The organism is Ruegeria sp. HKCCD4315 (assembly GCF_013112245.1).
In the GTDB taxonomy this organism is placed as follows: Bacteria; Pseudomonadota; Alphaproteobacteria; order Rhodobacterales; family Rhodobacteraceae; genus Ruegeria.
The window spans coordinates 1980673-2035558 of record NZ_WVRN01000001.1 but is presented as its reverse complement, the minus strand read 5'-3'; the positions used below and the strand labels follow the sequence as shown (position 1 = coordinate 2035558).

General features: G+C 57.2%; 61 protein-coding genes, 1 tRNA gene and 1 riboswitch (1 of these 63 cut by a window edge). Of the genes, 29 read left to right on the top strand and 33 right to left on the bottom strand.

Annotated features, from left to right (window positions below):
* Together GS646_RS10195 and GS646_RS10190 are read right to left on the bottom strand one after the other, a co-directional pair.
* Positions 1-1008, bottom strand: the 5' portion of a protein-coding gene (locus GS646_RS10195; protein WP_171183613.1) for a polysaccharide biosynthesis/export family protein. The gene continues 111 nt to the left of window position 1, outside the view; only the first 1008 of its 1119 coding nucleotides appear in the window; it begins with the start codon at positions 1006-1008; its stop codon lies beyond the left edge, outside the window.
* A 69-nt stretch (positions 1009-1077) separates the two neighbouring features.
* Positions 1078-2403: a capsule biosynthesis protein gene (locus tag GS646_RS10190; protein WP_171182624.1), complete on the bottom strand. Its 1326-nt coding sequence runs from the start codon at positions 2401-2403 to the stop codon at positions 1078-1080.
* A gap of 138 nt (positions 2404-2541) precedes the next feature.
* Here GS646_RS10190 and GS646_RS10185 point away from each other — a divergent pair, with 138 nt between their 5' ends.
* From GS646_RS10185 to GS646_RS10165, 5 genes are all read left to right on the top strand, one after another.
* Positions 2542-3129, top strand: a complete 588-nt coding sequence (locus GS646_RS10185) for a riboflavin synthase (RefSeq protein ID WP_171089247.1) — start codon at positions 2542-2544, stop codon at positions 3127-3129.
* Between the two features lie 99 nt (positions 3130-3228).
* On the top strand, positions 3229-4350 hold the full coding sequence (ribB, locus tag GS646_RS10180) for a 3,4-dihydroxy-2-butanone-4-phosphate synthase (protein ID WP_171182626.1): 1122 nt from the start codon (positions 3229-3231) through the stop codon (positions 4348-4350).
* A gap of 2 nt (positions 4351-4352) precedes the next feature.
* Positions 4353-4904: a 6,7-dimethyl-8-ribityllumazine synthase gene (locus GS646_RS10175; RefSeq protein WP_171182628.1), complete on the top strand. Its 552-nt coding sequence runs from the start codon at positions 4353-4355 to the stop codon at positions 4902-4904.
* Entirely contained in the window at positions 4901-5383 is a 483-nt protein-coding gene (gene nusB / locus GS646_RS10170) for a transcription antitermination factor NusB (protein WP_171182630.1), read from the top strand. Before GS646_RS10175 ends, nusB begins: the two co-directional genes overlap by 4 nt.
* Positions 5384-5442: 59 nt before the next feature.
* A complete protein-coding gene (locus GS646_RS10165) occupies positions 5443-5748 on the top strand; it encodes a hypothetical protein (protein ID WP_171089256.1) in 306 nt (101 codons plus the stop codon).
* A 214-nt stretch (positions 5749-5962) separates the two neighbouring features.
* Here GS646_RS10165 and GS646_RS10160 read toward each other — a convergent pair whose 3' ends face one another.
* Together GS646_RS10160 and GS646_RS10155 are read right to left on the bottom strand one after the other, a co-directional pair.
* Positions 5963-6388, bottom strand: a complete 426-nt coding sequence (locus GS646_RS10160) for an SRPBCC domain-containing protein (protein ID WP_171182631.1) — start codon at positions 6386-6388, stop codon at positions 5963-5965.
* Positions 6385-6705: a helix-turn-helix transcriptional regulator gene (locus GS646_RS10155; protein ID WP_171182633.1), complete on the bottom strand. Its 321-nt coding sequence runs from the start codon at positions 6703-6705 to the stop codon at positions 6385-6387. Before GS646_RS10155 ends, GS646_RS10160 begins: the two co-directional genes overlap by 4 nt.
* Positions 6706-6819: 114 nt before the next feature.
* On the opposite strand from GS646_RS10155, the gene GS646_RS10150 reads away from it, so the two are divergent.
* Positions 6820-7251 carry an MmcB family DNA repair protein gene (locus tag GS646_RS10150; protein ID WP_171174837.1) on the top strand — a complete coding sequence of 144 codons (432 nt, stop codon included), beginning with the start codon at positions 6820-6822 and terminating at the stop codon, positions 7249-7251.
* Between the two features lie 2 nt (positions 7252-7253).
* Here GS646_RS10150 and GS646_RS10145 read toward each other — a convergent pair whose 3' ends face one another.
* On the bottom strand, positions 7254-7442 hold the full coding sequence (locus GS646_RS10145; RefSeq protein ID WP_171089264.1) for a DUF6324 family protein: 189 nt from the start codon (positions 7440-7442) through the stop codon (positions 7254-7256).
* A gap of 77 nt (positions 7443-7519) precedes the next feature.
* Here GS646_RS10145 and GS646_RS10140 point away from each other — a divergent pair, with 77 nt between their 5' ends.
* A complete protein-coding gene (locus tag GS646_RS10140) occupies positions 7520-8002 on the top strand; it encodes a GNAT family N-acetyltransferase (RefSeq protein WP_171182635.1) in 483 nt (160 codons plus the stop codon).
* A 47-nt stretch (positions 8003-8049) separates the two neighbouring features.
* Positions 8050-8126, top strand: a tRNA-His gene (locus GS646_RS10135).
* Between the two features lie 90 nt (positions 8127-8216).
* Here the strand turns inward: GS646_RS10135 and GS646_RS10130 are convergent.
* The 11 genes from GS646_RS10130 to secG all read right to left on the bottom strand — a co-directional run bounded on the left by GS646_RS10130 (position 8217) and on the right by secG (position 17229).
* Positions 8217-9023 carry an ABC transporter permease gene (locus GS646_RS10130; RefSeq protein WP_171182637.1) on the bottom strand — a complete coding sequence of 269 codons (807 nt, stop codon included), beginning with the start codon at positions 9021-9023 and terminating at the stop codon, positions 8217-8219.
* Positions 9020-9907 carry an ABC transporter permease gene (locus GS646_RS10125; RefSeq protein WP_171089270.1) on the bottom strand — a complete coding sequence of 296 codons (888 nt, stop codon included), beginning with the start codon at positions 9905-9907 and terminating at the stop codon, positions 9020-9022. The genes GS646_RS10130 and GS646_RS10125 overlap by 4 nt, the downstream gene beginning before the upstream one ends.
* 81 nt (positions 9908-9988) lie before the next feature.
* Complete coding sequence (locus GS646_RS10120) at positions 9989-10738, bottom strand: transporter substrate-binding domain-containing protein (protein ID WP_171646767.1); 750 nt, start codon at positions 10736-10738, stop codon at positions 9989-9991.
* Between the two features lie 33 nt (positions 10739-10771).
* Positions 10772-11548: an ATP-binding cassette domain-containing protein gene (locus GS646_RS10115; RefSeq protein ID WP_171182639.1), complete on the bottom strand. Its 777-nt coding sequence runs from the start codon at positions 11546-11548 to the stop codon at positions 10772-10774.
* 125 nt (positions 11549-11673) lie between these two features.
* Positions 11674-12426: a PhnD/SsuA/transferrin family substrate-binding protein gene (locus tag GS646_RS10110; RefSeq protein ID WP_171182641.1), complete on the bottom strand. Its 753-nt coding sequence runs from the start codon at positions 12424-12426 to the stop codon at positions 11674-11676.
* Entirely contained in the window at positions 12423-12860 is a 438-nt protein-coding gene (locus tag GS646_RS10105) for a TerB family tellurite resistance protein (protein WP_171089278.1), read from the bottom strand. Before GS646_RS10105 ends, GS646_RS10110 begins: the two co-directional genes overlap by 4 nt.
* 20 nt (positions 12861-12880) lie before the next feature.
* Positions 12881-13330: a TerB family tellurite resistance protein gene (locus GS646_RS10100; protein ID WP_171182643.1), complete on the bottom strand. Its 450-nt coding sequence runs from the start codon at positions 13328-13330 to the stop codon at positions 12881-12883.
* Between the two features lie 181 nt (positions 13331-13511).
* On the bottom strand, positions 13512-14288 hold the full coding sequence (locus GS646_RS10095) for an isocitrate lyase/phosphoenolpyruvate mutase family protein (RefSeq protein WP_171182644.1): 777 nt from the start codon (positions 14286-14288) through the stop codon (positions 13512-13514).
* Between the two features lie 165 nt (positions 14289-14453).
* The gene (locus tag GS646_RS10090) at positions 14454-14936 is read right to left on the bottom strand and encodes a bacterioferritin (RefSeq protein WP_171089284.1); all 483 of its coding nucleotides are present in this window, start codon (positions 14934-14936) and stop codon (positions 14454-14456) included.
* Positions 14937-15059: 123 nt separating this feature from the next.
* The gene (locus GS646_RS10085; RefSeq protein ID WP_171089286.1) at positions 15060-16703 is read right to left on the bottom strand and encodes a CTP synthase; all 1644 of its coding nucleotides are present in this window, start codon (positions 16701-16703) and stop codon (positions 15060-15062) included.
* Between the two features lie 160 nt (positions 16704-16863).
* Positions 16864-17229 (bottom strand): preprotein translocase subunit SecG, encoded by a 366-nt coding sequence (gene secG, locus GS646_RS10080; RefSeq protein ID WP_171174800.1) that lies wholly within the window; start codon positions 17227-17229, stop codon positions 16864-16866.
* A gap of 151 nt (positions 17230-17380) precedes the next feature.
* Here secG and nthA point away from each other — a divergent pair, with 151 nt between their 5' ends.
* From nthA to GS646_RS10055, 5 genes are all read left to right on the top strand, one after another.
* The gene (gene nthA, locus GS646_RS10075; protein WP_171646769.1) at positions 17381-17995 is read left to right on the top strand and encodes a nitrile hydratase subunit alpha; all 615 of its coding nucleotides are present in this window, start codon (positions 17381-17383) and stop codon (positions 17993-17995) included.
* Positions 17992-18669 carry a nitrile hydratase subunit beta gene (gene nthB, locus GS646_RS10070; protein ID WP_171646772.1) on the top strand — a complete coding sequence of 226 codons (678 nt, stop codon included), beginning with the start codon at positions 17992-17994 and terminating at the stop codon, positions 18667-18669. The genes nthA and nthB overlap by 4 nt, the downstream gene beginning before the upstream one ends.
* Positions 18666-18995 carry a nitrile hydratase accessory protein gene (locus tag GS646_RS10065; RefSeq protein WP_171182650.1) on the top strand — a complete coding sequence of 110 codons (330 nt, stop codon included), beginning with the start codon at positions 18666-18668 and terminating at the stop codon, positions 18993-18995. Before nthB ends, GS646_RS10065 begins: the two co-directional genes overlap by 4 nt.
* A gap of 224 nt (positions 18996-19219) precedes the next feature.
* Complete coding sequence (locus GS646_RS10060) at positions 19220-20515, top strand: adenylosuccinate synthase (RefSeq protein ID WP_171182652.1); 1296 nt, start codon at positions 19220-19222, stop codon at positions 20513-20515.
* On the top strand, positions 20515-20751 hold the full coding sequence (locus tag GS646_RS10055; protein WP_171089298.1) for a DUF2842 domain-containing protein: 237 nt from the start codon (positions 20515-20517) through the stop codon (positions 20749-20751). The genes GS646_RS10060 and GS646_RS10055 overlap by 1 nt, the downstream gene beginning before the upstream one ends.
* On the opposite strand, the gene GS646_RS10050 is transcribed toward GS646_RS10055, so the two are convergent.
* The gene (locus GS646_RS10050) at positions 20742-21314 is read right to left on the bottom strand and encodes a GNAT family N-acetyltransferase (protein WP_171182656.1); all 573 of its coding nucleotides are present in this window, start codon (positions 21312-21314) and stop codon (positions 20742-20744) included. The genes GS646_RS10055 and GS646_RS10050 overlap by 10 nt on opposite strands.
* 183 nt (positions 21315-21497) lie before the next feature.
* The gene (locus GS646_RS10045) at positions 21498-23204 is read right to left on the bottom strand and encodes a hypothetical protein (protein ID WP_171182658.1); all 1707 of its coding nucleotides are present in this window, start codon (positions 23202-23204) and stop codon (positions 21498-21500) included.
* Between the two features lie 135 nt (positions 23205-23339).
* Here GS646_RS10045 and GS646_RS10040 point away from each other — a divergent pair, with 135 nt between their 5' ends.
* A complete protein-coding gene (locus GS646_RS10040) occupies positions 23340-24035 on the top strand; it encodes a thiamine diphosphokinase (protein ID WP_371732067.1) in 696 nt (231 codons plus the stop codon).
* On the opposite strand, the gene GS646_RS10035 is transcribed toward GS646_RS10040, so the two are convergent.
* The 4 genes from GS646_RS10035 to GS646_RS10020 are packed head-to-tail and all read right to left on the bottom strand — an operon-like array spanning position 23980 to position 27454.
* Positions 23980-24894, bottom strand: a complete 915-nt coding sequence (locus tag GS646_RS10035) for a DMT family transporter (protein ID WP_171182662.1) — start codon at positions 24892-24894, stop codon at positions 23980-23982. The genes GS646_RS10040 and GS646_RS10035 overlap by 56 nt on opposite strands.
* 45 nt (positions 24895-24939) lie before the next feature.
* Entirely contained in the window at positions 24940-25356 is a 417-nt protein-coding gene (locus GS646_RS10030; protein WP_171089308.1) for a GFA family protein, read from the bottom strand.
* A 21-nt stretch (positions 25357-25377) separates the two neighbouring features.
* Positions 25378-26751, bottom strand: a complete 1374-nt coding sequence (locus tag GS646_RS10025) for an L-serine ammonia-lyase (protein ID WP_171182665.1) — start codon at positions 26749-26751, stop codon at positions 25378-25380.
* A 1-nt stretch (position 26752) separates the two neighbouring features.
* A complete protein-coding gene (locus GS646_RS10020; RefSeq protein WP_171182667.1) occupies positions 26753-27454 on the bottom strand; it encodes a glutathione S-transferase family protein in 702 nt (233 codons plus the stop codon).
* A gap of 167 nt (positions 27455-27621) precedes the next feature.
* On the opposite strand from GS646_RS10020, the gene rpiA reads away from it, so the two are divergent.
* The 6 genes from rpiA (at position 27622) to GS646_RS09990 (ending at position 33807) form a co-directional block, all read left to right on the top strand.
* A complete protein-coding gene (gene rpiA, locus GS646_RS10015) occupies positions 27622-28410 on the top strand; it encodes a ribose-5-phosphate isomerase RpiA (RefSeq protein ID WP_171089315.1) in 789 nt (262 codons plus the stop codon).
* Between the two features lie 126 nt (positions 28411-28536).
* Entirely contained in the window at positions 28537-29895 is a 1359-nt protein-coding gene (gene gor / locus GS646_RS10010; RefSeq protein ID WP_171182669.1) for a glutathione-disulfide reductase, read from the top strand.
* A 72-nt stretch (positions 29896-29967) separates the two neighbouring features.
* Positions 29968-31113: an FtsH protease activity modulator HflK gene (gene hflK / locus GS646_RS10005; protein ID WP_171182671.1), complete on the top strand. Its 1146-nt coding sequence runs from the start codon at positions 29968-29970 to the stop codon at positions 31111-31113.
* Entirely contained in the window at positions 31113-31991 is an 879-nt protein-coding gene (gene hflC, locus GS646_RS10000; protein WP_171105184.1) for a protease modulator HflC, read from the top strand. The genes hflK and hflC overlap by 1 nt, the downstream gene beginning before the upstream one ends.
* Positions 31991-32185, top strand: coding sequence for a DUF2065 domain-containing protein (locus GS646_RS09995; protein ID WP_171182673.1), 195 nt, complete (start codon positions 31991-31993; stop codon positions 32183-32185). The genes hflC and GS646_RS09995 overlap by 1 nt, the downstream gene beginning before the upstream one ends.
* Positions 32186-32316: 131 nt before the next feature.
* Positions 32317-33807, top strand: coding sequence for a Do family serine endopeptidase (locus GS646_RS09990; RefSeq protein ID WP_171089326.1), 1491 nt, complete (start codon positions 32317-32319; stop codon positions 33805-33807).
* A gap of 219 nt (positions 33808-34026) precedes the next feature.
* On the opposite strand, the gene GS646_RS09985 is transcribed toward GS646_RS09990, so the two are convergent.
* From GS646_RS09985 to GS646_RS09965, 5 genes are all read right to left on the bottom strand, one after another.
* Positions 34027-34695 (bottom strand): Crp/Fnr family transcriptional regulator, encoded by a 669-nt coding sequence (locus GS646_RS09985; protein WP_171089328.1) that lies wholly within the window; start codon positions 34693-34695, stop codon positions 34027-34029.
* Between the two features lie 115 nt (positions 34696-34810).
* Positions 34811-35416, bottom strand: a complete 606-nt coding sequence (locus GS646_RS09980; protein WP_171089330.1) for an inner membrane-spanning protein YciB — start codon at positions 35414-35416, stop codon at positions 34811-34813.
* Between the two features lie 16 nt (positions 35417-35432).
* Positions 35433-36335 carry an EamA family transporter gene (locus GS646_RS09975; RefSeq protein ID WP_171646774.1) on the bottom strand — a complete coding sequence of 301 codons (903 nt, stop codon included), beginning with the start codon at positions 36333-36335 and terminating at the stop codon, positions 35433-35435.
* Between the two features lie 87 nt (positions 36336-36422).
* Positions 36423-37565, bottom strand: a complete 1143-nt coding sequence (gene ftsY, locus GS646_RS09970) for a signal recognition particle-docking protein FtsY (RefSeq protein WP_171646776.1) — start codon at positions 37563-37565, stop codon at positions 36423-36425.
* Between the two features lie 58 nt (positions 37566-37623).
* Positions 37624-38262 carry a lysoplasmalogenase gene (locus GS646_RS09965; RefSeq protein WP_171182679.1) on the bottom strand — a complete coding sequence of 213 codons (639 nt, stop codon included), beginning with the start codon at positions 38260-38262 and terminating at the stop codon, positions 37624-37626.
* A gap of 140 nt (positions 38263-38402) precedes the next feature.
* Between GS646_RS09965 and GS646_RS09960 the strand changes: the two genes are divergently transcribed.
* Positions 38403-38798 (top strand): hypothetical protein, encoded by a 396-nt coding sequence (locus GS646_RS09960; protein ID WP_171089338.1) that lies wholly within the window; start codon positions 38403-38405, stop codon positions 38796-38798.
* Positions 38799-38869: 71 nt separating this feature from the next.
* On the opposite strand, the gene xseA is transcribed toward GS646_RS09960, so the two are convergent.
* The gene (xseA, locus tag GS646_RS09955) at positions 38870-40354 is read right to left on the bottom strand and encodes an exodeoxyribonuclease VII large subunit (protein WP_171646778.1); all 1485 of its coding nucleotides are present in this window, start codon (positions 40352-40354) and stop codon (positions 38870-38872) included.
* Between the two features lie 75 nt (positions 40355-40429).
* On the opposite strand from xseA, the gene purD reads away from it, so the two are divergent.
* Positions 40430-41698: a phosphoribosylamine--glycine ligase gene (gene purD, locus GS646_RS09950; protein ID WP_171182681.1), complete on the top strand. Its 1269-nt coding sequence runs from the start codon at positions 40430-40432 to the stop codon at positions 41696-41698.
* 73 nt (positions 41699-41771) lie between these two features.
* Here purD and GS646_RS09945 read toward each other — a convergent pair whose 3' ends face one another.
* Both GS646_RS09945 and GS646_RS09940 read right to left on the bottom strand, forming a co-directional pair.
* A complete protein-coding gene (locus GS646_RS09945; protein WP_171182683.1) occupies positions 41772-42533 on the bottom strand; it encodes a VCBS repeat-containing protein in 762 nt (253 codons plus the stop codon).
* Positions 42533-42856: a 2Fe-2S iron-sulfur cluster-binding protein gene (locus GS646_RS09940; protein ID WP_170715918.1), complete on the bottom strand. Its 324-nt coding sequence runs from the start codon at positions 42854-42856 to the stop codon at positions 42533-42535. The genes GS646_RS09945 and GS646_RS09940 overlap by 1 nt, the downstream gene beginning before the upstream one ends.
* A 126-nt stretch (positions 42857-42982) precedes the next feature.
* Here GS646_RS09940 and GS646_RS09935 point away from each other — a divergent pair, with 126 nt between their 5' ends.
* The 3 genes from GS646_RS09935 (at position 42983) to GS646_RS09925 (ending at position 45211) form a co-directional block, all read left to right on the top strand.
* On the top strand, positions 42983-43357 hold the full coding sequence (locus tag GS646_RS09935; protein ID WP_171182684.1) for an OB-fold nucleic acid binding domain-containing protein: 375 nt from the start codon (positions 42983-42985) through the stop codon (positions 43355-43357).
* Between the two features lie 85 nt (positions 43358-43442).
* Positions 43443-44471, top strand: a complete 1029-nt coding sequence (locus GS646_RS09930) for a VOC family protein (RefSeq protein ID WP_171182686.1) — start codon at positions 43443-43445, stop codon at positions 44469-44471.
* Positions 44472-44584: 113 nt separating this feature from the next.
* Positions 44585-45211, top strand: a complete 627-nt coding sequence (locus tag GS646_RS09925) for a hypothetical protein (protein ID WP_171675488.1) — start codon at positions 44585-44587, stop codon at positions 45209-45211.
* Positions 45212-45288: 77 nt separating this feature from the next.
* Here the strand turns inward: GS646_RS09925 and GS646_RS09920 are convergent, their stop codons facing one another.
* A complete protein-coding gene (locus tag GS646_RS09920; RefSeq protein WP_171089352.1) occupies positions 45289-45978 on the bottom strand; it encodes a glutathione S-transferase N-terminal domain-containing protein in 690 nt (229 codons plus the stop codon).
* A gap of 196 nt (positions 45979-46174) precedes the next feature.
* A riboswitch (SAM riboswitch) is annotated at positions 46175-46252 on the top strand.
* Between the two features lie 61 nt (positions 46253-46313).
* On the opposite strand from GS646_RS09920, the gene metZ reads away from it, so the two are divergent.
* Entirely contained in the window at positions 46314-47504 is a 1191-nt protein-coding gene (metZ, locus tag GS646_RS09915; protein ID WP_171646782.1) for an O-succinylhomoserine sulfhydrylase, read from the top strand.
* A 255-nt stretch (positions 47505-47759) separates the two neighbouring features.
* Entirely contained in the window at positions 47760-48863 is a 1104-nt protein-coding gene (gene folE2, locus GS646_RS09910; RefSeq protein ID WP_171182694.1) for a GTP cyclohydrolase FolE2, read from the top strand.
* A gap of 356 nt (positions 48864-49219) precedes the next feature.
* Here folE2 and GS646_RS09905 read toward each other — a convergent pair whose 3' ends face one another.
* Positions 49220-49897: a hypothetical protein gene (locus tag GS646_RS09905; RefSeq protein WP_171182696.1), complete on the bottom strand. Its 678-nt coding sequence runs from the start codon at positions 49895-49897 to the stop codon at positions 49220-49222.
* A 94-nt stretch (positions 49898-49991) separates the two neighbouring features.
* On the opposite strand from GS646_RS09905, the gene GS646_RS09900 reads away from it, so the two are divergent.
* Both GS646_RS09900 and GS646_RS09895 read left to right on the top strand, forming a co-directional pair.
* Positions 49992-51440, top strand: a complete 1449-nt coding sequence (locus GS646_RS09900) for a TrkH family potassium uptake protein (RefSeq protein WP_171089358.1) — start codon at positions 49992-49994, stop codon at positions 51438-51440.
* On the top strand, positions 51440-53014 hold the full coding sequence (locus GS646_RS09895) for a thiamine pyrophosphate-binding protein (RefSeq protein ID WP_171182697.1): 1575 nt from the start codon (positions 51440-51442) through the stop codon (positions 53012-53014). Before GS646_RS09900 ends, GS646_RS09895 begins: the two co-directional genes overlap by 1 nt.
* Before the next feature lie 51 nt (positions 53015-53065).
* On the opposite strand, the gene GS646_RS09890 is transcribed toward GS646_RS09895, so the two are convergent.
* Positions 53066-54805 (bottom strand): serine protease, encoded by a 1740-nt coding sequence (locus GS646_RS09890; RefSeq protein ID WP_171646784.1) that lies wholly within the window; start codon positions 54803-54805, stop codon positions 53066-53068.
* Between the last annotated feature and the right edge of the window lie 81 nt (positions 54806-54886).

Sequence of the window (54886 nt, the reverse complement as noted above, 5' to 3'; positions counted from 1 at the left end):
ATCGTCGCGGATTACGAAGTCGCGCGCGATGAACAGACCGTTGGGTGAGGTCAGGTTCAGCAGGTAAATCATGCGCTGATCACCCTTCAGATCAGCACGGCCTGTGATGCTCCGGGCCACGCTCTCGCGTTCCTTGCGCAGGATGAAGATGCCTGTTGGATCCGACGACAGAGTTAGGAGGCCGCCCACCTGGGCAAGGGCTTCGAGCGCGGACAAGTCCTGGCTTTCAAATGCCACGCGGGATTGGCCGCCAGTGGCGCCGAGGGCGATGTAAGACCTGCTGTCTTCTTCCACGAGGATCCTGTCACCACCGCGCAAGGCTACGTCCAGCTTGGGGTTCCGGTACAAATCTTCGTACCAGACGGTGCCCTTTTGGCCTCCACGGATCAGGGTCACCAGTGCAATGTCAGACGCCACCGAGACGCCACCCGCCTGAGACAGCATACCCAGCAAGGACCGGGTCGGCCGCTCGATTGGGTAGATGCCGGGTGCTGCGACTGTGCCGGTCAGCGAGACAGTAGACCCGTCGCCAGCAGCGCGTCGTACTTCGACCTGAGGGTCTGGCGTCTGTTCCTGCAACTTGTTTGTGATCAGAACACGCAGTTGTTCCGGTGTGTTTCCGGCAGCCCGCAAACGACCTGCATAGGGGACAAAGATGAAACCCTCGCTGTCGACCTGCACCTCGTCCAACGCCGTTGCTGCACCCGTTTCGCTGGACAGAAGGCCATCGTCAACGTTTTCCCAGATGGTCAGGCTAAGGACGTCGCCGGGGCGCACGGTATCAGCAGTCAACGTCTGGGCGCTGCTAAACGACGAGGAAAAGCCGTATTGCGGGGTCGAGGACGTGGCACGCGTCACCCGGTCATCGACTTCGACAACAAATGCGTTGCCGCCGTTTTGAACGGCTCCCGCCAGAATTTCGGATTTGTTCGGTCCGGATTTCGGAAGCTGGCACGCCGCCAGAAGGCCGATTGCGGCCACAAGGGAAGCCCCCCGCATCCAACGCATAGGAGAGATGTTCACTGCCGAATATCCTCAGTCTTTTTTTACTTGGGCGCAGATTAGCGGGTCAGGCGCTTAACTTCCAGTCACAGAGTGGCCGTGTCCTTCAACGATTTTCAACTGTGGCGTCCGGGCCGCGTTCTTGTTGAGGATCGATTGATAGGGGTCGGTGGCCGTCAACATCATATCTGCGGCACGTCGCAAAGCCTGCCGTCGACCACGTCGGGAATAGAACCCGCCGGGCACTTGACTGGTCTCCAGAAGGAACTGCCGGTAACACCTGTAGGCATCGCTGTCCGGGTGCTTGGGGGCCGCGAAAAAGGCAGCGATAGGTTGCTGCGACACAAATTCCGGCTTCTCATAAACCGACCGCCCGAATGTTCGCAGCGGAATGCCGCGCCACAAGACCTGCTGACCTGCCGTCGAGTTTACGGTGACAGCCGAGTTCGCATCGTCCAGAAGCTTGGCAAGCTTACCGCCGGGCACATAGTGAATTCTGTCCCGGATGCCATTTCTTCTGGCGCTTTCCATCGCGTGACGGCGCAAGGGCTCTCGGTGGTTTTCCAGCGGGTGTTCTTTGATGACCAACCTGTGATGGGCTGGTGCGCCTTGCGCGAAGCCTTCGATCACGTGATCCAGGAATTCACACATGCCAGAATACCCGGAATGTGCCTGGACTGAGCTGTCATGCCCCAACTGCAGCAAGACAAGGTGATAAGGATAACCGCCCCGTCTGACCTGAGCCGTTGCAACGCTGCGGCGCAGCCGGTGAAAAGGCATCAAAATCAGGCGTTTGAAGTAAAGTCTGAACTCTTGTGATACGGGCAGTTCCCTATGTCGGCGGAAGTTTTTGTATCGCCCGTTCCGGAACATTACGAACCAATGATAGAGGGCGCCGTAGAAGATATGCTGCCGCATATCCCCCCAATGTGAGGGCGGTGGAGGCGATTTGCTGTCCGCGACTTCCAAAGCCTGCTGCATTTGTTCGGCATCCAGGGACATGAGCCGAGAGTTCCCGTTTGACCCGTTGCGCTCATAAGTGATCCACCATGGGCGCAGATAACCCTCCTCGAACACATGAACTATAACGCCACGCGCCTTCGCAATTTGAACTGCCTGAGCGTGAACCGGGCGGGTGTCCCCGTACAGTACGATATCGGTAACGCCCTTATCCTCCATGATCCGGCAAAGGGTATCAGGCCAGTTTTCTTGTCGTTCTAGGAACGGTAAAAAGCTTGCCTTTTCGAACCAGAATGCCTGATCACCGGCATTGAACCCAACGCGCCAGACCTGAGCCCCAGCGGCGCGCAGCATTTTTCCCAGCGCCGAGAAAAACGGCCCATGTGGTCCCTGCAGAAACAGGAATACGCGATCTTTTGGATCTAAGGGCGTATGCTGCATTTGGACTGCTCGTTTGGTTTTATTGTCGAAACTATGCCCGTTTGGGCGAGGCACGGCAAGGCAGGGCTTGCTCGCGCGGTCTGATAGGCTTACCTCGGCGGTGAGACACGTACAGCGTAGGGACTGAGGGTTAACGGAATGTTTACAGGGATCGTAACCGACATGGGCACCGTCACTGAACTGGAGCAGAAGGGAGACCTGCGCGCACGGATCAAAACAGCCTATGACACGTCCGGTATTGATATCGGGGCTTCGATTGCCAGTGATGGCGTGTGCCTGACCGTGATTGCACTGGGGGATGATTGGTATGATGTACAGATAAGCGCTGAAACTGTGTCGAAAACCAACCTGGATACGTGGACTGTTGGTAAACGCGTCAATCTTGAACGTGCGCTGAAGGTCGGCGACGAGTTGGGTGGCCATATCGTGTCCGGTCACGTGGACGGGGTGGCCGAGGTTGTTGCCGTCGAAGATGAAGGCGACAGCACCCGTGTGACTCTGCGCGCGCCCAAAGACTTGGCGCGGTTTATCGCCCCAAAGGGATCGGTTGCGCTGAACGGAACCTCTCTGACGGTCAACGATGTGAATGATTGCGATTTTGGTATCAACTTCATTCCGCATACCAAAGAGGTGACCACCTGGGGCGACGTTCATGTAGGTGATCGTGTCAACCTTGAGATCGATACGCTGGCCCGCTACGTCGCGCGTTTGGCCGAGATGTCCTGATACGTCGCGTCGCGCCCGATCTGCGCCGTTTGCAGGCTGGCCTTTGGGGTCTGAGTGGTCTATGCCGCCGTGCAAACATGCCATCTGAAAGGCTGCCCCATGAGCTTTGAAACCCCAGGACCGGTCGAGGCCCAGCTGCGCGACGCGATCAGCCCGATCGAAGACATCATCGAAGAAGCGCGTGCCGGCCGGATGTATATCCTCGTCGACCACGAAGATCGTGAGAATGAAGGTGATCTGGTCATTGCCGCTGAATTCGCCGATGCCGAGGCAATCAACTTCATGGCGACCCATGGGCGCGGCCTGATCTGTCTGCCGATGACAGCCGAACGCGTGGATGCGCTGGGGCTGCCGATGATGGCCGTCAACAACTCGTCCCGGCACGAGACGGCCTTCACCGTATCGATTGAAGCGCGCGAAGGCGTCAGCACTGGAATTTCCGCTGCTGATCGTGCGCTGACCGTGGCCACCGCGATCAATGAGCAGAACACAATGGCGCATATCGCGACGCCCGGCCATATCTTCCCATTGCGGGCCAAGCGGGGTGGGGTGCTGGTACGCGCGGGCCATACAGAGGCAGCCGTTGATATCTCGCGTCTGGCAGGGTTGAACCCGTCCGGCGTAATCTGCGAGATCATGAAGCCCGACGGCACCATGGCGCGTCTGCCTGACCTGGTTGAGTTTGCGCAAGAGCATAACATGAAGATCGGCACGATCAGCGACCTGATTAGCTATCGTTCGCGCAACGACAATCTGGTGGTGGAAACATCGCGTCAGACTGTTACGTCTGAGTATGGCGGCGAATGGGAAATGCGGATTTTCACGGACCAGACTCATGGCATCGAACATGTCGTGATGATCAAAGGCGACATCGCCACGCCCGAACCGGTTCTGACCCGCACGCACGCGCTGCACGAAGCGCCGGATATCCTGGGCCTCGGGCCGAAATCTTCGCGCGAGTTGCCCCGTGCGATGGAAAAGATCGCCGAAGAAGGGCGCGGTGTCGTCTGCCTGTTCCGGCAACCACGCAACTCGCTTTATGCCATCGATGATGATGGCCCACGCACCATCAAGCAAACTGGTCTGGGCGCGCAGATCCTGTCCAAGATGGGCATTCAGGAGCTGGTGCTGCTGACCGACTCGCCTGAAACCGTGTATTTGGGGCTCGACGCGTTTGGCCTGTCCATCGTGGGCACCCGTTCGATCCTGAAGGAAGACTGATTATGGCTGAACAAGACAAATACGGCATTCTGCCGACACCCAGTTTCGACAAGCCGGTGAAGCTGTTGATCGTGGCGGCCCCGTTCTATCGCGCGATTGCCGACAACCTGATCGCCGGAGCCAAGGCCGAGATCGAAGCGGCCGGCGGTACCTGCGAGGTGGTTGAGGTTCCGGGCGCGCTGGAGATCCCGACCGCCATCGCGATGGCCGATCGCCAGTGCAATTTCGACGGCTATGTCGCGCTGGGCTGCGTCATTCGTGGCGAGACCACGCATTATGAGACCGTCTGCAACGACTCGAGCCGCGCGATCCAATTGATGGGTCTGCAAGGGCTGTGCATCGGCAATGGCATCCTGACGGTTGAGAATGACGAACAGGCCGAAGTCCGCGCCAATCCAGAAAAGATGAATAAAGGCGGCGGGGCTGCTGCTGCGGCCTTGCATCTGATCGCACTCAGCCGTAAGTGGGGCTCTTCCAAAAAGGGCGTTGGTTTCAAGCCGCCGTCCGAGTCCATCCTTGTGGCGGGCGACAACAACGGACCCACGACAGCATGACCCAGACAGACGCGCCGAAGCCGGCCAACCAGAAACGCCTGATGAAATCCGCCGCCCGGCTTTATGCCGTGCAGGCGCTGTTCCAGATGGAGCAAACGGGCCAGACGACGGAAGCCGTCGTGAATGAGTTTCTGGATCACCGTTTTGGCGCCGTCTATGAGGGCGAAGAAATGCTGGACGGCGATATCAGCGTGTTTCGGTCGCTGGTCGACAACGCGGTGAACTTTCAAGCGCCGATCGATCAGATGACCGACCGCGCTCTGGTTGCCAAATGGCCGATTGCGCGTATTGACCCGACATTGCGTGCCTTGTTCCGCGCAGCTGGGGCAGAGCTGACCCAAAGCGACACGCCGCCCAAAGTGGTCATCACCGAGTTCGTTGACGTTGCGCGTGCCTTCTTCCCCGAGGGCAAAGAGCCCAAATTCGTCAACGCCGTATTGGACCACATGGCACGTGAGGCTCAGCCCGAGGCGTTCTGACGCCTTTACCGTCGCCTCCCAAGCGCTAGACTTCTGATATCAGCGCAAGGAGAGATACGATGCCGAAACTGATCCGTCTGTATATCACGCAAGTCGCTTGGGGTTTTGTCATCTCGGCAGTGTTTGTCGGCGTACTATTGGCGCTGAACGTGGCGAATCTGCGCCACCTGATCACCGGCTCGGAAATCGGCCTGATCGCGCTGGTCATGATCTGGTTCATGAATGGCATCGTCTTTGCCGGGGTGCAATTTGCCTACAAGATCATGAGCATGGCCGAAAAGCCCGGTGGTCCACGGCGTGGATCGCCTGTCGTGCACAGCTTCAAGCCTGCACTTGCCAAGCAGGAAGCCCGCGCAGAGCGCTGAAATTCAGGGAAAATTGCGGCGGGACCACCAGTCAACCGTGCGGTGTGATTCCCGAGGACCTGTATGTACAGGTGGGCGCCAGGTAATCAGGCCAGGACCTGAACAGAGCCAGCCCCCTCGGAATTGCTTAAGGCCACCAGAATGCTACCTGTCACAAGAAGGGCAGAACCCGCCACGCGTTTAACTAGGGTGTCTGGCGGGTTCGCACAAGGGGTCAGGCATCAACAGTTTCGTGCAATGCCACGCGCATCTTGCCAAAGTGTTCGTCCCACCCTTTGTCCAAGGCCAGGATCAGTTCGAAGGCATCGGCACCCTGCGGCAAGCCTTCGTGCAGCAGATCAAGACGCGTACCACCGGCCACAGGCTCCAAGGTCCATTTCACGGTGCTTACAGCATCGCCCATAGGTTTCACTGTGAACGTGTATTCAAGATATTTGGGAGGCTTAGCGACGCGAACTTCGCCCCAGATCAGCAAGTCGCCGCTTGTGGTGCCAAACATCTCAAGCTTTTGACCTTCGACCAACGGCCGTTCCGGTTTGTGAAACCATTCCGCCAAATGGCCAGGGTCTGTAAGATAAGCCCATACGGTTTCCGGTTCGGCCCTGAGGAATATTGATTTCTTCAATACAGAATCGGTCATTTTGATTTCCTTTCAACAGCTTCCTTGAGAGAGTTGAGGCGGTCGCCCCAGAACTGGTCAAAATAGCTGAGCCAATCCAGAACAGGGGCCATCCCCAGTGGTTCAAGTCGATTAATGCGTTCCCGACCGCGCACTTCGACCGAGATCAAGCCACCGTCAGAAAGAACAGTCAGGTGTTTCTTGACCGCAGCTCGGGTCATGTCGAACCGGTCGGTCAATTGCCCGATTGTCATGTCCTGAACTGCAAGCAGTTGCACGATGTCCCTGCGGGTTGGATCAGCCAGCGCACGAAACGCGTTTTGAGTTTGGTTTTCCATAAGCACCCTCAAATGAGATACCATTTGGTATCATATTAATGCAGTACCAAAAGGTATCATGTCAAGTCTGAAGGGACGCTTTACTTTTGTTCACTAATTGTTCACATTTGAGAAATGGTTTTGGATTTGCAACCTGGACAGAAACTGGCGCGGGGTGTCGCGCGACACCTTGCGACGCATGGTTTTGTATCTGTTGAGGAATTTGTCCCGGCACGCGGCTTGCGCGTCGATGTGATGGGGTTAGGCCCCAAGGGTGAGCTTTGGGTAATCGAATGCAAATCCAGCCGGGCGGATTATCAGTCAGATTCGAAATGGCAGGGCTATTTGGAGTGGTGTGATAGGTTTTTCTGGGCTGTCGACACTGATTTTCCGGTCGATCTTTTGCCCGCGGAAACCGGTTTGATCATCGCCGACGCGTATGACGCAGAAATTGTGCGCATGTCTCCTGAGGACAAATTGGCCCCGGCACGGCGGAAGAAGATGATCCAGAAGTTTGCAACAGATGCAGCACGTCGTCTGCACGCGCTGCGCGATCCGCGGCTTTAGCGTCAGCCTTTGACGGCCAGAGCGGCTTGGACAGCTGCGCGGATCTCATCCGCGATTTCTTCGGCTTCTTCCGGGTCGAAATCCATCGGAATTTCCACACCGTCAGCTTCGATGAACAAGCGTACCATACCCTGATCGGTTGGGCCGATTTGCAGATTCGCCTGAATGTCGCGTTCGGTATTGATGCCCATCTGTGCCTCCGAGACTGAGCATTCCTGCTAGCGCGCGCAGGGTTGAGAATCAAGTCACCTTTGCGGTCAGATAAATCATGGATGATGTCATACTCAGAACCTTTCAACCTGACGACGCCGCCTGGCTGGTCGAACAGCACGGTACGCTCTATGCGCGCGATGAAGGGTTTGACGACAGTTTCGCGCCTTTGGTTGCACGTATCCTTGACGAGTTCATCGCATCCCACGATCCCACCCGCGAAAAGGGGTGGATTGCAGAGCAGGGCGGGCGACGGCTGGGCAGCATTTTTTGTGTAGGTGTCGATCAACACACCGCAAAACTGCGCTTGTTTCTGGTTGTCCCCGAGGCACGCGGTCATGGGGTTGGGAAACGGCTGCTGGAAGCCTGTACAGGCTTTGCAAGGGACGCCGGTTATCAGGAAATGGTTCTGTGGACCCATGAAAGCCACAGGGCGGCATGTGCGCTGTACAAGGCGTTTGGGTGGGAACTGACAGACAGCAAATCGGTGCATTCCTTTGGGGTCGATCTTGTCGAACAAAGCTGGAAATTTCGGCTTTAATCCTCTTGCATTCCCCCGGCGCGTTCGGTACATCGCCCCTCACGAGTGCCGCCTTAGCTCAGTTGGTTAGAGCGCTGGATTGTGGATCCAGAGGTCCCCTGTTCAAGCCAGGGAGGCGGTACCACTTCTCTCAAAACAGGTTTGTTTTCATGCGACTGCACGCGTTACGCCATTGGAATGGCCTTGAAAGTTGATGCGATGCGCGCGCTGAAGATCAGCGCGCGAGGTTCAGTTTGAAACGCATCTTGGTTTGTCTGGCCACTGGAAGATGCCGGTTCAAGCGCTTGTTGATCATGCCAAAACCCCAGACGATCACCAATGTCAGCAGAATGAAATAGAACGCCAGAATCGGATATGGAACGAACGGGTTGAACGTCTTGTCGGCAAAGTAGCTGGCGTAATACAGCGCGTCTCCGCGTTGTTGCCAGGCTGGGAAAGCCGAGAAGAAAACCAGCGTGGTGGCGTGGAACAGAAAGATGGCCTCGTTTGTATAAGCGGGCCACGCCAGGCGCAGCATAGTTGGCCAGACGATCCGGCGGAAACGAGCCCAACCGGTCATGCCATAGGCATCTGCGGCCTCAATATCGCCTTTGGGAATGGATCTGAGCGCACCATAGAAGATTTCGCCCGAATAGGCAGCGGTGTTCAGGAAGAGCACGATCAGCGCCCCCAGCCAGGCTGAGGTGAAGGCGTCAAACATGGGGTAGGATTTCTTTAGCGACAGGAAGAAGAAGTAGGCAAAGAAGAACTGGATAAACAAGGGCGAGCCACGGAACAGGAAGATGAACCATTCCGAAGGTTTTCGCAGCCACTTGTTCGTCGAGGCTTTGCCGACCGCCAGGGCGGTGGCCAGAAAGAAACCGGTCGCCAGTGCCATGATCCCGAAATACACATTCCAGATCATACCTGACCCGATCAGAGTAAACTGCTCGCACAGGGTGAAATCGTTCTTGGGCAACAGGCGCTCGCCAATGCCAAGAGAACGGAGGCCATAGTCCTGAATGGTCTGCAAGCAGCTCATGCCGTGGTCTCCTTGCGTAGCAATTCACCGCCCGAGGTGGCCTGTCCGTGCGACAGCTTGCGCATCAGTTTTTCCAATCCAATCTCGGATACGCGGGTCATACCCAAATAGAAAATCAGCAGGAACAGGAAGTACCACATGCGCCAGTCGCCGTGGGGATATTGTGTGAATCTGGAGGTCTTGGTGCCACCAAGCTCGCGCGCCCAATAGACGATATCCTCGATCCCCAGCAGGAACAGAAGCGGCGTCGCCTTGATCAGTACCATCCACAGGTTCGACAGGCCGGGCAGGGCATAGACCCACATCTGCGGCACAAGGATGCGCCAGAAAGTCTGACGACGGGTCATGCCATAGGCTTCGGCTGTTTCAAGTTGCGCGTGTGGAACAGCCCGCATACCGCCGAACAGGACGTTGGCGGCAAAGGCCCCGAAAACGATTGAGAAAGTGATGATGGCCAGAAAGAACCCATAAGTTTCATGCACCCATTCCGGCGCTGTTCCCAATGGCAGCTTGGCCGCCTGACACACGATGAAGTCATTTCCCTGACGGATCGGGTCGGTCCATTCGGGGCACAGGATTTTATGCCGCGTCCATTCGAACGCCTGATCCAGGGCAATGACAAAAAACAGGAAGAATGCGATGTCGGGGACGCCGCGCACAATGGCGATGTACCCTTTTCCCAGCCAGCTTAGTGGTGGGAAATGCGACCGGGCTGCCATTGCACCCATAAAGCCAAACGCCAACGCAACAGGCGCGGTCACGGCCAGCAATCCCAATACTTTGAGGAAAGATAAGTAGAAGGACCAGTGGACACCGTTGGTCAGGTAACAAGAAAACCAACGGAATGTTCCGAGCGTGTCTGGATCAGCGCAAAAGGAAAACATGTAGCGTCTTTCGAACGTCGTGCCCGCGTTTCTGACGGGCCAGGTTCGGCGCGACAAACGCGCCGAACCGCTTGATACGGATTAGTTTGTAACGACCGAACCGTCAGCGTTGTAGGTCGGCACGCCTTCGCCGAACCACTTGACGATCAGTTCGTTCAGCGAACCGTCTGCTTTCATCGACGTGATTGCTTCGTCGAACTTACCACGCAGTTCGCCATCCGATTCACGGATGCCCAGGCCAATACCGCCGCCCAGAGGCACGTCATCGCCTACGAAAACCAGCTCACCGCCCGACTCCTCAACGATCGGCACCAGGAAGTCCTTGTCAGCAAAGACCGCGTCGGCTTCACCGTTACGTACGGCTGCGATGGTTTCTTCCGGGGTTGCGAATTCAACCAAAGTCGCGCCGGATTCGGCTACGTGACCGGCCTGAATGGTTGCGGTTTGCGCGGCGACGATACCACCGGCAACATCAACGCCTTGCGCTGCACCGACGTAGGCCGAAGCCGCAGGCGGGAAGTAGTTCTGGGTGAAATCGATAACCTCGTCACGCTCGTCGGTGATCGACATGCCAGCGATGATGGTGTCGTAGTTGCCCGACACTAGGTTCGGAATGATCGAATCCCAGTCGTTCTTAACCCACTCACACTCCAGGTTTGCGCGTTTGCACAGCTCGTCGCCGACCTCACGCTCGAAACCGTCGATCTCACCGGCGTCGTTGATGAAGTTATACGGAGGGTAGGCGCCCTCGGTGCCCATGCGGACGGTGTCGGCCATGGCGATACCGGCAGTCAGCGCCAGTGCCGCGGTGGACAGAATCAGGTTTTTCATTGGTTACTCCCCAGTTTGGTTCTGTATTTGAAGTTAAGCCGCCTGAGTGGCGGAGAGAAAGCCCCGAAGCCGTTCGGATTCGGGTGACGTAAAGATATCTTCGGGCGTGCCTTCTTCCTCGATAAGGCCCTGGTGCAGAAACACCACGTGGCTTGAGATGTCGGCGGCCATTTTCATGTCGTGGGTCACGATGATCATGGTGCGCCCTTCGGAGGCCAGATCCTTAATCACCTTGATGACCTCTTGTTCAAGCTCGGGATCCAGTGCCGAGGTTGGTTCGTCGAACAGCAGCGCCTCGGGTTCCATGCAAAGGCCACGCGCAATGGCTGCACGCTGTTGCTGACCACCGGACAATTGGGCCGGGTAGACATCGCATTTGTCACCAATGCCCACTTTGTCCAGGTACCTTCGTGCGCTGTCTTCCACTTCGGCCCGGTCACGGCCCAAAACGGTCACTGGGGCCTCCATCACATTTTGTAGGATGGTCATATGCGCCCAAAGATTGAATTGCTGAAACACCATCGACAGATTGGTGCGAATGCGCATGACTTGCTTGGGGTCCGCCGGACGGCGCGAATGGCCTTCACCAGACCATTTGACTGGTTCACCCTTGAAAAGAATTTCACCCTGCTGACTGTCTTCCAAAAGGTTGCAGCAGCGCAGCAGCGTCGATTTTCCGGATCCCGATGATCCGATCAGCGAGACCACGTCGCCCCGATGAGCCGTGATATCCACCCCTTTCAACACCTCGAGATTGCCGAAGCTTTTGTGAAGGTTTTTGATTTCGATGACGGGAGCGGTTTCTGTCACGGGCAGTCCAGTGGTTGGTGGTGTTGGTGCGGTACTAGGACCGAAAAAATAGGTCAATGCAATGCGCAAATGACAGAATCAAGACCTCAAACGCCCAAAATGGCCAAATGCATTCGACAATTTGGTCAGCTGTTCGAAAGTAAGGCGTTTGGGGTCGGTGGGTTGGGAACAGACAGGTAATCGGACGCCGGAATGTCCACTAGGCCCCGCAGGTACAGCTGTTGTCGATCCGCGTCCTCTAGGCTTTCAATGGCTGCGCGAACGGCATGCGCGATTTGCGCAGCGTTTTGCCCTTGTGCGGTAATGAAGGGCAACGTTGGGGTCGGCGCGGTCCTCGTCACCTCTTGCACGCGGTCATTCAGGTCAGTGTGATCCTGCAGCAGATGCCATGTTAACGCATCCAACGCGGCAAAGTCGGCTTGTCCCTCGGCCACGGCTTGCGCCGATAGCGCGTGCCCGCCGGTTTCCAAAACTGCAGCGGGGCACAGATTCAACTTTGTCAAATGCGTGATTGGGGCCGCCCAACCGGACTGAGATAGGGCCTCGTTATAGGCAAAGGTGCCGTTCGCCAGATCTGGTAGATCGCGGGCGTCATCCCGACGTTTGACAAAAACCGAGCAGTAATGGCCAGCCGGACAATCGGGCAGGCCATAATCTGGCGTTCCAATCAATTGCACATGACCATGTAGTCGGGTTCGATACGGCATCCCACAGGTCTGAGCCAATATCAGATTCGGGTCCTGCCAGACCTCCCACATGTCCTGATCTCGGGTCAGGTGATCCGGGCCGAAACCCAGATGATTGCGTATCAGCCCCCAGAACCGGTCATTGGCAGCTTGAAGCGCAGGCATGTCGTACATGCCAAGCATTGCAATCACGATTTTGCAGCCCTTTGGCGCGCCAAGGCCGAATCCACGTCGCTTACACCCAACAGGCTGACCACGAGACGCAGCAGAGAATCTTCTTCGCCAGTGCGATGACCGTCAGCAAGCGCTACGGACCACAGGGCCTGGACCACGGCCAGCCGGTCCTCATAGGCGACAGCCTCTTTGATGGCACGGGTAAAGCGGACCGTGTCGGGGGCTTCGGCCTCCAAATCCTCGGCCTGCGCGCGCAATGCAGCGCTTTCGAACGGCGACAGGCCAAAGCGTTCCGCCGAAATGCGGTCGATCCGCGCCATCTCGGTATCGGAATAATCATTGTCAGAACGGGCCAGACGCACCAGCAGGGCCGTCAGGGCAAGGCGGGCGTCGTCTTCGACAAGCGGGTCGGGCTGAGGCTGCGTGAGCCTGGAAAGAAAGTCACTGAACATGGGATAGATATAGCGAGCGCCTACCTCACATCCAAGCGGCTTTGAACGCGTTCACGTGCGGCCTTACTGTCGTTGAAGCTCAACCCCATGGCGACGCGGGCTTCTTCGACGATTTTCATTTCGCCTTCGTCTGTGCTGCCATCAGCCAGAACAACTTCCCAAAGCGCATCCAGCGCGGCCAGACGTTCCTTCAAGTCGGTCGTTTCGCGGATCAGCTTGCCAAAGGTATCCGTTTCCGGCGCAGCTGCGTGAAGCTTTTCGCAAGTCGCACGCACTTTAGCGGCTTCAATCGCGTTATGCTGGTAAAGGCGGGCCAGAATTTTGTCGATCAAACTGATCTCTTCCAGTTTGTAGTCCCGGTCCGCCTGCGCCACACGCACCATGAGCGCGCCCAGGGCAAGCTCGGCATCCGGATCGGGCAGGTGTTTATGTTGAGGCGGTCTGAGCGCCTGAAAGAACTTTTTCAACATAAGGTCAGGTTATTCCATATTTTGTGGTCCGCCAAGCGAAGACTACCTGCCATAGACCTGAATGATCACAAGATTGCCGATCGACAGCAGGCCGCTATGAACTTGCATTCATCGTTTGATGCGTTCAACCAAGAGATGAGGGAAATACTGACCGAAGGCAATGCCATCCCACCAACGGCGCTTAGCCTTCATAGTTCAAAGCCGCCTGCGCCTGCTCGGTCAGCCATTTGATCATCTGACGATAGGGCACAGGCCCGTAACTGACACGAGCAACGCCCAGTTCAGCCAGCTTGGACGTAGCAGGCGTGCCGGGCAGGGCGATGATGTTAACCGGCAAGTTAGTTGCTTCGCACAAACGACCAATCAAAGCTTCGTCTTTCAGGCCCGGTGCAAAAAAGCCGCTGGCACCGGCCGCTTCATAGGACGCGGCCCGCGTGATGGCATCGTCCAGCATAGCCTCGCTGTGGGTCTCTGCAGGAGCTTTGAGAAAGATATCGGTGCGCGCATTGACATAAGCGGGGATGCCCGTGCTGTCGCACGCCTCTCGCATGGCTTCGACGCGCTTGGCCTGAACCGCCACATCATAAAGCCCCGCGCCGCCAATAATCTGATCTTCGAAGTTGAAACCAACCACACCGCAATCCAGAGCGCGTTTCACGTTTTCTGAAATACCCTGCGCGTCTTCGGCATAAGCGCCTTCGAAATCCAGTGTCACCGGCAGATCGACTGCTGCCACAATGCGGCGAGCGTTGTCCAAGGCAGCCTCAAGCGGGACGTTTTGTCCGTCGCTGAACCCCTGAGCCATGGCAACCGGGGCGCTGCCAGTCGCAATTGCCTGCGCACCGGCATCCCGAACCGCACCGGCGCTGCCTGCGTCCCAGATGTTGAAAAGGATGACCGGATCGCCCTGTTTGTGAAGGCTGGTGAAGGTTTTCGCGTTCTGGATCTGGTCGGCCATCGGAACTCTCCTGTTGTAACGTGACCAACAGTTAACGTTACGATGTCCGACCGAGTAGGTTTTTTTTCCTTTGATACGTCACTTTGAGGTGACGGGCCCTGCATCGCTCAATTCCTATCGGACTGAGCTATGCGGGTGATTTGCGGCAAGCCGAATGTAAGCAGCCTATGCCTCGTCCGCTGCCCCAGATACGAATTTCGCACTGAAATTGGCTTCGCCCAGACGCTTCAGCAAGCTCAGTTGAGTGTCCAGCCAGTCCTTATGACCTTCCTCTTCCAACAAAATGCGTTCGAACAGCGTACGTGAACCGACATCGCCGACTTCAGCTGCTTGCAGCGCGGCTTGGGTATAGAAATCAACAGCTTCGGTTTCGTCTTTCAGATCGGCAGAGAACATCTCTTCCAAAGAACCTGCCGCGGCCGGGCTTTTCTGAAACGAAAGCTCGGGCACGCCACCCAGAAACAGGATGCGCTCGATAAACGCGTCAGAGTGGCCCAACTCTTCCTGCATTTCGCCCCGCATCTTTTCGGCTAGAATATCAAGGCCCCAGTCTTCTAGCACATGGGCGTGCAGCTGATACTGATGCGCCGCCGTCAGCTCCATATGCAGTGCTTGTTGGAGGTTGGTGATCGTTGTTGCGTTGCTCATCGGAAATCTCCTGAATCTCTGAACTGTATCCAAGGCGCGAAGCAGAAACTTCGCATCCTCATACAGTTAAGAGGTCAGCCCCCACAAAACAACGTGGGGGTGACAGACCGACACAGCGGCGGATTACACCAGACGCGAGGTGTCTTTTGCAGCGCGCACAAAATCGCGGAACAGCGGGTGCGGGTCAAAAGGCTTGGACTTCAGTTCCGGGTGGTACTGAACGCCGATGAACCACGGATGATCTGACCATTCCACGATTTCGGGCAAACGGCCGTCCGGCGACATGCCTGAAAAGTTCAGGCCCGCCTTCTCAAGCTGTTCGCGATACTTGATGTCGACCTCATAGCGGTGACGGTGGCGTTCCTCGATCTGGGTGCTGCCATAGACGCCGGCAACTTTGGATCCTTCGGCCAGAACCGCGTTGTACGCGCCCAACCGCATGGTGCCGCCTTTGTCGTCGCCGACTTTGCGTTCAACCTTGTGGTTGCCCTGTACCCACTCTTTCAGGTGATAAACAACTGGCTCGAAACGTTTTTTCCCGGCCTCGTGGTCGAATTCCTCTGAACCCGCCTCGGTGATGCCAGCGGCATTTCGCGCCGCCTCGATCACCGCCATCTGCATGCCCAAACAAATGCCCAGATAGGGGACCTTGTGTTCGCGCGCATACTGAGCAGCCTTGATCTTGCCTTCGGTGCCGCGTTCGCCAAATCCACCGGGGACAAGGATCGCGTGGAAGCCTTCCAGATGCGGGGCCGCGTCTTCTGTGTCGAACACCTCGGCATCGACCCACTCGATTTTCACCTTAACCCGATTGGCCATACCACCATGGGTCAGCGCCTCGGCAATTGACTTATAGGCGTCTTCAAGCTGAGTGTATTTGCCGACGATGGCAACTTTGACCTCACCTTCGGCATTGTGGATGCGGTCACTGACGTCTTCCCATTTGGCCAGATCGGGTTTCGGGGCAGGGCTGATCTGGAACGCGTCCAGCACCGCCTGATCCAGACCTTCCCGGTGATAAGCCAACGGAGCGTCATAGATGGTGCTCAGGTCCTGCGCCGCGATCACGCTGTCGGGGCGGACATTACAGAACAGCGCCAGTTTCTCGCGCTCTTTCGTCGGGATCGGACCTTCAGACCGGCAGACCAGAATATCGGGTGCCAGACCGATCGACCGCAGCTCTTTCACCGAGTGCTGGGTCGGCTTGGTTTTCAACTCACCCGACGCTTTGATGTAGGGCAGCAATGTGAGGTGCATAAAGATACACTGACCGCGCGGCTTGTCCTGGCTGAACTGACGGATGGCTTCAAAAAAGGGCAGGCCCTCGATGTCGCCGACGGTGCCGCCGATCTCACACAGCATGAAATCAACCTCATCTTCGCCGATGGCGATGAAATCCTTGATCTCATTGGTGACGTGCGGGATGACCTGAATGGTTTTGCCCAGGTAATCGCCACGGCGCTCTTTCTCGAGCACATTCGAATAAATCCGCCCCGAACTGACCGAGTCGGTTTTCCGCGCTGCTACGCCGGTGAAGCGTTCATAGTGGCCAAGGTCCAGATCGGTTTCGGCCCCATCGTCGGTGACAAAAACCTCGCCGTGTTCGAAAGGCGACATTGTGCCTGGGTCGACGTTCAGATAGGGGTCCAGCTTGCGCAGGCGAACGGAGTACCCCCGCGCTTGCAGCAGCGATCCCAAAGCCGCCGAAGCCAGTCCTTTGCCCAAGGACGAAACCACACCACCAGTGATGAAAATAAAACGCGCCATAGTTTTTCGGCTGCTCCCGTGAGACGTCAAAATCAGCTGCCCGACGGTTCCGAAAAACCGCTGCATCACGGGACTTCACGTATAAAGGATTCGCGCCAAAAGCGCAAGAGAACCGCAAGATGCTGTTGCAGTCCTCTTTCAGGTTTCTAGGTTTTGTGGATCAGTCCGCTTGCGGGATCAGTGGCGCGTTGTCGCCCTGTGCCGGTGGCAGAAGATCATCTGCCGACGGAATCGCCGGAGTGCTTTCTTCGGTGGAAGCCGGAGCCGGAACGCCCAGACGGTCGATCACCGAACTGCCCGACGACTTCTGAGCCGCGAGGATGGTCAGTGTGATCGAGGTCACGATAAAGCAGGCCGCCAGAATCCAGGTCAGCTTGCCCAAGGCGGTTGCCGCTGCGCGACCCGTCATTGCGCCGCCACCGCCGCCGCCCATGCCAAGGCCACCGCCTTCGGACCGCTGCATCAGAACAACGGCAATCAGGCCCAAGGCCAACAGAAGGTGGATGATGAGAACGACGTTTTCCATGGTGGTCCTGTACAGCGTGGCGTGTATCGCGTGGTACTTATGCAAGTTTGTCCGCGGGGGCAAGTCAGGAGTTCACATCACCACACGTGATACATCATATCACGGCAACGGGACTGGACAGAACACCAATGCGTGACGCAGGCTGCGCCGTATGCCACATGACGACCACGACCACCCGCACGCATTGTTACCACCGGAACCCGCTTTGCGCGTCAAGGCGCTGGAAACGATTCTGACCCGTAAAGGGCTGATCGATCCGGCTGCGCTGGATGAAATCATCGACACGTATCAAAACAAGATTGGACCGCAAAATGGCGCGCGGGTTGTTGCCAAAGCATGGAACGATCCTGTGTTTAAGGCGGCTTTATTGGAAGATGCCACACCCGTTGTGGCGGATCTTGGTTATTACGGTCGGCAAGGCGAGCACATGGTGGTTGTTGAGAACACACCCGACCAGCACAACATGGTCGTCTGCACCTTGTGCAGTTGCTACCCGTGGCCATTGCTGGGTATCCCGCCCGGCTGGTATAAGTCTGACGCCTACCGTGCCCGCGCCGTGCGCGAACCGCGTAAAGTGCTAGCCGAATTTGACGTCACTCTGCCCGAGGGTACATCTGTGCGGGTTTGGGATTCGACTGCCGAGATTCGCTACCTCGTTCTGCCCATGCGACCTGAAGGCACAGAAGGGATGAGCGAAGACGAACTTGCCGCGCTGGTGACACGCGACAGCATGATCGGTACCGGCCTTCCCATGGTGTCCTCATGACCCGCGTTCATGACATGGGCGGCCGTTTTGGAGATGGCCCGATTGATCCAGAAGCAGAGGGCGCGCCGGTTTTTGCCGAAGAGTGGCACGCTCGGGCATTGGCGGTGACACTTGCCGCAGGGTTTCTGGGGCAGTGGAACATCGATGTGTCGCGACATGCGCGCGAACGGCTGTCTCCAAAAGACTACGCGCGATTTTCATATTACGAAAAATGGATCTCTGGCCTAGCCGACCTGCTGGTTGAAAAAGGTGTTCTCAGTTTGGATGACCTGCGGGGTGGCGGTGAGGAGAGAGCACACCCGCTGACCGAGAAAGTGCTTAAAGCCGAAGCCGTTTCTGCTGCTTTGGCTAAAGGTGGACCAGCGGACAGACCGTCGAACGTCGCGGTGCTGTACTCTGTTGGGCAAGACGTCATCACGAGTCGACCTGCTGCAAACCGGCTTGTGGATGGGGGCCATACCCGTTTGCCGATCTACGCATCAGGCGCCAAAGGGCGAATCCTGCGTTTGCATGGGACGCACGTTTTACCCGACGCAAACGCCCACGGTTTGGGCGAAGCACCTGAACCGCTGTATGCAGTGGCCTTCCCGGCGTCTGAACTGTGGATCAACCCAGAACATCCCAAAGACGAAGTGGTGCTGGATTTGTGGCAAAGCTATCTGGTTCCAGCATGAGCGAATGCGTCATCCATACGGCCCCGGAACCTGTCTTTGCCGAACCCTGGCACGCGCAGGTCTTTGCTGTCACCGTTGCCCTGAACGAGGCTGGTCGGTTCGGTTGGTCCGACTGGGCAAATCGATTCTCGAATACACTCAAGCGTCATGGCTTTGCGCGGGAACTGGATGGTGGCGACGACTATTTTCACGCTTGGTTGGAAACACTTGAGGACATGCTCGCCGAGCAGGGTGCCGCTCTGCCACAGGATGTGACTGACCTGCACCGGGCGTGGGAAGAGGCTTATCTGACGACACCCCACGGGCATCCGGTGCATCTGCGTTGACCATTGTTCGGGGGCTCTGCCCCCGCCGCCCGTTCCGGGCGACTCCCCCGAGGTATTTCTAGCCAGATGAAGCTGGGGATCCGTCTTCATCTGGCCCCAAATACCTCTGCCGGAGGCATCGCGCATTCGCGCGATTTCAATCTGCGGCGAAAAATCGGTTTCCCTGCCGTTTGTGCCCGGCTATACGAGCCGAGTTTGATTACTCAGCACGAAAAGGACCGGATATGGCCAACGTGGTTGTTGTCGGCGCTCAATGGGGCGACGAAGGAAAAGGCAAGATTGTCGACTGGCTCAGCGAACGGGCGGACGTGATCGCGCGTTTTCAGGGCGGGCATAATGCCGGTCATACGCTGGTGATTGATGGTGAGGTCTACAAGTTGAATGCCCTTCCGTCGGGGGTTGTGCGCGGCGGTAAACTGAGTGTTATTGGCAACGGTGTCGTATTGGACCCCTGGCATCTGGTAAACGAGATTGCCTCGATCCGTCAGCAGGGCGTTGAGATCACGCCCGAGACATTGATGATCGCCGAGAATACGCCATTGATCCTGCCAATCCATGGTGAATTGGACCGTGCGCGGGAAGAAGCTGCCAGCAAAGGCACCAAGATCGGAACCACCGGTCGCGGAATTGGCCCTGCATATGAAGACAAGGTTGGGCGCCGTTCGGTCCGTGTGGCTGACCTGGCGGATGAGGCAACGCTTGAGGCCCGGGTGGATCGTGCGTTGCAGCACCATGATCCGTTGCGCAAAGGTCTGGGCATTGAGCCTGTCGACAGGGACGCCCTGATTGCACAACTAAAGGAGATCGCGCAGGAAATCCTTCCCTTTGCCGCTCCGGTCTGGAAAGTGCTGAACGAAAAGCGCAAGGCGGGCAAACGCATTTTGTTCGAAGGGGCGCAAGGTGCTCTGTTGGACATCGATTTCGGAACCTATCCATTTGTGACCTCGTCCAATGTGATCGCCGGGCAGGCCGCCACCGGCGTGGGAATCGGGCCTGGATCGGTTGATTTTGTTCTGGGTATCGTCAAAGCCTACACCACCCGCGTCGGCGAAGGCCCGTTCCCAACAGAGCTGGACGACGACGACGGCCATCGCCTTGGAACCCGGGGGCACGAATTTGGAACGGTGACAGGCCGCAAACGTCGCTGCGGCTGGTTCGACGCCTGTCTGGTGCGCCAGACCTGTGCGACCAGCGGCGTGAACGGCATCTCTCTGACAAAGCTGGATGTTTTGGATGGGTTTGAAACGCTGAAAATCTGCACCGGATATGAGCTGGATGGCGAACGGCTGGACTATCTGCCCACCGCGGCCGATCAACAGGCACGGTGCACCCCCATCTATGAAGAAATGCCGGGGTGGAGCGAATCGACGGAAGGCGCGCGCAGCTGGGCCGAACTTCCGGCCAACGCGATCAAATACGTACGTCGTGTGGAAGAACTGATTGAATGCCCAGTGGCGCTTTTGTCCACCAGCCCGGAGCGGGACGACACCATTTTGGTGACAGACCCGTTTGCCGACTGATGGCCGAGGAAAAGAAACCGGGACTGAGTTACAAGGCGCGTCGGCGGTGGTCTCTGGTGATCCTTGTTATTGGCTTGCCGCTGTACATTGTGGCTGTGGTGACGGTTGTGAACTGGCTGGATCGCCCCCCGATCTGGGTTGAGCTTCTGGTCTATGTCGTACTTGGCGTTCTTTGGGCTTTGCCGTTCAAGTTCGTTTTTCGCGGCGTCGGGAAAGAAGACCCGGATCAGTCCTGACCCTCTTGAGAAGCCTGTGTCGGGTTCGGCCAACTGAGAACTGCGCGTGCAAATGCGCGGTACTCACTTGTGATTTCTTTGGCCATGCTGAAAGGGGTGGGCCATGGTGTGGTCAGGGTCGCCTCGACCTGACCCGGTACAAGGGTTAGCTCTGCGTTGTGCTTTGCGGCCAGGCGTCTCATTTTCTGATTGGTCGCAAGGCATAGCATATGGACTTCTCTGATCCCTCGGTTTTGAGCGATCGTAATGAGGCGGGATAGCAACGCATCTCCAATCCCTTGATCTTGCCAAGCTTTTTCAACAGTAAATGCCGCTTCGGCGACGTGGTATTTGTGGTCAGGTATCAGACGCAATTCTCCCACGCCGCGTAGACAAGAATCCGGGAAAGCTCCGAAAACAAATGCTGCGTCGGCAAACATATTGGACAGGTAGTCTTGCACCCCCTGCGGCTGAACAGGTGTGCCAAAGCGCGAAAGCAATACGTCCTCATCCAAGCTGTTGAAATGGCTTGAAATTAAAGCGTGATCATGTCTTCGAAGTCGGCGAATTACGATGTCTTGCATAGCACTGCCTCAGTCTGAAACGGATCTCGTGACGAGAGTTTTACCGTGAGACTATACCATAATTCTGCGCTGCAGCATAAACCGTTTTGACGCGCTGCCTGAATAACGGTGCACCTTGCACAGTTGAGTTCGCAAAAAAAGGGCCGGGATTTAACCGGCCCTGCTTGTCTATAGGCGCGTCAGTCAGCCCACTGCGCGTTCATCATCCGGGCGGAAGCCGATCAGATTGGAGGCCGCAAAACGGCCACCGCCGGCTTTCTCGATTTTGCCGTCGCGCAGCAACTGACCGAATGAACGCAGGCTTTCTTCGCGATTGAACTCATCCTGCTTCAAAGAGCGGACTTTGTTCATCAGTTGCGGGCGCGAGAACTGTTCCTGACCTTCAATAAAGGACAGATAAGCTGCTGCTGCTTCCAGAAGGTCAGGCAGTGATTGAGCGCCCTGGTCCTGTGCAAACTGGGCAAAGCCGCCTTCTTCCGAACCGCTGTCTTCCATTTCAGTGGTGACGCGACGGGGCATCACGGGGCCGGTTGGTTCGCTCTGATCGTCAACGCGCTGTTCAGCCACCAGTTTTAGCGGGGCCGGAGCATCTGCTTCCGGACGCGCACTGGTCACCTTCACTTCGGGGCGGCGGGGGCTGACCACAGATTCCAAGTCGCCACGGTATTCGTCGGCCTTTGAGGATGCAGTGTCTGCGTCATCCAGCTCTGCCTCGGTCGCAGCGACAGCTGTACGCAGGTGCGAATAGGTTTCGCGCGCATCGCTGCTGGACGGATCATCCATATGTTCGCCGGTTTTGGCCATCAAACGCTGGACATCCTGATCCGGATCGGCGTCATCCGCCAGTTTTTGGCTCGAGCGCTCAGAGAACTCTGACTCGATCTCGGAAATCTCGCTCAGCAGGTTCTCTTCATCTTCGGCCGTCAACAAACCATGGGTCTGATCGTCCTGTGAGTCCTGGGATGCTTCATCCGAAGTTTCAATCGCCACGTCCTCTACATTCAGGATGTTTGGAACGTCCTCTTCTTCGACCTCGTCTGCTACGTCTTCTTCCAGATCCGCGAACAGCGGTTCGGCAGGAAGTTGCTGCATTTCGGGGGCGTCTTCGAGGCTGTCGACCTGCACGTGCTCGGGGGTCATGGGCACGTGCAGGTTGTCAGCGTCACTCGTTGGGGCTTCTGTTTCGACGGTTTCGGCTTCGTCTTTGTCTTCAGTCTCTTGTGCCTCCGCCGTTACATCCACGGTCAAGTCGTCTGTTTCTTCGGGCTCGAACTCTTCCACAGCAGGTGTCTGCTGTTCTTCGGCCACTGGAGCAGCGGGCTTTTCAAAGTCTTCAGCGCTCAGCGCACCGGCCTCAAAAGCTGCGGCGACTGCGTCCACTTGGGGGGTGGAGCCTGCCAGTAAAGATGTGTCTTCATCTTCGGAGTAAGCCGAAGGGGGAACGTCCGAATGAGAGACGACCGCGCGAATACGCTGCAGCTTAGACGCGATGCTGTCAGCTGCCGGAGGAGAAGTATCTTTGACGGGTTCCGCCTCGGAAAACGCTGTTGGTGTCGGCTGTTCGTGAGTAGGGGTGTGTGCAACAGGCGGAGCGGCGGTGTGCGAAACCGGTTCCTGGTACGTGGCTTCCGGTGTCTGCGTGGCGCGCAGCAGCAGTCCAGATTCGTTCTGGCTTGCTTCTACCCGCTGCGACGCATCGCGCCGGGCAATGCGGGTCAGCATTTCGGCATCAGGTTGAGGGGGCTCTGAGCCGAAATAGCGGTCATCCGCAGCGAGGTCACGAAAATACTCGGCGATGGCTTTCATCGTCTCAAAGGAATCGTCAAATCCTTCCAAAGTGCAGGAGAAGGTTCCATAAGAAACGGTCAATACCTTGTTATTCTGTACCATCAGACGCACGTCCTTTACAAACTACGAGAGCCAGCTTACCCGGATTCGGGAGCACACACTGGCTCGGAACTCTTCGCATGAACCTATCATTTTGTGGTCTTAATGTGTCCAAATCCGGGAAAAATGGCCAATCTTGTGAAAAATGAGCCAATTGTACGCTCAACGGATCCAATTGGACTGTTTGGGGGGGGATTTGTCGGCGCAGAAGACCTGAATCTGGTGCTGAATCGCGTCAAATCCCTTGTAGCTGCTGATGGTGGTGCGGCTGTTCTAACAGAATCAGGTCAGATCCCGGATGCGGTCATAGGTGATTTCGATTCGCTAGACGCAGTGGAAAAAGCGAAAATACCTCCCGAGCGTCTCTTTCCGGTCCGCGAACAAGACAGCACTGACTTCGACAAAGCCCTGCGTAGTGTGCAGACCCCATTGGTTCTAGGGGTGGGGTTTCTGGGTGGGCGGCTGGATCATCAACTGGCTGTTTTGAATACTTTGGTCAGAAGGCAGGATCAGGCGTGCATTCTATTGGGTGAGCATGAGGTGGTCTTTCACGCGCCGCCGTGCATTCACCTGCCCGTTGATCCCGGAGATGTCGTTTCGCTGTTTCCAATGTGCCCGGTTACAGGACGCAGCACCGGGCTGGAATGGCCAATCGAAGGGTTGGAGTTTCAGCCAAACGGTCAGGTAGGCACTTCCAACCGCGCACGGGCCGAGGTTGAGTTGCAAATGGACGGGCCGGGGCTTTTGGTTATGATCCCGCGCTCCGCGCTGGATCGGCTTATGCAGGTGTTTCTGTCGGGGCAGACCGGGCGGTGGCCCGCTCGCGCAGAATGACATAGAGGCCCGCAGCGATGGTTATCAAAATGCCAATCGCTGCAAGCCCGTCCGGCAAGTCGCTGAAGATGACCCAGCCGATCAGGGTTGCAACGGGAATTTCCAGATATTGCATCGGGGCCAACGTGGCCGAAGGCGCATAACGCAACGACCAGGTCATCAGCAGATGGGCCACCGTGCCCAACACGCCGATTGCCAGCAAAAGCCAGTACATGTCAGCGGCAGGCAGCGTGGCTGAGATCTCCCATACGTCAAGGTGCGTTCCAATCACCAGAACCGGCGTTAAAACCAATGTGGCAAGAACGCCCGACACGGCCTGCAATGACACAGGGTCAGTCTCTTTCGCGATTTGCCGCGTGACCAGCATGAACAAGGCAAAGACAACAGCGACGATCAGGGGCAATAGCGCAGGAGCGCCGACCTCGGCAAAGCTGGGTTGGATGACCAGAAGCGTGCCGATAAATCCAACGATGCACGCGACCAGACGGCGGGCACCAACTTCTTCGCCCAGCACGTATTTACCCAACAACAACATGATGAACGGCATGACAAAAGCGATTGCGATAGCATCCGCCAGAGGCAGGAACTGAAGCGCGCTGAACATCGCCGTGATGCCGACGATATGCAGAAATGTGCGGATCACAGTCAGGCGCAGAATACGCCCGCGCATGCGCCATGGTCGTCCTGTCAAGGCAACCAGCGGGATCAGGATCAAGGCTTGCACAGCAAAGCGGACTGTAACCAGCAATCCCAACGGAGTCGTCTCGCCCAACAGCTTGGCCATTGAATCACCCAATGGCGCAAGCACGCAGAAACCAAGCATCAAAACAATGCCAAAGACGGGACGATCCTGAGTCATGCCTGCGACGCTAGCCGTTTCGCGAAAGAGTGGAAAGGTCCGACGTTAGGCTTTCGGCAGAGGCTGAACCTTGGTGTAATCTGGCCCAACACAGGTGGGCAAACCGTCATCAAAGTGCAGCCAGCTCAGCTTTTCCTCGTGAGAGACATGAAGTGTTGGGTGCAACACCTCTGGGTTCTCTAATGTCGCCACGTACAGATGCAGTACATCTGACATCTTGGCCGAACGGAACGAGATCGGTGTGCCGCAATGCGGGCAAAAGCTGCGCTCAACTCCTGGTGAGGAGTTGAAGCGCTTAGGTTCTTCCCCGGTCCAACGCCATTGCCCGTCGCGAACCGCGAAATAGATTGTCATCGGAGCTGCGCATTGGCGGCGGCAACTGTCGCAATGGCACGTCACACAAGACAGAGCAGGAGAGTCGACTTCGTATTTGATTTTGCCGCACAGGCAATGTCCACGCATCCGGTAGACTCCTTTCCGACCTCAACAGTTCGGGATGTTTACAGCCAACCCGCCCAGCGAAGTTTCTTTGTACCTCTCGTGCATATCAAGCCCGGTTTGTCGCATGGTCTCAATTGCCGAATCCAAAGGCACAAAATGCTGACCATCACCTCGCAGCGCGAGCGACGCTGCAGAGACTGCCTTGATGGCGCCCAACCCGTTACGCTCGATACAGGGTACCTGAACCAGACCCGCGACGGGATCGCAGGTCATGCCCAGATGATGCTCCAGCGCGATCTCGGCGGCGTTTTCCACCTGCTCGGGTGTGCCGCCCATCACCGCGCAAAGCCCGGCTGCAGCCATGGCAGAAGCGCTTCCAACTTCAGCCTGACAGCCCGCTTCAGCGCCCGAAATCGAAGCATTGAACTTGACCAGCCCGCCAATTGCAGCGGCAGTCAGCAGGAAATCTTCGATATGGCTTTCCGAAGCACCGGGCACGTGGTCGAGGTAATATCGCAGCACTGCAGGCAGCACACCCGCCGCGCCGTTGGTTGGGGCCGTGACAACTTGCCCGCCGGCCGCATTTTCTTCGTTGACCGCCATCGCATAAACGCTCATCCAGTCGTTGATTGTGTGAGGCGCGGTCAGGTTCATCCCGCGCTCGGCCATCAGAGCGTCATAGATCCCTTTGGCACGGCGACGCACGCTCAGGCCACCTGGAAGAATACCATCGGTCCGCAGGCCGCGCTCGATACAGTCGTTCATTACCTGCCAAAGGCGGGCCGAGCCCTTGGTAAAACTATCCGCGCAGCCGCGCGCGATTTCGTTGGCGCGCTTCATTTCGGCGATGGATTTGCCGCTGGAATTTGCCATTTCCAGCATCTCGGCTGCCGATTTGAACGGGTAGGGGACTGGATCGCCTTCTTCGGTGGCTTTGCCTTCGGCCAGTTCCTCTTCGGTCAGAACAAAGCCGCCACCGATGGAATAGAATACCTGCCTCAGGATCACGTCGCCCTGCGCATCCGTTGCCATCAGGATCATCCCGTTGGCATGCCCGGGCAGGTTGTTGTCGTAGTCAAAGACCAGATCGGTTTTCGGGTCGAACGTCAGTGTCGGCAGACCTTCGGGCGACACGGTATGCGTGTCGGCAATGGCAGCAAGCGCAGCCTCGGCTTTGTCATTGTCATACGTGTCGGGCACAAACCCGGCCAGGCCAAGGATAGTTGCACGGTCGGTCGCGTGGCCGACACCGGTAAACGCCAGCGAGCCGTGCAATGACCCCTTGAGGCCGGAAAACTCAAACGGCGACGCGCGCATCATGTCCAGAAAGCGCGCGGCAGCGACCATGGGGCCCATGGTATGAGATGAGGACGGGCCGATGCCCACTTTGAACATATCGAAGACAGAGAGGAACATATCAGATAGCTGAGCCTTCTGGAGGGTTGGCGTGAACAGGGGATGTGAACGGGGTGGCCCCAAGACCTTCTGCGGCTATGGCCGAACGGGTCGCGGGGCGTGTTTCAAGGTGCGCCAGCATTGTTTGCAGGCAAGGTGTATCGGCCAGCTGGTACCAACTGCGGTCTGCCTGAGCGGGGTACAGCGCCATCCAGCGCATCATGCACGCAACGTAATAAGTCAGCACCGATGGTTGGTCAGCGCAGAACCAGTCCGGCGCGCGTTTTGCTACAGTATCCAGCAGTTGCAGGTGGCGCCTCAGACGCGGGCGAATGCCAGTCCGCAATGTGTCGGCCTGTGATGGGTCGATGTATTTCTCAGCGTAAAAGAGGATACGCAGGTCCGCGTGCAACGTATTGGACGCAAAAAACAACCACTTCAGAAATTCTGCACGCGCAGGGTCACCCGGCGCAGGTGCAAGCTGTCCGTGATGCTCGGACAGCCACAGCAGGATCGCCGCGGTTTCAAAGATCGGCCCTTGGGGTGTTTCCAGCACCGGGATCAACCCGTTGGGGTTCAAGGCACGGTATGCGGCACTGTCCTGTTCGTTCCGGCGGCGATCCACCAGAACGGTTTCATACGTCACGCCCATCTCCTCCATCGCCAGGCGGATCACCAGCGAGGCGTTATCAGGGGCATAGTGCAGGCGGTAGGGCGTCAACATGGCGGCAACTTATAGCTCTAAGATGAACTTGTAAGACATGATTGCGACGTTTCCGATAGGAAACGCGTAGTCCCGGGCCATCTTTGGGTTCGCCGCACCGCGAATTGGGGTCGCAGTTACGCTGCGCATTCCCTATAACTCGGGCAAGCCAATTTAGGACAGCTGCCATGACCGGAGATCTTTCGCCTATCGACACTGCGAAATTCGTGGCTGCGCGCCGCGCGGCCGAGATGGTCGAGGACGGAATGCGCGTCGGCCTGGGCACGGGTTCCACGGCCGCATGGCTGGTCAGACGCCTGGGCGAGAGGGTTCAGCAGGACGGCTTGCGGATCAAGGGTGTGCCAACGTCAACACGAACCGCGCAACTTGCCCGAGAGGTCGGGATTGAGGTGATTTCGTTGGACCAGGCCGGATGGCTGGACCTGACAATCGATGGAGCAGACGAGTTTGACAGCGACTTGAACCTGATCAAGGGCGGCGGTGGCGCGCATTTGCAGGAAAAGATCGTAGCGACTGCCAGCGACCAGATGATCGTCATCGCTGATTCCGGCAAAGAGGTCGAAACGTTGGGGGCTTTCCCTTTGCCGGTCGAAGTCGTTCCGTTCGGATGGCAAACCACACGCACCCTGATCGAAGAGGCACTGGATGCCATGGATGTTCTCGGGACGACATCCGTACTGCGCATGAACGGTGAGGCCCCGTTTGTAACGGATGAGGGAAATCATATTCTGGACCTTCATCTGCAGCGCATCGGCAATCCGCGCCAGATGGCGCTGATCCTCAATCAGGTGCCGGGTGTTGTCGAAAACGGCTTGTTCATCGATATCTGTGACAAAGTCGTGATTGGCCACGGCGACGGTCGTGTCGAATTGAGGGATATAAATGCAGGGACCATCCAACTGGATCAGTTGCTTGGGGGCTCTCGTGACAACCTGTTTTCCGATGTTTCGGACTGACTTTAATGCCCTTATCCCTGACAAGCGCCAGTGAATGTTCGAAATTTCAGTGCCCGGGGGTTGGCACCGGGGTTTTCGCGCCCAGATATCCAGAGAATTTTTGCAAGTTGAACGAAGGAAACCGGCATGAGCTTTGACTATGATCTTTTTGTCATCGGCGGAGGCTCGGGCGGGGTCCGCGCAGCGCGCGTGGCAGCGGGTGAGACCGGAGCCAAAGTCGCACTTGCCGAAGAAGACCGCTATGGCGGGACCTGTGTGATCCGCGGCTGTGTCCCCAAGAAACTGATGGTCTTTGCCAGTGAATACTCTGGCATGGTTGGCGATGCGCAGGCTTATGGTTGGGACATTCAGCCCGGTGCGTTCAACTGGAATACATTCCACGGTAAGCTGGTGACGGAACTGGATAGGCTGGAAGGGATCTATCGTAACATCCTGAAAAACAACGGTGTTGAAAGCTTTGATCAGCGCGCGCGTTTGGTGGATGCGCATACGGTCGAGTTGGCTGATGGTACCCGTAAAACCGCCAAGCACATCCTGATCGCCACGGGTGGCCGTCCGGTCGTGCCTGATTTCCCGGGATCAGAGCTGGCGATCACTTCGAACGAGATTTTCCATCTGGATAAGCTGCCCCAGAGTATTCTGATCGTCGGTGGTGGCTATATCGCCAGCGAATTCGCCGGGATCATGAACGGGCTGGGTGTCAAGACCACGCAATTCTATCGCGGCGCGCAAATCCTGCGCGGTTTTGATGAAGAGGCGCGGGGGCTGATCTGTGAAGAGATGCGCCAAAACGGCATCGACGTCCGTCTGGGCACAAATGTGCTGGAAATGACCCAAGACAGCGGCCAGATCCGTGTCAAGGCAACCGATGGTACCGAAGATCGTTTTGACGTGGTGATGTACGCAACGGGCCGTGTGCCAAATGCGGATAATCTGGGGCTGGAAGACTTGGGCGTCGAACGCGGGCGCAAGGGTGAAATCATTGTAAATGAATTCAGCCAGACCGCCGTGCCTTCGATCTATGCCATTGGCGACGTCACGGACCGGGTGAATCTGACGCCCGTTGCGATCCGCGAAGGCATGGCATTTGTCGAAACAGTGTTCAAAGGTAATCCGACGCCTGTGGATCATGAATTGATCCCAACCGCGATCTTTACGCAGCCGGAATTTGGCACTGTTGGCCTCAGCGAAGAAGAAGCGGCAGCGCAAGAACCGATCGAAGTCTACGCCACGTCGTTCAAGCCGATGCAAAAGTCATTCGCTGGCGGAACGCAGCGGGTTTTGATGAAGCTGTTGGTCAGCCAGGCCACGCGAAAGGTACTGGGGTGCCACATTGTTGCCCCCGGTGCGGGTGAGATGATCCAGCTTGCAGGTATTGCCGTAAAGATGGGCGCGACCAAAGAAGATTTTGACCGTACTGTCGCCGTGCATCCGGTGATGGCCGAAGAACTGGTGACAATGCGGCAACCTGTGCGCACGGCTTGATTTGCAACCGCGCGCACACAAGTTACAAAGGACGCCGTGATCACACGGTCAAACACAAGGGAACATATACATATGGCGGGCAACAGCGGTGGCCCCTGGGGGGGCGGAGGCTCTTCCGGTGGTGGAGGAAATCGGGGAAATAACGGGGACGGGCGCAAGCCACCCGAAGGCGACGGCCCGCAGATCCCCGAGATCGACGAGCTGATGAAAAAAGGCCAAGAGCAGCTGCGCGTCCTGATGGGCGGTCGCGGCGGGGGTGGCCGTGGCAGTAATGGTCAGGGGTCAGGCGGTGGCGGCCCGATCTTTACCAAGGGCACCGTTATTATTGGTGGCTTAGTGGCTGTTGGTCTTTGGGCTGCGGCAAGTTTCTACACGGTTAAGCCGGAAGAACAGTCTGTTGAGCTGTTTCTGGGCGAATTTTCCGCTGTTGGAAATCCTGGTCTGAACTTCGCGCCGTGGCCTTTTGTTACAGCCGAGGTAATTCCGGTTACGCGTGAACAGAACGAGGATATGGGCGGTGCCCGTGGCAGCGACGATGGTCTGATGCTGACCGGCGACGAAAACGTGGTCGACATCGACTATCAGGTCGTTTGGAACATCAACGACCCGGCCAAGTTCCTGTTCAATCTGCGCGACCCGCGTCAGACGATCCGCGCGGTTTCGGAATCGGCGATGCGCGAGATCATCGCGCAAAGCGAATTGGCTCCAATCCTGAACCGGGATCGTGGTGTTATCGCCGACCGGTTACAGGAACTTATTCAGGCAACAATGGACAGCTATGATTCCGGCGTGAACATCGTCCGTGTGAACTTTGACAAGGCCGACCCGCCGCAGGATGTGATTGCCGCATTCCGTGACGTTCAGGCCGCTGCGCAGGAACGTGACCGTCTGCAAAATGTGGCCGACGCCTATGCAAACCGCGTGTTGGCGGAAGCCCGTGGTGAAGCCGCGCAGGTACTGGAAGAGGCCGAAGCGTATCGCGCCCAGCAGATCAACAGTGCACAGGGTGAGGCGAGCCGTTTCAGCGCGGTTCTGGAAGAATACTCTAAAGCGCCGGATGTGACCCGCAAGCGTCTGTACCTGGAGCGGATGGAGCAGGTTCTGGGTGATGTCGACAAGATCATCCTGGACGAGAACTCGACCGGTCAGGGGCAGGGCGTCGTACCCTATCTGCCGCTGAACGAACTGCGTCGCAACCAACCTGCGGAGAGCAACTGATGCGTAAGTCGCCTATTATCCTTATCGTCATTGCCATTCTGGGCGTAGTTGGTCTGTCCTCGATCTTTATCGTGGACGAGCGCGAACGCGCGTTGGTGCTGCAATTCGGCCGCGTTGTGGCTGTGAAGGAAGAGCCCGGTCTGGCTTTCAAGATTCCTCTGATCCAGGAAGTGGTTCGCTACGACGACCGTATCCTTTCCATCGACGTTCAACCACTTGAGGTAACACCTCTGGATGACCGTCGTCTGGTGGTCGATGCGTTCGCACGTTACCGGATTTCTGATCTGGAGCAGTTCCGTCAGGCTGTTGGTGTTGGTGGCGTTCCTGTCGCCGAAGACCGTCTGGACCGTATCCTGCGCGCGGAAACGCGGGAAGTTCTGGGTTCGGTGTCCTCGCGTGACATCCTCAGTTCAGACCGTGCGGCTTTGATGCTGCGCATCCGTAACAGCGCGATAGCCGAAGCGCGCGCGCTGGGTGTCAACGTGATCGACGTGCGTCTCAAGGCAACCGACCTGCCACAGGCGAACCTTGAGGCCACTTTCGACCGGATGAAGGCTGAACGGGAACGTGAGGCGACCGACGAACGCGCCCGAGGTAACGAGGCCGCGCAGCGTGTGCGCGCGCAAGCCGACCGGACCGTGGTCGAATTGGTGTCGGACGCCAACCGCGAAGCCGAGATCATTCGCGGTGAGGCTGACGCCGAGCGCAACGCAATCTTCGCCGAAGCCTTTGGCAAGGACCCGGAGTTCTTCGAGTTCTATCGCTCGCTGTCAGCCTATGAACGCGCGCTGGGCGGCAGCAACAGCTCAATGGTGCTGAGCCCGGATTCCGAGTTCTTCAACTACCTGAAATCGCCCACAGGGCAGGCGACCCAGTAATGGGCATGATCCTTCTGGCCTTTGGGCTGGTGCTAATTGTCGAGGGGCTGGCCTATGCGCTGGCCCCTTCGCTTATTGAACGTATGCTCGAAGCGCTTCGTTCAGTTCCAGAACAGGCGCGCCGGTTGATGGGGCTGCTTTGCGTCATAAGTGGGTTGATCCTGCTTTGGGGGGCGTATCAGCTGGGTTTTTGAGGGTATGCCTTCACTTGGCAGTGAATTCCCCGCGATCCTGAGTTGCTCGTCCGATCAAACTGACTACATTGGTCGATAAGCAAGACTGTTTCTTAGCGGTCTGGGGAAGACTGTCGACAAGGAGAGCTCAAGTGCAGGCGAAAGCGCGCAGTGTGTCCGTCCGGTGGGACGAAAGGGGTGAGTGGATGCGGGTGATGTGGCTGGCTTTTGCCGGAATGCTGCTTTTGCTGGCGCAAACAGTTGCCGTACAGGCCCGGGGTGAAAGTCTTGCGCCGCTGGCGGAAAAGATCAGCCCGGCCGTGGTAAACATCACAACAAGTACCCTGATCGAAAGTCAGGCTGGTCCACAGGGGATTGTTCCCGAAGGGTCCCCGTTCGAGGATTTCTTTCGTGAATTTCAGGACCGAAACGGAGATGACGACGACGCGCCAAGGCGCAGCAACGCTTTGGGTTCGGGCTTTGTGATTTCGGAAGACGGATTTATCGTCACCAACAATCACGTTATTGCCGAAGCCGATGAAATCCTTGTGGAATTCTTCCCGGGCGACGGTCAGCCCAAACAAGAACTGGTCGCCAAAGTCATCGGTACGGATGAGAAGACCGATATCGCATTGCTCAAGGTCGAAGCGTCGGGCCCGCTGAAATACGTGACCTTCGGCGATAGTGACGTCGCGCGTGTGGGCGATTGGGTGATTGCCATGGGCAACCCGCTGGGGCAGGGCTTTTCGGTTTCAGCCGGGATCGTGTCGGCCCGTAATCGAGAGCTGAGTGGCTCTTACGACGATTACATTCAGACCGATGCGGCGATCAACCGAGGCAACTCAGGTGGTCCGTTGTTCAACATGGATGGCGAAGTGATCGGCGTGAACACGGCTATCCTGTCTCCCAACGGGGGGTCAATCGGGATTGGATTTTCGATGGCGTCCAACGTTGTGGTCAAAGTTGTCGACCAATTGCGTGAGTTTGGGGAAACGCGCCGCGGGTGGCTTGGCGTGCGTATTCAGGACGTGACGCCGGACATGGCAGAAGCAATGGGGCTTGAAAAGCCTGGCGGTGCTCTGATCAGTGATGTCCCGGAAGGTCCGGCAAAAGAAGCAGGTTTGAAGGCGGGTGATGTGATCACCAGTTTTGACGGCGTCGAGGTTGAAGACACACGCGGTCTGGTGCGTCAGGTCGGTGAAACAGAAGTTGGAAAATCTGTGCGTGTCATCGTGCATCGGGACGGCGGAACCCAGACCGTGTTGGTCACACTGGGGCGTCGCGAAGATGCTGAGCGTGCCGATAGTGGCGAACAGGAACCTGAAGAGGCGCCGGTCGACGAGGACGCGGATATTCTTGGCCTGACGATATCTCCCCTGACCGACACGCTGCGCGAGGATCTGGGTCTGGACGCAGATGCCGAAGGTCTGGTGATTTCCGACGTGGATCAGGCGTCTGAAGCTTATGCCAAAGGATTGCGGGCCGGTGATCTGATCACCGAAGCAGGACAGCAAAAAGTTGAGACCATCGGTGATCTGGAAGAGAGAATGGAAGAATCGCGCGAAGCCGGCAGGAAATCCTTGCTGCTCTTGGTACGCAGGGGCGGAGATCCGCGGTTTGTGGCGCTGAGCCTCGAAGAGTAAACGAAAAAGGCCGGGATAAAATCCCGGCCTTTTTCTTTGCCTACCGATTAAGGGGCAGAGTATTTGAAAAAAAATGAGCCATACGCAGAAATTGCGTATGGCTCAGATACAGGGAGAGGTCAGTGGACAGATATCGGGGATGATTCTCTGACCTCCTACGGTAACAACTTCACCGTAGGTTATGTTTGGAAACAGGTCTGTGAACCAGATCACATCCGCTCAGATCAGGTCAGATTCGGCCAACTCACGTAGTGCCACAAAGTCCTGAATCAGCAGTCCGCCGCGGGATGCTTCCACAACATTGTCGCGTTTCCAGCCTGAGATTGTCTTGGACACAGCTTCGCGCGTCGCCCCGACAAACTCGGCCAGTTCACTTTGCGACAGTGTAATGCGTTCGGACGGGTTGTCCTGCAAACCTGACAGGTGTAGCAGCCTTCGCGCAAGACGAATGGGCATGGGCAAAAAGACTTGCTCGTTCAACTGAGACCCCATGTACCGCATCCGCAATCCGGCCAGCCGGATTAAATCCTCTGCAAGATCAGGATAGTGCCGGATCTGTTTCAGGACGTCATTGCGGCGCACTCGCAAAACGCGCGAGGCTTCGGCCGCCGCAATGGTCGCTGTGCGGGGACCGTTGTCGAACAGGGCGATTTCGCCAAAGACTTCGCCTGGGCGCATCAGGGTCAGGGTCAGCTTGCGCCCGCTCATGGCGAGAAAAGACACTTCGAGGGTGCCTTCCAAAATGGCGTACAGCGCGTCGCCCTCGTCGCCTTGTTCAAAAAGTGTTTCGCCTTGGGTCAGGGAAATTTCGGTCGCTTGAGCCGAAAGCATTTCTCTGAGTCCGTCGGAGGCTTCGGACAAGAAGCCGCTGTTGGGAAAGGCCGTCATGTATGCACCGATCTTGGGCAAGGTGAGTGTGCGGGTGGTGATACAACTTCACATAGCTCGGCGCATTATCCAAGAATTTTGTTTGTTTTGGCAGACCTGGCTGACGCAACGGGACTTATTTCTGTTCCGGATCCTCCATGTAGCGCTGCAACATGCTGAATTGCAGCATCAAAAAGGCCATCAGCGCTATGGGAAAGCCAAAGGTCTCAATCTTGACCCACATGTCCGTCGACATTGTGCGCCAGACAAATTCGTTGGCGGCGGCCAAAATGGCAAAACAGGCGCACAAGCGGCGGGTCAGGATCATCCAGCCTTCCTGTTTCATCGGAAGCAACTCTTCCAGAACATAGGCCAGGTAAGATTTCTTTTGCATCAGGCCAATGCCCAGGATCAAAGCAAACAGACCATAGACCAGCGTGGTTTTCATCTTGAAGAACCGCTCGTCATTGAACCAGGCGGTGAGGCCACCGAAGAAAAGGACCATGAAGGCGGTGAATATCTGCATTCGGCTGAGTTTGCCGGTCAGGTACCACAGGATACCCATCGCGCCGAGCATCAGGGGCACAAAGATGATCGTTGCAACGATAAAGCCGGAATACTCGATACCACCGATCAGAAAACTGTCGTCACGCAAACGCAGGTAGATGAAGAAGAAGGCCAAGGGGGGGCCAAGTTCCAGCACCTGTTTCAAAAACGGGTTGATGTCTTTTTTGGCTGTCATCTGTACGTCCTGCTGTTTACCCGCCCATTTCAACTATTACGGCGCCGAGTGCAATCAATGCCATAAGGGCAATGCGTCGGGGCCCTACAGTTTCCTTTAGCACAAGCCAACCGATCAGGGCCGCAAAGACCGTTGAGGTTTCGCGAAGAACGGCGGCCTCACCCACTTTGTCCAGCCGGGTGGCGAGCATGATCGCACCAAATGACAGAGGGGCAATAATTCCACCCGCCAGACCGCGCAGCATGAGAGGGCCAATAGCAGGGCGGTCGATCATGGCACGCCACCTGAGGAAAGCGTAGATCGGCATGGCCGCGCCATCGATCATGAAGAACCAAGCCAGAAAGGTGAAAGGGTCGGCAGTGGCGCGGATACCGTAGGCGTCATAGGTGGTGTACAGGGCCACAAAAAGGCCCGTGATGATCGCCAGAGTGAGCGCGATGCCAAGTGTGTCGCGATTGGTTTCCAGAAACCGGAAATTATACGCGGCCAACCCGAAGATTCCGGCTAGCAAGGTCGCAACGCCCAGCCATTGAACGGCAGAAAAGGTCTCTCCGAATAGAAGATAAGCTCCGATGACTGTAAAAAGCGGACCGGTTCCGCGCACGACCGGATAGACCACTGTGTAGGAACCTTTGGTATAGGCCATGGCCTGAAGCGTCTTGTACGCGATGTGAATCAGCCAGACGAGCGCGAAGATCGGCCACATATGCGGTTCGGGCCAGGGCACAACAAAAAGGGCGAAAGGTGCGGCCATGAGGCAGTAACTGGCATCAATGGCGCCACGAGACAGCCACGGGTCATGACGCCCCTTTTGCAGAGCCCCAAACACGGCATGAAGAAAGGCCGCCATCAGGGCCAACCCTAGTGCAAGTTGGTGGCCCGCTTCCGTCCCTTCCAATGAGATCAGCCAGTTGCTCAAAGATGCCAACCTTTTGCTGGGCGGTGAGGCTGGGGGTTTTCCACCCCCAGACCCCCGAAGGTATTTTTAGCCAGATGAAGGGGCGGATCAGCCTTTGTCGAGACCGGTCAGGGCGGCGGCAAATTCTTCGGGATCGAAGGGGGCGAGGTCGTCGATCTGTTCGCCCACACCAATGGCGTGGATGGGCAGGCCGAATTTGTCTGCCAAAGCGACCAAAACGCCGCCTTTGGCGGTGCCGTCCAGTTTGGTCATGACAAGGCCCGAGACGTCAGCCAGCTTGCGGAAGGTTTCCACCTGGCTCAGCGCGTTCTGGCCTGTTGTTGCGTCGAGGACCAACAGGGTGTTGTGCGGGGCGGTATCGTCGACTTTGCGGATGACGCGGACAATCTTGGCTAGCTCTTCCATCAGGTCAGCACGGTTTTGCAAACGGCCTGCGGTGTCGATCATCAGCAGATCTGCACCTTCGGCCTGTGCGCGATTCAGAGCATCGAACGCCAGGCTGGCAGGGTCCGAGCCTTCTGGCGCGGTCAGCACCGGAACCCCGGCCCGATCGCCCCAGACTTGCAATTGTTCAACTGCAGCGGCGCGGAACGTGTCACCGGCGGCGATTGCAACTTTTTTGCCCGCTTCCTTGAACTGGCTGGCTAACTTGCCGATTGTGGTGGTCTTGCCCGAGCCGTTGACCCCGACGACCAGCACCACTTGCGGGCGTTTGGGATAGATCGGCAGGGGCTTGGCCACGGGTTCCATCACGCGGGCGACTTCTTGTGCAAGCAATTGCTTGATTTCCCGAGTTGAGAGTTTGCGGCCAAAGCGCCCCTCGGCCATGTTCGAGGTGACGCGCAAGGCCGTGTCGACACCCATGTCAGAGGCGATCAGCAGCTCTTCGAGTTGCTCCAGCATGTCATCGTCCAAGGTGCGGCGCATTTCCGTCGTGCCGCCGCCGCGATTGAACAGGCGGTTCAGAATGCCCTTCGATTCAGGGATTTCGGGTGGAGGAGCGACCGGAGTTGGATCAGCGGGGACAGGGGCGGGCGGTTCAGTAGGTAGTGGTGCCGGGGCTGGATCCGGGATTTCCGGGACCGGTTCCGGTTCGGGCTGTGGTTCTGGGATCACCGGGTCAGGCGCGGCCGTTTCCTCGCCGCCATCTTCGACGATTGCTTCCAGCCCCTCTTCCAGACGAGAGGAGGATTTGAACAGCTTATCCTTTAGCTTTGAGAAAAACGCCATGTAGTGTCTCCGCAGGTGTTCCCTTCACCTAATGCGGATTTGCGGCAGTTGCAAAGGGTCACGCGAATGCAAGGACAAAGCCGAGCTGTGCGCCCCAGTATAGGGGCCAGATGAGATAGGGCGTTGCCTTGAGGGCCGGATGGTTTGGAGGCAGTAGAAACTTCTCGGTCGCAAGGATCAGATCGGACGCGATAAAGGCGATGGCGGCAGGAAAGGCCCTGCGCAATACACCTGTTTCCGGCAGTGCCATAACAGCTATACCCATTCCCAGGATGATGGGTATGTAGGCCAGAACAGGGCCTTTCAGATCAGCCGCGCGTGGCGCCAGCAAGGTGGCCATGACGATGCCCAGAATAATCAGAGACCACACCGTCGCGGGCGCGTTCCAAATCAGATCAGCGTTACTGGTCGGATAGGTCAGGAATAGCGCGATATAGGCCAGATGTCCGCCAGCGAAGGAAGCAATCCCCACCATAAACGTGGCATCCGTTTCGCGAGACAACAATGCATCGCCTGTCGCACAAAGAATGAGCGCAACAACAAGTAACCATGGCCCGCCTTGTACAAGGGCTGCAACGGCCAAAGCGGCAACCGAGGTGGTCTTGAATACCGTTCGCAAGGCCGAGGCCGGGCGCGCTGTCAGCGGCAGATAGACAAGGGCGCAGCCAAGTGCGATCAAGAAAACTATGTTGGTCATGAGTGCCTCCGACTGCTCACGACCGATCTCAGCCGGTGCGGGTTTTGAAATCAATTGCTTACGTTAAGTTAATTTTCTTATGAGGTCCCAGCATCAAACGGTAAATGGAATCGAAGTGAAGCTTCTGGCAGGGTGCGTATATGCTCAGGTATTGGATGATTCTCGCAAGTTTTGCCGCGCAGGCCGTTGCGGCCCAGACGCCTTTATCTGGCACGGAGTTCGACAGATACACGCAAGGTAAAACCTTGTTCTACGGGTTCGACGGGCAGGTTTACGGGGTCGAGCGGTATCTGCCGAACCGGCGTGTGATCTGGTCTTTTCTGGATGGCAATTGCAAGGAAGGTGTCTGGTATCAGCGGGACGAGCAGATCTGCTTTGTCTACGAAGACAGGCTCGACCCTCAATGCTGGGTTTTTACGCAATCTGGCGGCGGGCTGGTTGCGCAGTTTGAAGGCAACCCAGAGGCGACTGAGCTGTATGAGGCTGAGGAACTTGGCGAGGAAATGGTGTGCTATGGGCCTGAGGTTGGTGTGTGATCAAAGCAAGCACAAGACCTCAGAGCCCTTTAATTTCACGACGTTTTGCGGCCCCAGATGGTCAGCATGGCTTAAAACAGTGATCCCTGATCCGGGGCGTCCGGTTTGGGTTTCTTGGGCGTCGGTTTTGCGGCTGTGCCAGTGCTCAGAACACCATCTGCGAACTCGATCTCAAGCGCCGCATGTGTGGCCGCCTGGGCTTTGGTGGTGATCACGTCACCTTCCGCACGGACGACCGCATATCCCCGCTCCAAAGTGGCTTTGTAACTGAGCGTTTCGCGCAGGCGGTCGGTGGCCTCAAGTTGTTGCTGAAGGCGTTCCAGACGCGTGGTCTGAGCGGTGTTCATTCGATCATTAAGCCGGGCAAGGCTCTGCCGCTGCTGCTCGATCTCGCGCTGAATCGGGCGCAGAGACAGGCGCGACGACAGGTTGCGCAGCGATTCCTGACGTGTTGTTACCAAACCACGTAGGGTCGAAGGGCGTAGATGGGCGGACAGTTCGACGACTTGCAGACGGCGGTTTTGCACGCCGCGGGTCAAGGCGGGTGTCAGGCGATCTGCAATCAAATCAAGACGTTGGCGTGGGGAGTTCAACAAGCTGTCTGGGCGCGGCAAGGCGCGGGACAGATCGCGCAGCCTTTGCGTTCGGCGTTGAACTGCATCCGTTGCCGCACGGGACAACCGCGCCCCTTGCTCTCCGGTCCATGCAAGCAGCTCCATGCGGACGGGCACGGCAAGCTCTGCTGCGGCAGTGGGCGTGGGCGCGCGGCGGTCCGAGATAAAGTCGATCAGCGTTGTATCGGTTTCGTGCCCGACGGCTGAAATCAGCGGAATTTCTGATGCAGCTGCGGCGCGGGCGACGACCTCTTCGTTAAAGCCCCAGAGGTCTTCGATAGACCCGCCACCGCGGGCTACGATGATCAAGTCGGGCCGGGGCAGGGCTCCGCCAGGCGTCAATTGGTTGAAGCCTTCGATGGCGCGAGCGACTTCTGGTGCGCAATTCGCCCCTTGGACGGCCACGGGCCAGATTAGCACCTTACGCGGGAACCGGTCTCTGAGGCGATGAAGAATGTCACGGATCACAGCACCCGAAGGCGATGTCACCACACCGATGATATTCGGCAGATAGGGCAACGGCTTCTTTCGCTCGGGCGCAAACAAACCCTCGGCTTCAAGCTGCTTCTTGCGTTTCTCCAGCAAGGCCATCAATGCGCCTTGTCCGGCGACGGATACCTCATCGACATTCAGATTGTATTTCGATTGCGCACCAAATGCGGTCAGGCGGCCCGTGACGACAACCTCCAACCCTTCTTCTGGCACAACGGAAAGGCCGGAAATCTGTCCTTTCCATGTGGTGCAGGCCAGAACGTTCCGGTCATCTTTGATGTCATAGTACAAATGCCCCGAACGCGCTTTGAACACGCGCCCGACCTCACCCCGCACTCGGATTCGCCCGAAAGAGCCTTCGAGCGTCCGTTTCACCTCTCCTGAGATCTCGGAAACGGTGTATTCGGGGGTATTTTGGCCCGGAATCGGGTCATCGAGCAGATCGGACATTTCAGCGCCTTGTTTCAAATGCCGGGCCAGCTTAGAACGCCGCGCAGGCAAGGCCAAGCAGATCGGAGAGCATTCATGAACATCCTCATTCTCGGCAGCGGCGGACGCGAACACAGTCTCGCCTGGGCGGTGTTGCAAAACCCAAAATGCGACCGTCTGATCGTGGCTCCGGGCAATGCCGGGATCGCTCAAATCGCGGATTGTGCGGCGCTGGATATTGAAAATGGCGGGGCTGTAGTCAGCTTTGCCGAAGAAAACGCGATTGATTTTGTGATTGTCGGGCCCGAGGCACCTTTGGCGGCTGGCGTGGCTGATCGCTTGCGCGAGGCCGGAGTTCTGGTTTTTGGTCCCTCCGCCGAGGCGGCGAAGCTCGAAGCGTCGAAAAGCTTCACCAAGGAAATCTGCGACGCGGCCAATGCGCCCACCGCAGCTTATGCCCGGTTCACCGAGGCCGAGCCTGCCAAGGCCTATATCCGCAAACAAGGCGCGCCGATTGTGGTGAAGGCTGACGGTCTGGCTGCAGGCAAAGGCGTGATCGTCGCGATGGACGAACAGACCGCACTGGACGCAATTGACGACATGTTCGGCGGCGCTTTTGGCGGTGCTGGTGCGGAAGTTGTCATCGAAGAGTTCATGGAAGGCGAAGAAGCCTCGCTTTTTGTTCTGTGTGATGGTGAGGACATCCTCTCAGTCGGGACGGCTCAGGACCACAAACGGGTTGGTGAGGGCGATACCGGGCTGAACACGGGCGGTATGGGTGCGTATTCTCCCGCACCGGTGTTGAGTGCAGAGGTTGAAGCACGTGCGATGGAAGAGATTGTGCGGCCAACCATTGCCGAGATGAAGCGCCGGGGTACGCCGTTTCAGGGGGTCCTTTACGCTGGGTTGATGATCAAGGGCGGTCAGCCACGTCTGGTGGAATACAATGTGCGTTTTGGCGATCCAGAATGTCAGGTGCTGATGATGCGCCTTGGTGCGCAGGCGATGGATTTGATGCATGCCGCAGCCGAAGGGCGGCTGGGCGAGATGCGGGTGAACTGGGCCGATGATCACGCGATGACGGTTGTGATGGCGGCCAAAGGCTATCCGGGTTCCTATGAAAAGGGTTCAGTCATCAAAGGGTTGAACGCATTGCCCGAGGACAGCAGCAACATGGTATTCCATGCGGGGACCAAGGCTGTTGAGGGTCAGGTGCAGGCCGCAGGTGGGCGTGTGTTGAACGTAACGGCGCGCGGAGACTCGTTGCAAGAGGCGCGGGACCGGGCGTACCAGATGGTTGCTGGGGTGGAATGGCCCGAAGGATTTTACCGGCGCGATATCGGGTGGCGTGCTTTGGATGGTTGATCGGGCAGGGGGCTTTGCCCCCTCGGCCTGCGGCCTCACCCCCAAGGTATTTTTAGCCAGATGAAGAGACGGATCAGCAGTTCAACGCTTGGGCGAGGCTGTTTGGGCCTTTGAATGGGCCGAGATCGGTTTTGGTCCAGCCATTGTCGTAAGAAACGCTGATGATCCGTGACCAGTCGGCGCTGGCCACGATCAACTCCGGGCGGTCGCCACAGGCGCGCAGACCGCCTGAGATAAAATCCTCACCGATCTTGTGGTTGGTCAGACCGGGTATCGAAGCGATCTCGGTCAGGGCGTTGTCTTTATAGCGCCAGACGCGCAGTGTTTTGGCAAGGTGCGGACGGTCGATATAGGCGATTTCGATATGGCCGTCACCGTCCAGATCGGCTGCGCCAATTGGGGCGAGCCAGCGGAAGTGGGTGCCGATGTGAGGTGTAGCGGCGATTTTAGTGCCGCTTGCGTTATAAATGGCGAGTTGCGCGCCTTGTTGATCCTGAGATTCGACAACAATCGCTTCGAGAGTTCCGTCAGCATCAATATCGATAAGCCGTGGTGCGAGATCTTCGAAGACGCGGTCTTGGGTCAGACGAACGGTCACGGTCTTTGGGTTTGAGCCGGTGATTTGAACGCGGAGTTCCAATGCACCGTATTCAACAGCGTCGCCCAAGACCCCATGCGCATAGCGTGTAGTGGGTTCTGTAAACTTGGCCGCTTTAATTTGCTCGGCACCAGTTGCTGTGCCTAAGGTCGATACCCAAAGGCACAGAGACGTAAGTGCGCCGCGCGCCCGGTCTTGCCAAATGCGAGCGGGCGTGCGCGGCGCTTTGGAATGCATCAGATCTGTTTTTCAGGCATCTGAACGACCAGACCGTCCAGCGCATCGGTGACCTTGATCTGGCAGGTCAGGCGCGAACGGGCCGGGTCGGGCTCATAGGCAAAGTCCAGCATGTCTTCTTCCATGTCATCCTTGCCCGGGATTTTCTCTACCCAGTCGGGGTGGACATAGACATGGCAGGTCGAGCAGGCGCATGCGCCGCCGCAGTCGGCTTCGATGCCGGGAATGTTGTTGTCACGGGCCCCTTCCATGACGGTCAGTCCGTTGGCGACCTCGACAGTGTGTTCGGTACCGCCGTGCTCGACATAGGTGATCTTTGCCATTGCGTGCGTCTTCCTTTTGCGATGTTCGAATCTTCCTTAGTCAAGGCATTTAGGTCTTTCCAGCCTCATTTGCGACTCATCGCGCCGTGTCTGGACTTTCCTTGCGTTTGTTCTATCTTTGTTCTCATGCTTGTTGCTCCTGTTCGCACTGTCGCGCCAAACCAGGGCTGGCCGCGCCCGCCATCCTGTTTGCCCTCAAACCAGTTAACTGCACCGCCCGAGGGCGCGCGGGTGGCCGTGGCCGGGCTGGTGATCCTGCGGCAAAGGCCGGGGACGGCCAAGGGGGTGATCTTTCTGACGCTTGAGGATGAGACCGGGATCGTGAATGTGGTGGTGTGGCGCAAAATCTACGAACAATTCCGTCGCGCGGTGATTTCAGGGCGTTTGCTGAAGGTGACAGGTCGGATGCAGCGGGCGCATTCGGTGACTCATGTGATCGCGGAAGAGATCGAAGATATCTCGGGCATGTTGGATGTGCTGGTGCGGGGGGAAGGGCATTAAAGCAATCTGCGTATAGTGCTGCCTCTGGACAGGGCGCTGCCCCGGTCATAGCTCGGATAGGTATTGAAACGGGTCAGAGGGCGCGATGGCAAACGGACATTTTCTGTGGACGGACCTGTCCACCTACGACATGCGCACTGCCAGAACGGACTATGCTGAATTTTTCAATTGGTCCTTTGGCAAAGAACAGGCGTATGAATTTGCCACCATCGGCGGTCAGGAGGTTGCAGCAATCTTCCCGATGCCGGATCGTTTGGCGAAAATGAACATGCCATCATTTTGGATGTCCTACATCCATGTTGATGATCTGGACGCAAAGGTCGAACAAGCTCGGACACACGAGGGGGTCATCATCGAAGTTGAGCCCCAACCCTTCAGTGAAGCGGCCCGTATCGCGTTGGTTCGGGACCCGTCCGGCGCGGGGTTTACGATGTACGAAGGACCTGACATCCAGACCGGTGCCCCAGGCGCTGGTAAGATCATAGGCCGCTTTCACCACGTTCCTGACATAGCGCTGATCGCGCCATTCTATGCGGACCTGTTCGGGTGGCGCTTTGAGAAAAGCTCAGCAAGCCCATGGCCGCGCTATGATATACGCCATCCCGACGGAACAGTTGTTGCCTGGGCCGAAGAGGTGCCCGAGGATATTCGTGGAAAGTTTCGCTATTGGATGCCGTGTTTTGGCGTCAAATCGGTCGGCGATACCCTACGGCAAATCGAGGCGCGGTCCGGGCAGCACCACAATGACCTGCCGGAGGGCCGCGTATTGGTATCAGACCGGCAAGGGGCTCATTTTATGATCCAGACTCTGGATCCAAACGGCGCTGCGGTCGGCGAAAGATCGGATTCAAGCGCCAACGGCACGCCTGTGGGAGTGGCCTGGAAGTCGCTGATCGCGTTGGTTTGCGTATGGCTTGCCGTGATCATGGATTTACAGGTGTTTTGGGGCGTGCTGTTCCTGATCTGGACATGGCTGGCACTAAGATCCGGGCGCGCCGATATTGTTGAGCCGATTGATCGGGCGACTCGACCTTGGATGTTCTGGCTTATCACCGGAACGTGGATCGTTCTGAGTTCCTGGGTGATAATTGCGTCGGTTTTCGGTGGCTGGTGACTATGTGCGAAGAAACTCAGCGCCGGGTGCAAGTCAGACGCTTTTTCAGCAGCTTGGTGTCCGATTCCGCTCTTTTGGGAATGGCCACATAGACGTGTTTGCATCCACCAAGAGTGAGCAAAAGGCGCTTTTCCGCCAATTTGGCGACAGTTGGTCGACTCTCCGACATCGGGTGGGTATTTGCTCATGTCTTTTTGCGTCAGCCGAGGCCCGGGGGTGGGCTTGGTCGCGCATCACTCAACGTCTTCTCAGAGTCAATCGGGATGCCAAACGTTACACAGCACGGATCGTTCAAAAAAACCGTCGGTCTGGATGAAGATCAAATATTAGACCGTCTTGCAGAGCTTTCAGTGCTCAGCCGGTCAAAAGGGTATGTGCATTCTGCAAGAATGATTGAAGAAGCTCAGAAAGCATACGCTTTCGAGAGCAAGCACCTTGCAGCCGCTGAAATGTACCGTTCCGAGTTATTGAACTTGACGGGTTTCGAGATTTCGCGGTCGTCGGAAACTTCGGAAATGAAGCAAAGTGGAGGTCCGAGTTTTCGGTCGAGGCGCTCTAGAAAACCGGAATACTTCCGTTCCGATGTTGCCCAGCGATCAGTTGAGTCGCAGGGGCAGAGAGCTTTTGTCCTGACAGCCGGAATGCGTATCGAAAGCAGGAAGGTTACAGCGCTGCGTGGTCAGCAATGGGCTGGCAAACCAATGCGCTTCCCAGCAGAGCCGGAATTCAAGTTTCGCTGACCCATTGTGCTGTGGCCAATGTTTTTTTGCCAAACAATGAACATCACCCAAAGATCATGTGCTCGCCGTGATTGGGGTTATCGTTTGAACAAAACCCCTTGCGACTGCTTGTCCCTGTGATCCCCACGCAATTCGGCGTGTAGTGCGCGACCAGCCTGAACGCCAGGACGGGCGCTTACGGTTTCAAGCCAGCGGGCGAAATGGGGTGTGTTGTCCAGTACATGCTGCTGACCTTCCCAAAGGCTGGCCCAACCCCAGATCGACATATCTGCGATGGAGTAGAAATCGCCCGCAACGTACTCATTATCCGCCAGTCGACGATCCAGCACGCCGTAAAGGCGGGCGACCTCGGTGCGATAGCGGTCCTTTGCATAGGGCAGGTCCTGTGGTGGGTCCAGTTGAGGGGCATATTTCAAAAAGTGATGCGCTTGACCGGCCATGGGTCCGACACCGCCCATCTGCCACATCAGCCATTCCTCAACAGCGATCCGGTCACGCTCGGTCTTGCCATAGAACCGCCCGGTCTTGCGGGCCAGATACATCAGGATCGCACCGCTCTCGAATACGGAAACGGGTTCACCATCAGGACCGTCGGGATCAACAATGGCAGGCATCCGGTTGTTGGGGGCGATCTTCAGGAACTCCGGGTCGAACTGATCGCCTTTGCCGATATTGATCAGGTGAGTCTTGTAGGGCAGCTCCATCTCTTCCAGGGCGATGGACACTTTCCAGCCGTTTGGCGTGGGCCAGAAATACAGATCGATCATGGTCTCTCCTCAGGTTGATGAGATCATGAGGGTTTCTGAGCAATCGGCAAGAGGGCTTGCGGCAGGCGAAGCGCAAAAAGCTGTGACTTCGGGCGATGCCATCGCAGGGGAAGGCCCGTCGAACCTTTGATTACAGATCTGTGACGATGGGTTTGTCGGGGTTGACGACTCTGCATGTGCGGCGTAAGGCCAACATCACAGACCACGTGGCGATTTGTTACCGGATTGCGGGCCACGCTAAACAACACCGCTAAAAGGTCAGGATGAAAGACCCCTTTCGCTTGGCCGCGTCTGGGGTTTTTTGTTTGCCTCTGCCAGAGGCTGAAAGGATTGAGATGAGCGAGAACTGGAACAAACGCACCCAAGCCGTCCATGGCGGCATCCGCCGCAGCCAATACAACGAGGTGAGCGAGGCGATTTTCCTGACGCAGGGCTTCGTTTACGAAAACGCAGAACAGGCCGAAGCCCGGTTTCTGGAGTGCGGACCTGACGAGTTCATTTATGCCCGTTACGGCAACCCAACTGTATCCATGTTCGAACAGCGTATCGCAGCGTTGGAAGGGGCCGAAGACGCCTTTGCAACGGCATCGGGTATGGCCGCTGTCAACGGTGCGTTGACCTCGATGTTGAAGGCAGGCGATCATATCGTCTCTGCCAAAGCCTTGTTTGGATCCTGTTTGTACATCGTCGAAAACATCCTGACCCGCTTTGGTGTGGATGTGACCTTTGTTGATGGCACTGATCTTGAGCAATGGAAGGCCGCAATCCGGCCCGACACCAAAGCGGTGTTCTTCGAATCCATGTCGAACCCGACTTTGGAGGTGATCGATATCGCGTCTGTGGCCGAACTGGCCCACGCTGTCGGTGCCCTTGTTGTGGTGGACAACGTGTTCTCGACCCCGGTGTTTTCGCGCGCGATTGCGCAGGGTGCAGATATTGTAATCTATTCGGCGACCAAGCACATTGATGGCCAAGGCCGCGCGCTGGGCGGCGTGATTATCAGTACTCGTGACTTCATCCGCGGAACGGTCGAGCCGTACCTGAAGCACACCGGCGGCGCGCTTAGCCCGTTCAACGCCTGGGTCATGCTGAAGGGTCTGGAAACCATGGCTCTGCGGGTCAATGCGCAGGCTGAAAGCGCGCAAAAGATTGCTGAGGCACTGGAAGGGCACCCGGCGCTTGAGCGTACCCTGTATCCCGGCCTGAAAACCCATGCGCAGAACGCGCTGGTTCAGACGCAGCTTGGAGGCAAGGGCGGCACGGTTCTGTCTCTGGACATCAAGGGTGGCAAGGATGCGGCTTTTGCTTTCCTGAATGCGATGACGATCCCAGTGATTTCCAACAATCTGGGCGATGCCAAATCCATCGCAACGCACCCGGCTACAACGACGCACCAACGGCTGAGTGACGCGCAGAAAGACGAATTGGGTATCACACCCGGCCTCATTCGGTTCTCTGTTGGTCTGGAGGACGCTGATGACCTGCTGTCCGATATCCGGCAGGCGTTGGAGGTCTCGCAAAAGTAATCTGCCGCGCCCCTGGCGTCTTTATCGTGCCGGGGCGTGACTTGACGTCAAACTGCAGCGTAATTGTGTGTTCGTACGGATTGCCTGTTGCGTTGTTTCTTGCTGATTGCACCATCAAAGGGCGCAAATCGTTGCGAATTGACGGTTTTGCACCGCTTTTTTCGATCCGGACTGCTATTGGCCACGTATCTGGGTAGACTGGAAAATGAACATCAGTCGTATATAGTCCGACGATCAATCGAGGAACAGCAGCCGATGAACGTTCACCCGCGCGACATTGATGAAACTCCGGATCGGGAAAAGGCCGCCGAGGCTCTTAAAGTTCTTCGGCAATGGGCTCAATCGGCGTCTGCATCCGAGATCAGCCAATTGGACCCGGCTGTGGCCAGGTTGGTGCCCGGGCTGACTTCGGTGAATTACCCATCTCTTTCTCGCGAGTATCCTGAGGATTTTGCAATCGATGCCGCGTATCGCGCGTCACTGCCAGATTTGCAGAATGGCCCGTCCAGCCTGATCCGTGGGGCCAAGCAGCAAATCCAGCATGTGGGCATTTCGAACTTCCGCCTGCCTATCCGTTTCCATCGGAAAGAGGGCGATGACCTGACGCTTGAGACTTCGATCACAGGTACTGTCAGTCTGGAGGCCGAAAAAAAGGGCATCAACATGTCCCGGATCATGCGGTCGTTTTACAAACATGCAGAACGTACGTTCAGCTTCGAGGTCATGGAAGCGGCGCTTGATGACTACATGACAGATCTGGACAGTTTCGATGCCCGGATTCAGATGCGGTTTTCTTACCCGGACAAGGTAAAGAGCCTGCGCTCGGGTTTGGAAGGCTACCAATATTACGACATTGCCCTGGAATTGGTCGAAAAAAACGGTGTGCGCCAGAAGATTATGCATCTGGACTATGTGTACTCTTCGACATGTCCGTGCTCGCTGGAACTGAGCGAACACGCTCGTTCGATGCGCGGGCAGCTTGCAACGCCGCATTCTCAGCGCTCGGTCGCGCGGGTTTCCGTTGTGGTGGACTGCGATGCAGATTGCCTGTGGTTTGAAGATCTGATTGCGCTGTGTCGTCGTGCTGTTCCGACCGAGACGCAAGTCATGGTCAAACGTGAGGACGAACAGGCCTTTGCCGAGCTGAACGCCGCAAACCCCATCTTTGTCGAAGACGCTGCGCGCCTTTTCTGCGCTGAACTGTTGGCGGATCACCATGTGGGCGATTTCCGCGTTGTCGCCAGTCACCAAGAAAGCTTGCACAGCCATGACGCCGTGTCGATTCTGACCGAGGGCCCAACGTTTGAGGCATCCAGCCTGGACCCCAGGTTGTTCACAACCCTGTTTCATGTTGGGTGAATCGCGCCGTGTAAGCGGTTAGAATTTAATCAGAGTTTCTGGCCGCAAGCGTTCTTTCGCCGCAATGCAGCAAAAATGCTGCACTTGCGCATTCTTTGCCTGTATATTCGAAGGGAATGCAGCAGACGTATGCCTGCCTTCGGGAAGGTGTGCGTCCCCGAAAGGAAACCGAGACGTGACACGCCTTGGACTGCAAGACCTGGATCACCGCCCGATACATCGGTGCGGGCAGGGCACCTTACCCAAAAAATTCGGGCTGCATCGTTTTTACAGGAGAAACATGTAATGAATCCGATTACCCAACCGTTGGAGCTTCAGGCTGCGGCGTTTCGATTGGCGGGCTATGCCGTGGTCAATCAAATGAAGATCATGCAAATCGTAGCTCGTTCAGCGTTCGAATTGCCGATGGCACCTGTGCAAGCACTGCATGCGGCCGCATCAGCTCCGGCGCCGGTCGCTGAAAAGCCAGTCAGAAAACCGACGGTCAAGGCCAAACCTGCTGCTTCTAAGGCCAAACCTGCTGCTTCGCGTGTGCAAAAACCAGCGGCCAAAAAGGCCACGGTTGCGAAAAAACCAGTAAAGAAGGTTGTGGCGGCTGCGCCCAAAACAAAACCGGTTGAGTTTTCCGCCAAGCCGCGCGCTGCCGCTGTGGCAAAGGTTGAGCCGGTCGTGAAGGCCAAGCCCGCGCCAAAACCAGCCCCGCAGGCCAAAACAGAAGAAAAACCTGCCGCACCCGTTGCCAAGCCAGCAAAACCTGCGGCGCGAAAGGCGACCCCCGCATCGTCTTCTACCGTTAAGGCAACTCCGGCGAAAAAATCTCCGGCCCGGGCTGCAGCGCCTGTAGCCAAGACACCTGCGGTCCAGCCAAAAACCGCTACGCAGTTGGAAAAAGCGGTGTCGAATCGCGCGAAACCTGCGCCCCGCACACGCAAAGCGGCTTCACCCAAACCTGCACCGTCTGCCACCCAGTCAAAGCCCGAGGCGACAGCAGAGAAGCCCAGCCCGCAGACGCGTAGAACCCGTGCACCGTCCAAACCTCCGGCGATGCCCGGGGCAGATACGAAATCCGACGCTTAACCCGGATCATCTGCTTGACACGGTCGGGTTGGCGCGCCAACGCTGCGCGTCATGATGGATCTTCGCCCGGTCGGATATGTGATTGGCTTGCTGGTCGCCATTCTTGGGGCGACCATGCTGTTTCCTATGCTCGCCGACATGATCGAGGGGCGGGGGGAATGGCATGTGTTCCTGGAAAGCGCGATCATCACGATGCTGACCGGGTCGGTTCTGGCGATGAGTTGTTCCAACGGCGTGGGCGAGGGACTGACCATTCGGCAGACCTTTTTGCTGACAACCGGCGTATGGGTCGCGCTGCCGGTATTTGGTGCAATCCCGTTTCTGTTCGGTGAAACCGAACTGCGCTTTGTCGATGCCTATTTCGAGGCCATGTCCGGCCTCACAACAACAGGCTCAACCGTCATAACCGGGCTGGATACACTGCCACGGGGGCTTTTGCTGTGGCGCGGTATTCTGCAATGGTTGGGCGGCATCGGTATCATCGTGGTCGCGATGGTGTTCCTGCCGGAATTGCGGGTGGGTGGTATGCAAATCTTCCGTTCGGAAGGGTTTGAAACCATGGGGAAAATCCTTCCGCGCGCGCAAGAGATCGCAGGCCAGATTTCCCTGATCTACGTGTTCCTGACTGTAGTATGCGCGCTGGTCTACGCTGCATTCGGGATGAGTTTTTTTGATGCCACCGTCCATTCGATGACCACCATCGCGACGGGTGGATTTGCCAACTATGACGCGTCATTTGCAACATTCTCGGGCCCGGTGGAATACGCGGCTGCGGTGTTTATGATTCTGGCGGCGTTGCCTTTCGTACGGTATGTTCAGCTTGCCAATGGCCAGACCTCTTCCTTGTGGGAGGACAGCCAGATCCGTGCCTTTATCGCGACCGTTCTGGTGCTGGTCGTGATTATGACCATCTTTCTTACTTCGGTCTTCCCGCACCATTGGGAACAAGCTTTCCGCGAGTCCCTGTTCAACATCACCTCGATCATCTCGGGCACCGGGTATGCCAGTGTTGATTACATGGGATGGGGCAGCTTTCCGGTTATGTTGTTTTTCCTGATCGGGCTTATTGGCGGCTGCGCAGGATCCACAGCATGTTCGATCAAGATCTTCCGATATCAACTGCTGCTGGCGTCAATCAAAACTCAGATCAGGCGGATCCGGTCCCCTCACGGAGTTTTTGTCCCGCTTTACGACGGTCGGCCCGTGGGGCGCGATGTTCTGACCTCGGTCATGAGCTTTTTCATGTTCTTCGTTCTGTCGATGGGCGTGTTGTCCTGGGCACTGGCGCTGACGGGGCTGGACTTCATCACGTCCGTGTCCGGGGCAGCAACCGCATTGGCCAATGTCGGCCCCGGTCTGGGCAGCCAGATTGGGCCCGCAGGCAATTTCGCGGGCCTCAATGATACGGCCAAGTGGCTGCTCACGATCGGAATGCTGGTTGGGCGGCTCGAACTTCTGGCCGTTTACGCGATCTTCACCGTTCAATTCTGGAGAAACTGATGAAAAGACCCCTTGGCGCGCAAATTTCGCATATGCTCAAGGATCGTGGCGTGGATGTGATCTTTGGCATTCCGGGCGTCCATAATCAGGAAATGTATCGCGGCATCGAAGAGGCGGGCATTACCCATGTTTTGGCGCGGCATGAGCAAGGGGCGGGGTTCATGGCAGATGGCTACGCGCGCGCCACGGGCCAGCCGGGTGTTGCCTATGTCATCACCGGGCCCGGTTTGTGCAATATCATGACACCGATTGGTCAGGCCTACAGCGACTCTGTTCCGATGCTGGTGTTGTCTTCCTGCCTTGATGAAACGCAGGCAATGCGTGGCCAGTTGCATCAGATGAACGATCAGCGTGTCGCTGCCGGGACGGTTGCCGATTGGTCGGCACAGGCCGAATCCGCCACAGCAGCCTATGGGCTGGTGGAACGTGCTTTTGAAGAGTTCGAGCTATCGCGACCACGACCCAAACACATTCAGGTGCCAATTGCGCAGTTGGAGGCAGATGCTGAGCCCGCGCCATTTCCAAACCAGCCAGCGCTGCGCACCAAGGCGTTGCCGCCTGATGTGTCATCCGTTGTTTCGATGCTGAACCTGTCACGCAGGCCATTGTTCATTTTGGGCGGGGGCTGCAAGTCCAACGACTGGCGGCAAATTTTGACACAGTTGGGCGCTGCTTGCTTTACCACCTACGCCGGGCGCGGGATGCCGGGCGCGAACTACCCGCTGGATTTCGGATCCATGCTGCCGCGCCCTAGAAGCGCCGAAGTCATAGCCTCGGCGGACCTAGTGATTGCTGTTGGCGCTGAGCTGGGCGAGGTTGATCTGTGGCGGCATGAGCTTGGACACAAAGCGACGCTGATCCGTGTGGATCTGGACCCCGAAGTTCTATCTGATCGCCACCGGGCCGCAATCAAGCTCCAGACAGACAGCCAAAGCTTTGCCCGCGCATTGTGGCACGCGACTGCTGACATGAAACCCGCGACCGGATGGTCGGCCGATGAGGTCGCCGTTGCGCGTGCCCGCTGGCGCGCCGAGGTAGATGCCGAGCGGCCCGGAATTGTGCCGGTTGCGGACGCGCTGCGCGAAGCCATGCCAGCTGATACAATGATCTATTCGGACATGACCCAATTCGCTTATGTCGCGAAAGAGGTTTGGGACATGGCCTATCCTCATCACTGGCATCACCCTACGGGGTTCGGCACCCTTGGCTACGGGTTACCTGCCGGAATCGGTGGAGCAGTGGCACGACTTGGAAAGCCAACGGCAGTTATCGCCGGGGACTATGGGTTTCATTATACGATGCAGGAACTGGGTGTTGCGGTTGAGTTGGGTTTGTCTTTGCCGATCATCCTGTGGGACAATGGCAAGCTGAAAGAGATTGAAGACAGCATGGTGCGCAGTCAGATCGCACCGAATGCTGTGGTTGCTCGAAACCCGGATTTCTGCAAATTGGCTGAGGCTTTCGGTGCCTTGTCGGCGGCACCTTCGACATTGGCAGAAATGCAGAGTGCCACCCGCGCCGCCTTCGACGCACCGGTCCCGACGCTTATCCATGTGACGCCAGACATTCTGTAAAAAAGCGCCGCGCGGGTGCGCGGCGCTTGGAAATTTGCAGGTGGCTGCGGTCTATTCCCAGCAGTGCACCAGAACCGTCATGCCTGTTGCGCGTCGGCTCAATTCATTGGGCGAAATCTGTGTGGTTTCCTCGCCCGACAGACCGGACACGCCAGCTTGAGCCAGAATTTCTGTCAGCCGCTCACCGGTGGCTGCCAGACTGACAGATGCAGGCAGACTGCGTCCTTCAGATGGCGGCGGCAGTAACATGCCCACAACATTGCCGCTGTCATTAAAAACCGGACCACCGGCATCACCGGGCAGCGCGCTTAGCGCCAGACGTTTGACACCAGTTTCACCGTTCAACCCGCGGACATCGGCAACTTGCCCAAATGTCAGCGTTGGTGCGCCCAATGCGCCCTGATACGAGAAGCCTGACACCGCGATGTCGGACTGAAGACGCGGCAAGGCCGGGCTGAATGCGGCCACGCTCATGGGCGCCAACGCCTTGGCCGGGCGCAGAACAGCAACGCCTACTTCGTCGTCTGCCACGGCAAGCTGCACCTCTTGATCGCCATCCAGTGTGATACGGGTGCAATTTTCAACAGCTTCCGAAACCGTCAAGACGGTTCCCTTGTCATCCGCAAAGAAACCCGAACGCGACAGGCGGGGCTTGCGGATCTGAAGGCCGGAAACAAGGTCAATGCTCTGCTCTGCGTTCAAACCTGCTGCAGCGTCAAGCACCGCGTCGGTTGTGTCAAAACTGGACGCCATAGCTGCCAAAACCCGCAAACGACGCGCTTCATCCCCCTCGGGCCACACCAGGGTGAACCCCTTGATCTTCCCATCGGTCAGACGCGCCTGTGTGAAGGACACAACCCCGTTTCCGCGCCCTTCAAGGGTGAAGCGATCTCCGCGCAGCTCACGCGGACCATTCAGGGGAACGATCTCCAGCGACTGCATGACCTCATACAGGGCCCGCAGCGTGCGCTTGTCGCCGTCCTGGCTGATCAATAGTGCCTTGGCGTTCAAATCGGATGCGCTGTTGAAATGCACGAAAGGGGCCTCATACCGGTCAAAGCTGACGGCACCCAGCGGGAAGTCCATTGTGATCCCGGCGGCGTCATCGCTGTATCGGGCCATGCCGACACTCGTCAGCGGCGCGTTATAGTCGTCCATCAGTGCTTTGCGCTGCGCTGTGGTCAGAACGCCAGTTGCTTCATATCCGTTAAAGCGCTGCCAATCTCCCATCGAGCGGCGCGTTCCCTGACCAAAGGCCCCGTCAATGGTCGAGTTATAAAACCCCGCCGCCTGCAAGGCCGTTTGCAGGTTTCTGCGTTCCTGCGCGGTCAGCAGACGTTCGGATTGCAAGGCTTGTGCCCGCGTTTCATCCGCGTCCTGAGTAGGCGCGATTGTCAGCGTATCTTCTGCCTGAGCAACTGGCGCAACCGGTGCCGCGACGGTGCCACGGTTCAGCACGTTTGCCCCAACAGGCCAGAATTGTTGCCCCAGTCCGCTGGAAAAGGCGATGAAACTGTCGCGGGGGATTTGACCCTCGGACCGATAGACCTGCAGCACCTGTTGCGCATCCGGGCGCGCATATGGGCCGACCACGATTGCATACCACCCGCTGTTCAGTCTGAAACCGTTCACATCAGGCAACGCAGACGCATAAGCCTGCGCCCGTTCCTGCGCTTCTTGCAGGGTTGGCTGGGCTTCAATTTGAACCCAGACGCCGGGGTCTTGCTGAGCGGATGCGGCGCGCAGGCCGACCGCAAGAAATAATAGAATTGCTGAAAATACGCGTGTCATTGTCTGCCCGTGTTTTGCAGTGTTTGTGCTTTGGCGCAGGGTACGCGATTTCCAGTGCTAAATACCATGCCGCATGTACGG

What these genes read in the sequence shown, in the direction of transcription:
- GS646_RS10190 (WP_171182624.1), bottom strand. Translation starts at nt 2,403, where the DNA reads ATGCAGCATACGCCCTTAGATCCAAAAGATCGCGTATTCCTGTTTCTG.
- GS646_RS10130 (WP_171182637.1), bottom strand. Translation starts at nt 9,023, where the DNA reads ATGAGCTGCTTGCAGACCATTCAGGACTATGGCCTCCGTTCTCTTGGC.
- GS646_RS10125 (WP_171089270.1), bottom strand. Translation starts at nt 9,907, where the DNA reads ATGTTTTCCTTTTGCGCTGATCCAGACACGCTCGGAACATTCCGTTGG.
- metZ (WP_171646782.1), top strand. Translation starts at nt 46,314, where the DNA reads ATGAGCGAGAACTGGAACAAACGCACCCAAGCCGTCCATGGCGGCATC.
- nthA (WP_171646769.1), top strand. Translation starts at nt 17,381, where the DNA reads ATGCCACATGACGACCACGACCACCCGCACGCATTGTTACCACCGGAA.
- secG (WP_171174800.1), bottom strand. Translation starts at nt 17,229, where the DNA reads ATGGAAAACGTCGTTCTCATCATCCACCTTCTGTTGGCCTTGGGCCTG.
- GS646_RS10175 (WP_171182628.1), top strand. Translation starts at nt 4,353, where the DNA reads ATGGCTGAACAAGACAAATACGGCATTCTGCCGACACCCAGTTTCGAC.
- folE2 (WP_171182694.1), top strand. Translation starts at nt 47,760, where the DNA reads ATGAACGTTCACCCGCGCGACATTGATGAAACTCCGGATCGGGAAAAG.
- GS646_RS10120 (WP_171646767.1), bottom strand. Translation starts at nt 10,738, where the DNA reads ATGAAAAACCTGATTCTGTCCACCGCGGCACTGGCGCTGACTGCCGGT.
- GS646_RS10090 (WP_171089284.1), bottom strand. Translation starts at nt 14,936, where the DNA reads ATGAGCAACGCAACAACGATCACCAACCTCCAACAAGCACTGCATATG.
- GS646_RS10160 (WP_171182631.1), bottom strand. Translation starts at nt 6,388, where the DNA reads ATGACCGATTCTGTATTGAAGAAATCAATATTCCTCAGGGCCGAACCG.
- GS646_RS10145 (WP_171089264.1), bottom strand. Translation starts at nt 7,442, where the DNA reads ATGGGCATCAATACCGAACGCGACATTCAGGCGAATCTGCAAATCGGC.
- nusB (WP_171182630.1), top strand. Translation starts at nt 4,901, where the DNA reads ATGACCCAGACAGACGCGCCGAAGCCGGCCAACCAGAAACGCCTGATG.
- GS646_RS09890 (WP_171646784.1), bottom strand. Translation starts at nt 54,805, where the DNA reads ATGACACGCGTATTTTCAGCAATTCTATTATTTCTTGCGGTCGGCCTG.
- GS646_RS10165 (WP_171089256.1), top strand. Translation starts at nt 5,443, where the DNA reads ATGCCGAAACTGATCCGTCTGTATATCACGCAAGTCGCTTGGGGTTTT.
- GS646_RS09985 (WP_171089328.1), bottom strand. Translation starts at nt 34,695, where the DNA reads ATGACGGCCTTTCCCAACAGCGGCTTCTTGTCCGAAGCCTCCGACGGA.
- GS646_RS09930 (WP_171182686.1), top strand. Translation starts at nt 43,443, where the DNA reads ATGGCAAACGGACATTTTCTGTGGACGGACCTGTCCACCTACGACATG.
- GS646_RS10155 (WP_171182633.1), bottom strand. Translation starts at nt 6,705, where the DNA reads ATGGAAAACCAAACTCAAAACGCGTTTCGTGCGCTGGCTGATCCAACC.
- hflC (WP_171105184.1), top strand. Translation starts at nt 31,113, where the DNA reads ATGCGTAAGTCGCCTATTATCCTTATCGTCATTGCCATTCTGGGCGTA.
- ftsY (WP_171646776.1), bottom strand. Translation starts at nt 37,565, where the DNA reads ATGGCGTTTTTCTCAAAGCTAAAGGATAAGCTGTTCAAATCCTCCTCT.
- GS646_RS10045 (WP_171182658.1), bottom strand. Translation starts at nt 23,204, where the DNA reads ATGGTACAGAATAACAAGGTATTGACCGTTTCTTATGGAACCTTCTCC.
- GS646_RS10095 (WP_171182644.1), bottom strand. Translation starts at nt 14,288, where the DNA reads ATGGCCGACCAGATCCAGAACGCGAAAACCTTCACCAGCCTTCACAAA.
- GS646_RS10035 (WP_171182662.1), bottom strand. Translation starts at nt 24,894, where the DNA reads ATGACTCAGGATCGTCCCGTCTTTGGCATTGTTTTGATGCTTGGTTTC.
- GS646_RS10140 (WP_171182635.1), top strand. Translation starts at nt 7,520, where the DNA reads ATGGATGATGTCATACTCAGAACCTTTCAACCTGACGACGCCGCCTGG.
- GS646_RS10050 (WP_171182656.1), bottom strand. Translation starts at nt 21,314, where the DNA reads ATGCAAGACATCGTAATTCGCCGACTTCGAAGACATGATCACGCTTTA.
- ribB (WP_171182626.1), top strand. Translation starts at nt 3,229, where the DNA reads ATGAGCTTTGAAACCCCAGGACCGGTCGAGGCCCAGCTGCGCGACGCG.
- GS646_RS09995 (WP_171182673.1), top strand. Translation starts at nt 31,991, where the DNA reads ATGGGCATGATCCTTCTGGCCTTTGGGCTGGTGCTAATTGTCGAGGGG.
- GS646_RS10025 (WP_171182665.1), bottom strand. Translation starts at nt 26,751, where the DNA reads ATGTTCCTCTCTGTCTTCGATATGTTCAAAGTGGGCATCGGCCCGTCC.
- GS646_RS09900 (WP_171089358.1), top strand. Translation starts at nt 49,992, where the DNA reads ATGATGGATCTTCGCCCGGTCGGATATGTGATTGGCTTGCTGGTCGCC.
- GS646_RS10030 (WP_171089308.1), bottom strand. Translation starts at nt 25,356, where the DNA reads ATGCGTGGACATTGCCTGTGCGGCAAAATCAAATACGAAGTCGACTCT.
- hflK (WP_171182671.1), top strand. Translation starts at nt 29,968, where the DNA reads ATGGCGGGCAACAGCGGTGGCCCCTGGGGGGGCGGAGGCTCTTCCGGT.
- purD (WP_171182681.1), top strand. Translation starts at nt 40,430, where the DNA reads ATGAACATCCTCATTCTCGGCAGCGGCGGACGCGAACACAGTCTCGCC.
- GS646_RS09920 (WP_171089352.1), bottom strand. Translation starts at nt 45,978, where the DNA reads ATGATCGATCTGTATTTCTGGCCCACGCCAAACGGCTGGAAAGTGTCC.
- GS646_RS09940 (WP_170715918.1), bottom strand. Translation starts at nt 42,856, where the DNA reads ATGGCAAAGATCACCTATGTCGAGCACGGCGGTACCGAACACACTGTC.
- GS646_RS09980 (WP_171089330.1), bottom strand. Translation starts at nt 35,416, where the DNA reads ATGACAGCCAAAAAAGACATCAACCCGTTTTTGAAACAGGTGCTGGAA.
- GS646_RS10150 (WP_171174837.1), top strand. Translation starts at nt 6,820, where the DNA reads ATGGTTTTGGATTTGCAACCTGGACAGAAACTGGCGCGGGGTGTCGCG.
- GS646_RS10085 (WP_171089286.1), bottom strand. Translation starts at nt 16,703, where the DNA reads ATGGCGCGTTTTATTTTCATCACTGGTGGTGTGGTTTCGTCCTTGGGC.
- GS646_RS10055 (WP_171089298.1), top strand. Translation starts at nt 20,515, where the DNA reads ATGGCCGAGGAAAAGAAACCGGGACTGAGTTACAAGGCGCGTCGGCGG.
- GS646_RS09895 (WP_171182697.1), top strand. Translation starts at nt 51,440, where the DNA reads ATGAAAAGACCCCTTGGCGCGCAAATTTCGCATATGCTCAAGGATCGT.
- gor (WP_171182669.1), top strand. Translation starts at nt 28,537, where the DNA reads ATGAGCTTTGACTATGATCTTTTTGTCATCGGCGGAGGCTCGGGCGGG.
- GS646_RS09965 (WP_171182679.1), bottom strand. Translation starts at nt 38,262, where the DNA reads ATGACCAACATAGTTTTCTTGATCGCACTTGGCTGCGCCCTTGTCTAT.
- GS646_RS10105 (WP_171089278.1), bottom strand. Translation starts at nt 12,860, where the DNA reads ATGTTCAGTGACTTTCTTTCCAGGCTCACGCAGCCTCAGCCCGACCCG.
- GS646_RS10065 (WP_171182650.1), top strand. Translation starts at nt 18,666, where the DNA reads ATGAGCGAATGCGTCATCCATACGGCCCCGGAACCTGTCTTTGCCGAA.
- rpiA (WP_171089315.1), top strand. Translation starts at nt 27,622, where the DNA reads ATGACCGGAGATCTTTCGCCTATCGACACTGCGAAATTCGTGGCTGCG.
- GS646_RS10100 (WP_171182643.1), bottom strand. Translation starts at nt 13,330, where the DNA reads ATGTTGAAAAAGTTCTTTCAGGCGCTCAGACCGCCTCAACATAAACAC.
- xseA (WP_171646778.1), bottom strand. Translation starts at nt 40,354, where the DNA reads ATGTCCGATCTGCTCGATGACCCGATTCCGGGCCAAAATACCCCCGAA.
- GS646_RS10020 (WP_171182667.1), bottom strand. Translation starts at nt 27,454, where the DNA reads ATGTTGACGCCCTACCGCCTGCACTATGCCCCTGATAACGCCTCGCTG.
- nthB (WP_171646772.1), top strand. Translation starts at nt 17,992, where the DNA reads ATGACCCGCGTTCATGACATGGGCGGCCGTTTTGGAGATGGCCCGATT.
- GS646_RS10185 (WP_171089247.1), top strand. Translation starts at nt 2,542, where the DNA reads ATGTTTACAGGGATCGTAACCGACATGGGCACCGTCACTGAACTGGAG.
- GS646_RS09935 (WP_171182684.1), top strand. Translation starts at nt 42,983, where the DNA reads ATGCTTGTTGCTCCTGTTCGCACTGTCGCGCCAAACCAGGGCTGGCCG.
- GS646_RS09945 (WP_171182683.1), bottom strand. Translation starts at nt 42,533, where the DNA reads ATGCATTCCAAAGCGCCGCGCACGCCCGCTCGCATTTGGCAAGACCGG.
- GS646_RS10060 (WP_171182652.1), top strand. Translation starts at nt 19,220, where the DNA reads ATGGCCAACGTGGTTGTTGTCGGCGCTCAATGGGGCGACGAAGGAAAA.
- GS646_RS09960 (WP_171089338.1), top strand. Translation starts at nt 38,403, where the DNA reads ATGCTCAGGTATTGGATGATTCTCGCAAGTTTTGCCGCGCAGGCCGTT.